This window comes from Cellulomonas terrae (genome assembly GCF_007990265.1).
Lineage (GTDB): Bacteria > Actinomycetota > Actinomycetes > Actinomycetales > Cellulomonadaceae > Cellulomonas > Cellulomonas terrae.
In genome coordinates this window covers 1-55,658 of sequence record NZ_BJWH01000003.1, presented here as the reverse complement: position 1 = coordinate 55,658, position 55,658 = coordinate 1, and the positions used below count along the sequence as shown (strand labels likewise).

The 55,658-nt window shown below is 72.7% G+C and carries 58 protein-coding genes (1 of these 58 running past the window's edge); 25 read left to right on the top strand and 33 right to left on the bottom strand.

Annotation, left to right across the window (positions count from 1 at the left end):
- Positions 1–100 carry the start of a dsRBD fold-containing protein gene (locus CTE05_RS04185; RefSeq protein ID WP_146844865.1) on the bottom strand. Its footprint begins 182 nt before the window's first position, so the window shows 100 of its 282 coding nt (coding positions 1–100); its start codon is at positions 98–100; the stop codon falls past the left edge of the window.
- A 227-nt stretch (positions 101–327) separates the two neighbouring features.
- On the opposite strand from CTE05_RS04185, the gene CTE05_RS04180 reads away from it, so the two are divergent.
- Together CTE05_RS04180 and CTE05_RS04175 are read left to right on the top strand one after the other, a co-directional pair.
- A complete protein-coding gene (locus CTE05_RS04180) occupies positions 328–1,749 on the top strand; it encodes an MBL fold metallo-hydrolase (protein WP_146844864.1) in 1,422 nt (473 codons plus the stop codon).
- On the top strand, positions 1,746–1,976 hold the full coding sequence (locus tag CTE05_RS04175) for a DUF1918 domain-containing protein (RefSeq protein ID WP_146844863.1): 231 nt from the start codon (positions 1,746–1,748) through the stop codon (positions 1,974–1,976). The genes CTE05_RS04180 and CTE05_RS04175 overlap by 4 nt, the downstream gene beginning before the upstream one ends.
- 23 nt (positions 1,977–1,999) lie before the next feature.
- Here CTE05_RS04175 and CTE05_RS04170 read toward each other — a convergent pair whose 3' ends face one another.
- Together CTE05_RS04170 and CTE05_RS04165 are read right to left on the bottom strand one after the other, a co-directional pair.
- Positions 2,000–2,281, bottom strand: coding sequence for a hypothetical protein (locus tag CTE05_RS04170; RefSeq protein WP_146844862.1), 282 nt, complete (start codon positions 2,279–2,281; stop codon positions 2,000–2,002).
- Between the two features lie 140 nt (positions 2,282–2,421).
- Positions 2,422–3,282, bottom strand: coding sequence for a universal stress protein (locus CTE05_RS04165; protein ID WP_146844861.1), 861 nt, complete (start codon positions 3,280–3,282; stop codon positions 2,422–2,424).
- A 202-nt stretch (positions 3,283–3,484) separates the two neighbouring features.
- On the opposite strand from CTE05_RS04165, the gene CTE05_RS04160 reads away from it, so the two are divergent.
- Positions 3,485–4,414 (top strand): universal stress protein, encoded by a 930-nt coding sequence (locus CTE05_RS04160; RefSeq protein ID WP_146844860.1) that lies wholly within the window; start codon positions 3,485–3,487, stop codon positions 4,412–4,414.
- Here CTE05_RS04160 and CTE05_RS04155 read toward each other — a convergent pair.
- The 3 genes from CTE05_RS04155 to CTE05_RS04145 all read right to left on the bottom strand — a co-directional run bounded on the left by CTE05_RS04155 (position 4,411) and on the right by CTE05_RS04145 (position 6,724).
- Entirely contained in the window at positions 4,411–5,241 is an 831-nt protein-coding gene (locus CTE05_RS04155) for a universal stress protein (protein ID WP_146844859.1), read from the bottom strand. The genes CTE05_RS04160 and CTE05_RS04155 overlap by 4 nt on opposite strands.
- A gap of 43 nt (positions 5,242–5,284) precedes the next feature.
- Positions 5,285–5,725 carry a hypothetical protein gene (locus tag CTE05_RS04150; protein ID WP_146844858.1) on the bottom strand — a complete coding sequence of 147 codons (441 nt, stop codon included), beginning with the start codon at positions 5,723–5,725 and terminating at the stop codon, positions 5,285–5,287.
- A gap of 99 nt (positions 5,726–5,824) precedes the next feature.
- Complete coding sequence (locus CTE05_RS04145; RefSeq protein ID WP_146844857.1) at positions 5,825–6,724, bottom strand: AraC family transcriptional regulator; 900 nt, start codon at positions 6,722–6,724, stop codon at positions 5,825–5,827.
- A 57-nt stretch (positions 6,725–6,781) separates the two neighbouring features.
- On the opposite strand from CTE05_RS04145, the gene CTE05_RS04140 reads away from it, so the two are divergent.
- Genes CTE05_RS04140 through CTE05_RS04130 form a run of 3 tightly spaced genes read left to right on the top strand, consistent with a single transcriptional unit; the run spans position 6,782 to position 13,180 of the window.
- A complete protein-coding gene (locus CTE05_RS04140; protein WP_186814728.1) occupies positions 6,782–10,165 on the top strand; it encodes a DUF5107 domain-containing protein in 3,384 nt (1,127 codons plus the stop codon).
- Complete coding sequence (locus CTE05_RS04135; RefSeq protein ID WP_146844855.1) at positions 10,162–12,531, top strand: beta-galactosidase; 2,370 nt, start codon at positions 10,162–10,164, stop codon at positions 12,529–12,531. The genes CTE05_RS04140 and CTE05_RS04135 overlap by 4 nt, the downstream gene beginning before the upstream one ends.
- A gap of 40 nt (positions 12,532–12,571) precedes the next feature.
- Complete coding sequence (locus CTE05_RS04130; protein ID WP_146844854.1) at positions 12,572–13,180, top strand: GNAT family N-acetyltransferase; 609 nt, start codon at positions 12,572–12,574, stop codon at positions 13,178–13,180.
- A 2-nt stretch (positions 13,181–13,182) separates the two neighbouring features.
- Here the strand turns inward: CTE05_RS04130 and CTE05_RS04125 are convergent, their stop codons facing one another.
- The 3 genes from CTE05_RS04125 to CTE05_RS04115 form a co-directional block, all read right to left on the bottom strand.
- Positions 13,183–14,154, bottom strand: a complete 972-nt coding sequence (locus tag CTE05_RS04125) for a diguanylate cyclase domain-containing protein (RefSeq protein ID WP_146844853.1) — start codon at positions 14,152–14,154, stop codon at positions 13,183–13,185.
- A gap of 74 nt (positions 14,155–14,228) precedes the next feature.
- Positions 14,229–15,290, bottom strand: coding sequence for a hypothetical protein (locus tag CTE05_RS04120; RefSeq protein ID WP_146844852.1), 1,062 nt, complete (start codon positions 15,288–15,290; stop codon positions 14,229–14,231).
- A gap of 68 nt (positions 15,291–15,358) precedes the next feature.
- Positions 15,359–16,201 carry an alpha/beta hydrolase gene (locus tag CTE05_RS04115; RefSeq protein ID WP_146844851.1) on the bottom strand — a complete coding sequence of 281 codons (843 nt, stop codon included), beginning with the start codon at positions 16,199–16,201 and terminating at the stop codon, positions 15,359–15,361.
- A gap of 113 nt (positions 16,202–16,314) precedes the next feature.
- On the opposite strand from CTE05_RS04115, the gene CTE05_RS04110 reads away from it, so the two are divergent.
- Positions 16,315–17,112, top strand: a complete 798-nt coding sequence (locus tag CTE05_RS04110) for a class I SAM-dependent methyltransferase (protein WP_222595407.1) — start codon at positions 16,315–16,317, stop codon at positions 17,110–17,112.
- A gap of 8 nt (positions 17,113–17,120) precedes the next feature.
- Here CTE05_RS04110 and CTE05_RS04105 read toward each other — a convergent pair whose 3' ends face one another.
- A complete protein-coding gene (locus CTE05_RS04105; protein WP_246123251.1) occupies positions 17,121–17,804 on the bottom strand; it encodes a DNA alkylation repair protein in 684 nt (227 codons plus the stop codon).
- Between the two features lie 252 nt (positions 17,805–18,056).
- On the opposite strand from CTE05_RS04105, the gene CTE05_RS04100 reads away from it, so the two are divergent.
- The 3 genes from CTE05_RS04100 to CTE05_RS04090 all read left to right on the top strand — a co-directional run bounded on the left by CTE05_RS04100 (position 18,057) and on the right by CTE05_RS04090 (position 20,950).
- Positions 18,057–19,850 (top strand): ribonucleoside triphosphate reductase, encoded by a 1,794-nt coding sequence (locus CTE05_RS04100; RefSeq protein WP_146844849.1) that lies wholly within the window; start codon positions 18,057–18,059, stop codon positions 19,848–19,850.
- Positions 19,847–20,488, top strand: coding sequence for an anaerobic ribonucleoside-triphosphate reductase activating protein (locus CTE05_RS04095; RefSeq protein WP_146844848.1), 642 nt, complete (start codon positions 19,847–19,849; stop codon positions 20,486–20,488). The genes CTE05_RS04100 and CTE05_RS04095 overlap by 4 nt, the downstream gene beginning before the upstream one ends.
- Positions 20,489–20,551: 63 nt before the next feature.
- Positions 20,552–20,950, top strand: coding sequence for a VOC family protein (locus tag CTE05_RS04090; protein ID WP_146844847.1), 399 nt, complete (start codon positions 20,552–20,554; stop codon positions 20,948–20,950).
- Here CTE05_RS04090 and CTE05_RS04085 read toward each other — a convergent pair.
- Positions 20,947–21,900, bottom strand: coding sequence for an EamA family transporter (locus tag CTE05_RS04085; RefSeq protein ID WP_146844846.1), 954 nt, complete (start codon positions 21,898–21,900; stop codon positions 20,947–20,949). The genes CTE05_RS04090 and CTE05_RS04085 overlap by 4 nt on opposite strands.
- An 80-nt stretch (positions 21,901–21,980) precedes the next feature.
- On the opposite strand from CTE05_RS04085, the gene CTE05_RS04080 reads away from it, so the two are divergent.
- The 3 genes from CTE05_RS04080 (at position 21,981) to CTE05_RS04070 (ending at position 23,887) form a co-directional block, all read left to right on the top strand.
- Entirely contained in the window at positions 21,981–22,559 is a 579-nt protein-coding gene (locus tag CTE05_RS04080) for a CGNR zinc finger domain-containing protein (protein ID WP_146844845.1), read from the top strand.
- A 76-nt stretch (positions 22,560–22,635) separates the two neighbouring features.
- Positions 22,636–23,397 (top strand): deoxyribonuclease IV, encoded by a 762-nt coding sequence (locus CTE05_RS04075; protein ID WP_222595415.1) that lies wholly within the window; start codon positions 22,636–22,638, stop codon positions 23,395–23,397.
- Between the two features lie 109 nt (positions 23,398–23,506).
- Positions 23,507–23,887 carry an SHOCT domain-containing protein gene (locus CTE05_RS04070; protein WP_146844844.1) on the top strand — a complete coding sequence of 127 codons (381 nt, stop codon included), beginning with the start codon at positions 23,507–23,509 and terminating at the stop codon, positions 23,885–23,887.
- Positions 23,888–23,959: 72 nt separating this feature from the next.
- Here the strand turns inward: CTE05_RS04070 and CTE05_RS04065 are convergent, their stop codons facing one another.
- The 4 genes from CTE05_RS04065 to CTE05_RS04050 form a co-directional block, all read right to left on the bottom strand.
- The gene (locus CTE05_RS04065) at positions 23,960–24,262 is read right to left on the bottom strand and encodes an SHOCT domain-containing protein (RefSeq protein ID WP_146844843.1); all 303 of its coding nucleotides are present in this window, start codon (positions 24,260–24,262) and stop codon (positions 23,960–23,962) included.
- A 24-nt stretch (positions 24,263–24,286) separates the two neighbouring features.
- Positions 24,287–24,736, bottom strand: coding sequence for a DUF6325 family protein (locus CTE05_RS04060; RefSeq protein WP_146844842.1), 450 nt, complete (start codon positions 24,734–24,736; stop codon positions 24,287–24,289).
- A gap of 253 nt (positions 24,737–24,989) precedes the next feature.
- Positions 24,990–25,439: a Rieske (2Fe-2S) protein gene (locus CTE05_RS04055; RefSeq protein ID WP_146844841.1), complete on the bottom strand. Its 450-nt coding sequence runs from the start codon at positions 25,437–25,439 to the stop codon at positions 24,990–24,992.
- Position 25,440: 1 nt separating this feature from the next.
- Positions 25,441–26,007, bottom strand: coding sequence for a DUF6529 family protein (locus CTE05_RS04050; protein ID WP_146844840.1), 567 nt, complete (start codon positions 26,005–26,007; stop codon positions 25,441–25,443).
- A gap of 150 nt (positions 26,008–26,157) precedes the next feature.
- On the opposite strand from CTE05_RS04050, the gene CTE05_RS04045 reads away from it, so the two are divergent.
- Entirely contained in the window at positions 26,158–26,556 is a 399-nt protein-coding gene (locus tag CTE05_RS04045; protein WP_146844839.1) for a VOC family protein, read from the top strand.
- 56 nt (positions 26,557–26,612) lie between these two features.
- Here the strand turns inward: CTE05_RS04045 and CTE05_RS04040 are convergent, their stop codons facing one another.
- Positions 26,613–27,122 (bottom strand): COG4315 family predicted lipoprotein, encoded by a 510-nt coding sequence (locus tag CTE05_RS04040; RefSeq protein WP_146844838.1) that lies wholly within the window; start codon positions 27,120–27,122, stop codon positions 26,613–26,615.
- Positions 27,123–27,272: 150 nt separating this feature from the next.
- On the opposite strand from CTE05_RS04040, the gene CTE05_RS04035 reads away from it, so the two are divergent.
- Together CTE05_RS04035 and CTE05_RS04030 are read left to right on the top strand one after the other, a co-directional pair.
- Positions 27,273–27,779, top strand: coding sequence for a sigma-70 family RNA polymerase sigma factor (locus tag CTE05_RS04035; protein WP_146844837.1), 507 nt, complete (start codon positions 27,273–27,275; stop codon positions 27,777–27,779).
- Complete coding sequence (locus CTE05_RS04030) at positions 27,776–28,501, top strand: anti-sigma factor family protein (protein ID WP_146844836.1); 726 nt, start codon at positions 27,776–27,778, stop codon at positions 28,499–28,501. The genes CTE05_RS04035 and CTE05_RS04030 overlap by 4 nt, the downstream gene beginning before the upstream one ends.
- 10 nt (positions 28,502–28,511) lie before the next feature.
- On the opposite strand, the gene CTE05_RS04025 is transcribed toward CTE05_RS04030, so the two are convergent.
- The 8 genes from CTE05_RS04025 to CTE05_RS03990 all read right to left on the bottom strand — a co-directional run bounded on the left by CTE05_RS04025 (position 28,512) and on the right by CTE05_RS03990 (position 38,174).
- The gene (locus CTE05_RS04025) at positions 28,512–30,083 is read right to left on the bottom strand and encodes an esterase/lipase family protein (RefSeq protein WP_146844835.1); all 1,572 of its coding nucleotides are present in this window, start codon (positions 30,081–30,083) and stop codon (positions 28,512–28,514) included.
- Positions 30,084–30,168: 85 nt separating this feature from the next.
- Positions 30,169–32,076, bottom strand: coding sequence for a SpoIIE family protein phosphatase (locus CTE05_RS04020; protein ID WP_146844834.1), 1,908 nt, complete (start codon positions 32,074–32,076; stop codon positions 30,169–30,171).
- 13 nt (positions 32,077–32,089) lie between these two features.
- Positions 32,090–33,076, bottom strand: a complete 987-nt coding sequence (locus CTE05_RS04015) for an ANTAR domain-containing protein (protein ID WP_146844833.1) — start codon at positions 33,074–33,076, stop codon at positions 32,090–32,092.
- Positions 33,077–33,219: 143 nt separating this feature from the next.
- Positions 33,220–33,564, bottom strand: a complete 345-nt coding sequence (locus tag CTE05_RS04010) for a UBP-type zinc finger domain-containing protein (RefSeq protein WP_146844832.1) — start codon at positions 33,562–33,564, stop codon at positions 33,220–33,222.
- On the bottom strand, positions 33,561–35,036 hold the full coding sequence (locus tag CTE05_RS04005; RefSeq protein ID WP_146844831.1) for an ATP-binding protein: 1,476 nt from the start codon (positions 35,034–35,036) through the stop codon (positions 33,561–33,563). The genes CTE05_RS04010 and CTE05_RS04005 overlap by 4 nt, the downstream gene beginning before the upstream one ends.
- On the bottom strand, positions 35,033–36,706 hold the full coding sequence (locus CTE05_RS04000; protein ID WP_146844830.1) for an NAD(P)/FAD-dependent oxidoreductase: 1,674 nt from the start codon (positions 36,704–36,706) through the stop codon (positions 35,033–35,035). The genes CTE05_RS04005 and CTE05_RS04000 overlap by 4 nt, the downstream gene beginning before the upstream one ends.
- 14 nt (positions 36,707–36,720) lie before the next feature.
- Complete coding sequence (locus CTE05_RS03995) at positions 36,721–37,206, bottom strand: YbaK/EbsC family protein (RefSeq protein WP_146844829.1); 486 nt, start codon at positions 37,204–37,206, stop codon at positions 36,721–36,723.
- On the bottom strand, positions 37,203–38,174 hold the full coding sequence (locus CTE05_RS03990) for a pirin family protein (RefSeq protein ID WP_146844828.1): 972 nt from the start codon (positions 38,172–38,174) through the stop codon (positions 37,203–37,205). Before CTE05_RS03990 ends, CTE05_RS03995 begins: the two co-directional genes overlap by 4 nt.
- Before the next feature lie 62 nt (positions 38,175–38,236).
- On the opposite strand from CTE05_RS03990, the gene CTE05_RS03985 reads away from it, so the two are divergent.
- The 3 genes from CTE05_RS03985 to CTE05_RS03975 are packed head-to-tail and all read left to right on the top strand — an operon-like array spanning position 38,237 to position 39,664.
- The gene (locus tag CTE05_RS03985) at positions 38,237–38,713 is read left to right on the top strand and encodes an RNA polymerase sigma factor (RefSeq protein WP_222595406.1); all 477 of its coding nucleotides are present in this window, start codon (positions 38,237–38,239) and stop codon (positions 38,711–38,713) included.
- Positions 38,710–39,303, top strand: coding sequence for a methylated-DNA--[protein]-cysteine S-methyltransferase (locus tag CTE05_RS03980; RefSeq protein WP_146844826.1), 594 nt, complete (start codon positions 38,710–38,712; stop codon positions 39,301–39,303). The genes CTE05_RS03985 and CTE05_RS03980 overlap by 4 nt, the downstream gene beginning before the upstream one ends.
- Positions 39,304–39,313: 10 nt before the next feature.
- Positions 39,314–39,664, top strand: a complete 351-nt coding sequence (locus tag CTE05_RS03975; RefSeq protein WP_146844825.1) for a DUF2277 domain-containing protein — start codon at positions 39,314–39,316, stop codon at positions 39,662–39,664.
- On the opposite strand, the gene CTE05_RS03970 is transcribed toward CTE05_RS03975, so the two are convergent.
- The 3 genes from CTE05_RS03970 to CTE05_RS03960 form a co-directional block, all read right to left on the bottom strand.
- Positions 39,661–39,924: a hypothetical protein gene (locus CTE05_RS03970; RefSeq protein ID WP_146844824.1), complete on the bottom strand. Its 264-nt coding sequence runs from the start codon at positions 39,922–39,924 to the stop codon at positions 39,661–39,663. The genes CTE05_RS03975 and CTE05_RS03970 overlap by 4 nt on opposite strands.
- A 23-nt stretch (positions 39,925–39,947) precedes the next feature.
- On the bottom strand, positions 39,948–41,432 hold the full coding sequence (mqo, locus tag CTE05_RS03965) for a malate dehydrogenase (quinone) (RefSeq protein ID WP_281286149.1): 1,485 nt from the start codon (positions 41,430–41,432) through the stop codon (positions 39,948–39,950).
- Positions 41,433–41,595: 163 nt separating this feature from the next.
- A complete protein-coding gene (locus CTE05_RS03960; RefSeq protein WP_146844823.1) occupies positions 41,596–44,340 on the bottom strand; it encodes a cellulose binding domain-containing protein in 2,745 nt (914 codons plus the stop codon).
- Between the two features lie 222 nt (positions 44,341–44,562).
- On the opposite strand from CTE05_RS03960, the gene CTE05_RS03955 reads away from it, so the two are divergent.
- Entirely contained in the window at positions 44,563–44,769 is a 207-nt protein-coding gene (locus tag CTE05_RS03955) for a hypothetical protein (RefSeq protein ID WP_146844822.1), read from the top strand.
- Here the strand turns inward: CTE05_RS03955 and CTE05_RS03950 are convergent.
- The 4 genes from CTE05_RS03950 to CTE05_RS03935 form a co-directional block, all read right to left on the bottom strand.
- Positions 44,766–45,977, bottom strand: coding sequence for an App1 family protein phosphatidate phosphatase (locus tag CTE05_RS03950; RefSeq protein WP_246123250.1), 1,212 nt, complete (start codon positions 45,975–45,977; stop codon positions 44,766–44,768). The genes CTE05_RS03955 and CTE05_RS03950 overlap by 4 nt on opposite strands.
- Entirely contained in the window at positions 45,974–46,534 is a 561-nt protein-coding gene (locus CTE05_RS03945; RefSeq protein ID WP_146844821.1) for a Dps family protein, read from the bottom strand. The genes CTE05_RS03950 and CTE05_RS03945 overlap by 4 nt, the downstream gene beginning before the upstream one ends.
- Before the next feature lie 86 nt (positions 46,535–46,620).
- Positions 46,621–47,499 carry a non-homologous end-joining DNA ligase gene (gene ligD, locus CTE05_RS03940; RefSeq protein WP_146844820.1) on the bottom strand — a complete coding sequence of 293 codons (879 nt, stop codon included), beginning with the start codon at positions 47,497–47,499 and terminating at the stop codon, positions 46,621–46,623.
- Positions 47,496–48,416, bottom strand: a complete 921-nt coding sequence (locus tag CTE05_RS03935) for an ATP-dependent DNA ligase (protein WP_307724278.1) — start codon at positions 48,414–48,416, stop codon at positions 47,496–47,498. The genes ligD and CTE05_RS03935 overlap by 4 nt, the downstream gene beginning before the upstream one ends.
- 91 nt (positions 48,417–48,507) lie before the next feature.
- Here CTE05_RS03935 and ku point away from each other — a divergent pair, with 91 nt between their 5' ends.
- The 4 genes from ku to CTE05_RS03915 all read left to right on the top strand — a co-directional run bounded on the left by ku (position 48,508) and on the right by CTE05_RS03915 (position 51,365).
- Complete coding sequence (gene ku, locus CTE05_RS03930) at positions 48,508–49,416, top strand: non-homologous end joining protein Ku (protein ID WP_146844818.1); 909 nt, start codon at positions 48,508–48,510, stop codon at positions 49,414–49,416.
- Entirely contained in the window at positions 49,413–50,444 is a 1,032-nt protein-coding gene (locus CTE05_RS03925; protein ID WP_146844817.1) for a PHP domain-containing protein, read from the top strand. Before ku ends, CTE05_RS03925 begins: the two co-directional genes overlap by 4 nt.
- A gap of 145 nt (positions 50,445–50,589) precedes the next feature.
- Complete coding sequence (locus CTE05_RS03920) at positions 50,590–50,871, top strand: HU family DNA-binding protein (RefSeq protein ID WP_055914607.1); 282 nt, start codon at positions 50,590–50,592, stop codon at positions 50,869–50,871.
- 89 nt (positions 50,872–50,960) lie between these two features.
- Positions 50,961–51,365, top strand: coding sequence for a Fur family transcriptional regulator (locus CTE05_RS03915; protein ID WP_146844816.1), 405 nt, complete (start codon positions 50,961–50,963; stop codon positions 51,363–51,365).
- Positions 51,366–51,693: 328 nt separating this feature from the next.
- Here CTE05_RS03915 and CTE05_RS03910 read toward each other — a convergent pair whose 3' ends face one another.
- Positions 51,694–52,182, bottom strand: a complete 489-nt coding sequence (locus tag CTE05_RS03910; RefSeq protein WP_146844815.1) for a DUF6328 family protein — start codon at positions 52,180–52,182, stop codon at positions 51,694–51,696.
- A gap of 87 nt (positions 52,183–52,269) precedes the next feature.
- Here CTE05_RS03910 and CTE05_RS03905 point away from each other — a divergent pair, with 87 nt between their 5' ends.
- Entirely contained in the window at positions 52,270–53,316 is a 1,047-nt protein-coding gene (locus CTE05_RS03905; protein ID WP_146844814.1) for a threonine aldolase family protein, read from the top strand.
- A 39-nt stretch (positions 53,317–53,355) separates the two neighbouring features.
- On the opposite strand, the gene CTE05_RS03900 is transcribed toward CTE05_RS03905, so the two are convergent.
- A complete protein-coding gene (locus tag CTE05_RS03900) occupies positions 53,356–55,584 on the bottom strand; it encodes a cellulase family glycosylhydrolase (protein WP_146844813.1) in 2,229 nt (742 codons plus the stop codon).
- Positions 55,585–55,658 lie beyond the last annotated feature (74 nt).

The following is a 55,658-nucleotide window of genomic DNA, read 5'->3' as shown; positions in this document are numbered from 1 at the left end:
CCGACGTGGTGAGCACGGCGTGCGCCTTCGTCACGTCGCCGTCGTCCCGGACGTCGTCCGCATCGAAGAGGTGGATCACGACTTTCCAGGTGTGCGTCATCGCACTGCTCCCTTCCGCCTACCCGGGCCGCCCCGCCACCGGGGCGACTCGTCCTCACCACCAGCCTTCGTCGGGTGCCGTGCGCGAGATAGGGCAGAAGGTCCCGATGCCGACCGGACCCGGCGCACGCAGGCTTCGGGACCTCCGACCCTGGTCCGTGCGGGGCGGCGGCCGAAGGCTGGCGGGAGAAGGACGACGCGTGAGCTCTCGCTGGTGGGAGGTCGGAGATGGACGTCGGACGGACGGCCCTGACGTTCCTCGGCGGCGCCGGGACGGTGACCGGCAGCGCGTTCCTGGTCGAGCACGACGGTCGTCGACTCCTCGTCGACTGCGGGCTCTACCAGGGCGAACGGCAGTGGCGCCGGCTGAACTGGGAGCCGTTCGCCGTCCCGCCCGCAAGCATCGACGCGGTGGTGGTCACGCACGCCCACCTGGACCACTGCGGCTACCTGCCCGTCCTGGTCCGCGACGGGTTCGCCGGCCCGATCTGGGGCACGCGATGGTCGAACGAGCTCGCGGCGATCGTCCTGCGGGACAGCGGGCACCTCAACGAGCGCGACGCGCAGTACGCCCGTGCGAGCGGGTACTCGCGGCACGACCCCCCGCTGCCGCTCTACACCGTGGAGCAGGCCGACGAGGCCGTCTCCCACTTCCGGGCCGTCTCGTACGAGGACGAAATCACGGTCGCCGACGAGCTCGGCTTCACCCTGTGGCCGGCCGGTCACGTGCTCGGCTCGGCCAGCGTCCTCGTCCGGGCCGGAGGTGCCCGGGTGCTGTTCTCGGGCGACCTCGGGCGCCCCTCCCATCCGGTCCTGCCGCCCCGGGCGAGTCCCCCCGACGCGGAGACCGTCGTGGTCGAGTCCACCTACGGAGATCGCCGCCACGACGTCGGCACGCCGGCGCACTACCGCATGGCTGCGGCCATCCGCCGGACGGTGGGGCGCGGAGGCTCGGTCCTCGTCGCGGCGTTCGCCATCGACCGGACCGTCCTGGTGCTCGAGGCGCTCTCTGCCCTCATGAGAGGCGGCGACATCCCCGAGGTGCCGGTGATCGTCGACAGCCCGATGGCGCTCGCCGCGCTGGAGGTGTACCGCGACGCCGCCACGCAGGGGCAGCTCCGGCCCGGGATCGGCCCCGAGCTCGTCGACCTGCCCACCCTCCGTCTCGCACCGATGCCGGCCGAGTCGATGGCGCTCAACCGGCCCGACTCGCCGTGCATCGTCCTGTCCGCCTCCGGGATGGCATCCGGCGGGCGCATCGTCCATCACCTGCGCTCGTGGCTGCCCGATCGCGACAACTGCATCGTCCTCACCGGCTTCCAGGCGCCGGGGACGCGGGGTCGTGACCTCGTCGACGGGGCGCGGGAGGTCAAGCTGCTGGGGCGGTACGTGCCCGTGCGCGCGGAGATCGTCCACGACGAGGAGTTCTCCGTGCACGCCGATGCGGGCGAGCTCGTCGAGTGGCTCGGTCAGCTGCAGCGGCCGCCGGCGGCCGTGTACGTGGTGCACGGCGAGCCGCGTGCGGCACTGGCGCTGGCGGACCGTGTCCGCGCGTCCGTGGGGTGTGCGGTCAGCGTCCCGGAACGCGGCGAGAGGGTGCTCGTGGACGACGCTCAAGCGCTGCACCCGAGGTCGGGAAGCGCACCGTGAAGGCCGCGGCAGGCGACCGGCTCGTCGTCGCGGGGGCGCACCTCGGCGACGCTAGCCGCGACGCGGAGGTCCTGGAGGTCCGCGGGGCAGACGGCGGACCGCCGTTCCTCGTGCGCTGGTCGGACTCCGGTCACCTCGGTCTCGTCTTCCCGGGACCCGACGCCGTGATCGCAGATCCTCAGGCGAAGGGCGTGCTCCGCACGACGAGAGGCGCCGGGGGCACCTGAGACCCGCCGCAGCCCGACGTCCTTCAGGACTCGGCAGGCTGGGCGGTCAGCCGACCGGTCGTGCACACGTCGACCGGCACACCGTCCACCTCCGCGGGGACGTCGACACAGGCGTCGACGACGTTGACCCGCAGCACGTAGCCGTCGCCCGTCCGGGCGAGCCCGACGCCGCAGACGCCGGACCGTCCCGCGAGTTGCGCACGGAGCCGTCGCTGGGCTCCGCGTGCGGCGCTGAGGGTGGGACCTGGACGACGGCGCGGCGTGCGGGACGTCGGCTCGGTCGCGCTCCGTGGTGCGTTCGTCATCGCCGTACCTCCCTGAGTCCCAGGCACCCGGTCCGTCGCGTGGTGATGTGCTCGGTCAGGGCCCGCGGGTCCCTGACCTGCGTGGGCCCGCAGGTCCTTGTCGGGCTCGGGTCCAGGGGCCCTCGGAGCCGACCGCACGGTCAGCGGACCACGACCACGGGGCTCGTGGCATGGTGCAGGACCGCCTGGCTCACCGACCCGAGCAGGAGGCCGCGGAAGCCCCCCAGCCCGCGCGAGCCCACCACGACCATCTCGGCGTCCTCCGCGGCGGCGAGGAGGACCTGCGCCGGCCCGCCGCGGCGGACCACGGGCGTCACGTCGACGTCGGGGTAGCGCTCCGCGTGGCCCGCGAGGCTCTCGGACAGCACCGCCTTCTCCGCCACCCGGATCTCCTCCACCTCCTCGGGCATCCACGGCGGCACCGGGCCGAACAGCGACGGAAGCTCCCAGCCGTGCACGGCGACGAGCGGGAGACCCAGCCGGGACGCCTGGTCGAACGCGAAGTCGACGGCGCTCATGCTCGTCGCAGAGCCGTCCACCCCCACCACGACCGGTCGCACGGACTGCTCCGCCGAGGCGGGCTGCGTCCGGACCACGACGACCGGGCAGTGAGCGTGGGACGCGACGGTCACGCCGACCGAGCCGAGGAGCAGTCCCGCGAAGCCTCCGCGGCCCCGGGACCCCACGACGAGCAGCCGGGCGTGCTTCGACGCCTCCGTGAGGACGGCGGCCACGCTGTCCTCCGGTTCGAGCTGCGTCGTGACCACGAGGTCCGGGTCTGTCACCCGCAGCCGCTCGACGCCGTTCGCGAGGACCTGCGTGCCGATCTTGACGGTCAGGTCCAACGGTCGGTCGGCGACGACGTAGCCGTCGAGGAACGTCCGTGCGACGTGCACGATCCGTAGCGACGTGTGCTCGCGCCGAGCCGCCTTCGCAGCCCAGGCCAGTGCCTCGTCCGCGTGGTTCGAGCCGTCGTACCCCACCACGATCTCTCGGTTCATCTCACACCTCCGAAGACTTCCTCGTCCCGTCGTCCGGTTCGGACACCTCGATCGTGCGCACGCGCCGCGCAGGGTTCGTAGAGTCGGAGGTCCTGCGCTGCGGCGGGGCGGTTCGCAGGGGGACAGGACCTTGGGCCGTTCCGCTGGTCGCCCGCGCACGGTTCGCTGGAGACGATCACGGTGGATCACGGGAGGGATGGCCATGAGCTCGACCGCCGCCGTCGGACCCGGCCTGATCGTCGTCGGCGTCGACGGCTCCGAGCCGGCGCTCCGGGCGGTCGGCACGGCTGCCGTGCAGGCACGCCTGCTCGGGTGCCGGCTCGAGGTGGTGCACGCGTTCATCTGGCCCGAGCTCCGAGGTCCCGCGGTCCCGACCCCCGCGTGGCTGCCTGGTGCGGGCCTGCAGGCATCGGCTGAGCGCACCGTGGACGAGGCGGTCCGGCGGGCCCAGGAGACGGCGCCGGGGGTCGCCGTGAGTGGAGCGGTGGTGCCCGGCGCGCCCGAGCCGGTCCTCCTGCGCGCGAGCGTGGGTGCTGCTCTCGTCGTGGTGGGCGACCGCGGTCTGGGTGGGTTCACCGGGCTCCTTCTCGGCTCGGTCGCCGTCGAGCTGGCGTCCCGCGCCCGGTGCCCCGTCGTCGTCGTCCGTGGTCGGTCCGAACCCACCGGTCCGGTCGTGCTGGGGGTGGACGGCGGCGCGCTCAGGGCGACGGTCGCCGACCTGGCACTCTCGTGGGCCGCGGCCAACGGGCTGACGCTCCGTGCGGTCCACGCTGTGCCTGACGGACGCCCGCGGGACCTGGGTGCGACCGGTGAGCAGGACCGGCGGTGGTCGTCCGATCCCGCCACCGTCCCCGAGGAGTTCTCGGCGGTCGAGGTGCGTCGGCGCACCCGTCCGGCGGTCGAGGTGGAGCGTGCGGTGCGGAGCGGGGACGCACGGCGCGTGCTCGTCCGCGAGAGCGAGGACGCGAGCCTCGTGGTCGTGGGGTCCCGGGGCCGCGGGGGGTTCGACGGGCTCCTGCTCGGGTCGGTGAGCCACGCGGCGCTGCACCACGCAGCCTGCCCGGTCGCCGTGGTCCCGCACCTGTCAGGTGGGCTTCGACCACCGCTACGACCACCCGACCTCGGGGCCTAGCGGGCGTGGTGCGGGTGCACGATCGCGACCGGGCAGGTGGCGTGGTGCACCACGGCATGACTGACCGACCCGAGCAGGAGACCCGTGAACCCGCCGCGTCCCCGGGAGCCGAGGACCACCAGCTGGGCATCACCCGAGGCAGCGAGCACGATCTCGGCGGCGCCACCCAGCCGGACCGTGGACCGCACCTCGACGTCCGGGTACCTGTCGGCGTGCCCGGCCAGGCTCTCGGCGAGGAGGGCCTTCTCGGCGACGAGCCGATCCGCGATCTCGTCCGGTGTCCATGCCGGGGTCGGTCCCAGCAACGCAGGCATCTCCCAGGCGTGGACGGCCAGCAACGGAGCCTCGCGGCGGGACGCCAGGTCGAACGCGAGGTCGACCGCACTGGTGCTCGTGCGCGAGCCGTCCACCCCGACGACGACGGGCCGTGCCAGCGGGACGGACGAGCTGCCCGGGCGGTGCCGGACGACGACCACCGGGCACCGGGCGTGCGCTGCGACCGCCGTGCTCACCGAGCCGAGCAGCAGGCCTGCGAACCCGCCCAGGCCGCGCCCTCCGACCACCAGCATGCGTGCATCGGTGCTCATGTCGACGAGGGTGCCCGGGACGCTGTCGCGCAGCTCCAGCGACGACGTGATCTCGACGTCGGGGGCCGCAGACCGTACGCGTTCCACGCCCTCGGTCAGTGACCGGCCGCCGCCCTGCCCGAGCCCGACATGGACGATGCGCAGCGGACGACGCTCCCGTCTCGCCTCGTCGGCAGCCCACTCCAGCGCCTCCTGCGCCTCCGGAGAGCCGTCGTACCCGATCACGATGTGCCCGCTCATGCTGCACCTCCGGCGCCGTGTCCTGGGCACTGCTCTGCTCGTCTCAGGCTCGTCCAGGCGCCGCCGCGTCCCCAGGGCCGTTGGTCCCGAAGCCCCTCCAGCGAGCGGCCGCCGCGGTCTCCGCCAGCCCCACCGCGAAGAACGTCCACTGCACGGGCGACTCCCAGCCGATCAGTGGCAGCTGGGCAACCACCCAGCCGGTCAGGACGACGCCGGCGCCCAGTGCGGCCTGAGGTGCCCGGGCGTGCCGGCGCAGGCCGAGCACCAGCGCGGCGCCCTGCGGCACGCCGACGCACATCGCGAGAGCGACAGCGGGGACGAGCGGGCCGTTCACGAACGTCAGTCGGTCGACCAGCGGGTCGAACTCGCCGGACAGGAAGCCCTGCACGCCCGCGAGGGCGCCCACGGTGGTCAGCCCCGCGAGTGCGATGGCGCACCGCCGGGCCACCGGCCTCGGCGACGGGAGCGACGTCCGCTCGGTCATGGCACGAGCGTGGCCCGGGACGCGAGCGCCGACCAGGGCAGAAGGTCCCCGGCAGCGGAGACACGGATGCCGGCGGGGCGACGTCGGTGCCCGCGATCGTCACGCCCCCGTCGGGCGGTCGCGGTAGGCCCTCGGCGACATCCCGTGGACCCCCGTGAAGTGGCGTGAGAAGTACAGCGGATCGTCGTACCCCGCCGCCCGTGCCACCGATGCGATCGACGACGTCGTGCTGTCCAGCAGCTCCCGGGCCCGCGCCATGCGCAGCTGGGTCTGGTACTGCAGGGGAGAGGCGCCGAGGTGCCGGCGGAAGAGGGCGTTCAGCTGGGACGGGCTCAGCCCCACCATCGCGGCGAGCTCCTGGGTGGAGGTCCGGCGGGGCGCCGTCGCGCGGAGGTGCTCCGCGGCCTGCTCGACGGGGCTGAGCCCGGGTCCCGGGGTGCGTCGGCCCGTGGCCGTGATGTGGGCGAGCGCGTGCCACGCGGCGCCGGAGGACCGCACGAAGGCCGTGGTCGTCATCCCGTCGTCGAGCGCGTCGACGACCTGCGCGACGAGGCTCGCGACGGGTGCGGCGTCGCGCAGGTGGGTGACCGGGCCGCCGGCGGCGTCGCGCGCCGCGTCGACGAGGTCGCCGGAGTCGGACCCGACGACGTGGAGCCACCACAGCGTCCACGGGTCGGTGTCGCCGGCCCCGTACGCGTGGGGCTCTCGCGCGCGCAGCAGCACGGCGTCGCCGCGCCCGACGGGGACGGTGGTCCCGCCCGTCCGGCACCAGCCCGAACCGTCGGTGCAGACCAGGAGGACGTGCTCGGCGGCGCCGACGGCCCGCTCCCGACCGTGCCGCGACGCGTGGGGGAAGAAGCCGGCGTCGGTCACGACGAGCTTGCCCGTCACCGGGTGGCCGAGCGCGCGCTCGACCGCGGGCCGGGGGACGACCAGCATCCGCTGGCCGGCGAAGCCCTCGCGGAGGAACTCTCGCGTCCGGATCGGCGGTTCGTCCATGTGCGTCAGTGGAACGTGCATCGGCGAACGATGTCAACCGCCGATATGTTCATCACCATGCTCAGCGACGAGTCCACGATCGTCCTGCCGGAGGCCCCGGACGACATCGCCGGACGATCCGTGCGCGCCTGGCCGCACGCGGTCTCGATCGACACCTACGAGGTCGGGGCCCCGGACCGGTACCCGGCGTACCTCGACCAGCGCGTCTACCAGGGCTCCTCGGGAGCGGTGTACCCGTTGCCGTTCATCGAGAGCGTCGCGCAGGTCAAGACGCCACGGCTGTGGGACGCGGTGCACCTCGAGAACGAGTACGTCCGACTGATGATCCTGCCCGAGCTCGGCGGACGGATCCACGTGGGCCTCGACAAGACCAGGGACTACGACTTCTTCTACCGCAACGACGTCATCAAGCCCGCACTCGTCGGCCTCGCCGGGCCGTGGGTCTCCGGCGGGGTGGAGTTCAACTGGCCGCAGCACCACCGGCCCGCCACGCACCTGCCGTGCGAGGTGACGATCGAGGAGGAGCCCGACGGCTCGGTCACGGTGTGGTGCTCCGACCACGACCCGTTCGCCCGCATGCAGGGGATGCACGGCCTGCGGCTGCGGCCCGGCAGTGCCCTGATCGAGGTGCGGGGGCACGTCGTCAACCGGACCGACGACGTCCAGACGTTCCTGTGGTGGGCGAACGTCGCCGTCGCGGTCGACGACGGCTACCAGTCCTTCTTCCCGACGGACGTGCACGTCGTCGCCGACCACGCGAAGCGCGCCGTCACGACGTTCCCGCAGGCGTCGGGCCGCTACTACGGCGTCGACTACGCCGCGCAGCGCACGCCGGAGCGCCCCGACGGCGACCGGCTCGACTGGTACCGGAACATCCCGGTGCCGACGTCGTACATGTGCCTGGGCACGCAGGACGACTTCTTCGGCGGGTACGACCACGGTGCCCGCGCGGGCTTCGTGCACTGGGCCGACCACCGCGTGGCGCCCGGCAAGAAGCAGTGGACCTGGGGCAACGCGCCGTTCGGGCAGGCCTGGGACGCGCAGCTGACGGACACCAACGGCCCCTACATCGAGCTCATGGCCGGGGTCTTCACGGACAACCAGCCGGACTTCGCCTTCCTCAGGCCGGGGGAGACCAAGACGTTCTCCCAGTACTGGTACCCGATCCAGGACATCGGACCGGCGCACCAGGCGACGCGCGACGCGGCGGTGAGGCTCGACGTCGTCGACCAGGGGTCGACGACGCTGGTCCGCGCGGGTGTCGCGACGACGTCCGCCCGGCCCGGCAGCCGGGTGCTCGTGCGGTCCGGGGACCTCGTCCTCCTCGACGAGCGGGTCGACCTGGCACCCGGCGCGCCGTTCGTCCAGGAGGCGACCGTCGGCGGGTCCCTGCTCCCCGAGTCCTGCGAGCTGGTGGTGGAGCACGACGGGGGAGTGCTCCTGACGTGGAGCCCGCGGCCGCAGGCGGGCGAGCAGGGGGCGCCGACCGGCGCCGCCACCGAGCCCCCGGAGCCGTCACAGATCGACTCCGTCGACGAGCTGTACGTCACGGGCGTGCACCTGGCCCAGTACCGCCACGCCACCCGGTCACCCGAGCCGTACTGGGCCGAGGCCCTGCGTCGCGACCCGGGCGACTCCCGGTCCCACGTCGCCCTCGGTTCCCGGCGCCAGCACGACGGCCGGCTGGAGGACGCGGAGCAGCACCTGCGCGCCGCAGCGACCCGGTTGACCCGGCGCAACCCCAACCCACGCGACGGAGAGGCGCACTACCGGCTCGGTGTCGTCCTCGGCCGCCTGGGTCGCTCCGACGACGCGAGGTCGGCACTGGCGACGGCCATGTGGGACGGCGCGTGGGTCGACGCGGCGACGGTGGCGTCGGCGCGCCTCGACCTGGCCGACGGACGGACCGAGCGGGCCGCCGACGACCTGGCCGCGTTGCTGGTCCGCACCCCCGGGCACCACCAGGCACGCAACCTGGCGGCGGTCGCGGCCCGGCGTCGGGGCGACCTGACCGCCGCCCGGGCGCACGTCGAGCTCGTCCTGACGACGAACCGGCTCGACGCCTGGGCGCGTGACCTCGGGCACCGCCTCGGACTCGACGTCACGACCACCAGCGATCCCACCGTCGCCCTCGACGTGGCCAAGGAGTACCTCAGCGTCGGGGAGGACGATGCGGCCGCCGACCTGCTCGAGCGGACCAGCACCGTCCCGTCGATCCCCGGTCGGACGAACGTCGGGCCGCTCGCGCTCGTGCACCTGGCCGACCTCGAGCTGCGTCGAGGTCGCCCGTCCGGGGCCGAGACGACCCTGGCGGGGGCGCGATCCCTGGACCGCACCTGGTGCTTCCCGTCAGCGGGCGACCATGACGCTCTGCAGCGCCTGCGCCGATGGCTGCCGGGCGACGCGCTGCTCGCGGAGCTGCACGGCCACTGGCTCTACGCCGCCGGCCGGCGCCTCGAGGCGATCGAGGCGTGGGAGGTGGCCGCGACCAGCGGGGACGCCGGACCGGTGGTCCTGCGCAACCTCGGCGTCGCCGCGCACAACGTCCAGGGCCGGCCAGACCTCGCCGCCGCGTACTACGCCCGAGCGCGAGCGCTCGCCCCCGGCGACGCGCGGCTGCTCTTCGAGTCCGACCAGCTCGCCGGCCGGCGGGGCGTCGACCCCGCCGAGCGCATCGAGGTCCTGCTGGAGCGCCCGGACCTGGTCGGCTCGCGCGACGACCTCTCGGTCCAGCTCGCGGAGCTCCTCACCGCCGACGGCCGCGCCCCGGAGGCCCTGGACGTGCTCACCGGCCGGACCTTCCAACCCTGGGAGGGCGGGGAGGGCCGGGTGCTCGCCGCGTGGGAGGACGCGCACCTGAGCCTCGCGCGCCGCTCACTGGCCGCAGGCGAGCCGGACGCCGCCGTCCAGCACGCGCACGCGGCCCTCGATCCGGTCCCCACCCTCGGAGAGGCTCGGCACCCGCTCGCCAACACGGCCGACCTGCACCTCGTGCTCGGCGACGCGCTCGCGGCGGCGGGTGACCCGGGCGCGGCCAGGTCGCACTGGGAGAGGGCCGCCGCGCAGCACGCCGACTTCCAGGGGATGCAGGTCCACCCGTACTCCGAGCGGACCGCGGCGGCCGTCGCCGCGCTGCGCCGGCTCGGGCGGCGGCACGAGGCCCAGGAGCTGCGGGACGGCCTTGCGTCGTACCTGGCCGAGCAGAGGGCCGTCACGGCACGGATCGACTACTTCGCGACCTCGCTGCCCACGATGCTGCTGTTCACCGAGGACCTCCAGGCCACCCACGACGCCCGGGTCCGCGTCCTGGAGGCACAGCTCGCGCTGCTGGACGGCCACGAGGACGGGGCGGTGTCCATCGCCGCGGACGTCCTCGAGCGTCATCCGCTCGACCCCGACGCCCGCGCCGTCGCGTCGCGTGCCGGCCGAGGAGCACCATGAACGGCGACGCCCGCCGCATCACCGTCACGGCACCCGGGTTCCCCCGACGCGGCCACCTCCCCGTCGGCGACGCACCGGCCGGGCCGGACGCGATCGAGGTGACCAGCCGGTACGTGGAGCGCGCCGGTCGTCCGTGGTTCCCGATCACCGGGGAGATCCACTACTCCCGCCTCCCACGCGAGCGGTGGAGCGAGGTCCTCGGGCACGCCAGCGCCGGGGGCCTGACGTCCGTCGCGACCTACGTGCTGTGGCAGGCGCACGAGCCCGAGCCCGGGCGTTTCCGGTGGGACGGGAACCTCGACCTGCGCGCGTTCATCGGGCTGGCGGCGCAGCACGGGCTCGACGTCGTCGTCCGCATGGGTCCGTGGGCGCACGGCGAGGCGCGGTACGGCGGGTTCCCCGACTGGCTCGTCGAGCGGGACCTGCCCACGCGGACGAACGACCCCGAGTACCTCGCGCTCGTGCGGACGTTCTACGCGCAGACCGTCGCGCAGCTCGTCGGTCTCACGCACGCCGAGGGCGGCCCGATCGTCGCCGCCCAGATGGACAACGAGCTGTACGACCAGCCGGAGCACCTGGCGCGGCTGCGACAGATCGCCGAGGAGCTCGGGCTGCGCGTCCCGATCTGGACCGCGACGGGCTGGGGCGGCGCCCAGGTCCCCGAGACGTTGCTGCCCGTGTACAGCGCCTACGCCGACGGGTTCTGGGACGACGAGCAGACGCCGTGGCCGGCGTTCGCGTCGTCCCACTTCCGGTACAGCCCGGTCCGGGACGACCTGACCGTCGGGGCCGACCTGCGCGAGGCGCTCGACGGGATCGGTGTCGATACCGGTGCCGTGCCGCTCACGGACGACGACGCGGTGCCCTTCGTGACGTGCGAGCTCGGCGGGGGCATGCACGTCGCCTACCACCGTCGACCTCTGGTGACCCCGCGGGACGTCGAGGCGCTCGCGCTGGCGAAGGTGGGCAGCGGCTCGATCTGGCAGGGGTACTACATGTACGCCGGCGGCACCCAGCGGACCGGTCCGCATGGCCCCGAGCAGGAGTCGCACGCGACGGGCTACCCGAACGACGTGCCCCGGACGACCTACGACTTCGCGGCGCCGATCGGCGAGCACGCCCAGATCCGCCCGCACCACCACCTGCTGCGGCGCCAGCACCTGTGGCTCCAGGAGGACGGGCACCGGATCGCGTCGATGACCTCGACCGTCGGCGGAGGGAGCGCGGACCCGGACGAGCTGCGCTGGGCGGTCCGGTCGGACGGTCGCAGCGGCTACCTGTTCGCCTCGACGTACCAGCCGGCCGCGCAGCCGCTGCCCGGGCAGCCCGACGTCCAGGTCACCGTCGACTTCGACGACGACTCCGTGACCGTCCCGACGGTGCCGGTCGACCTTCCCGCGGGCGCCTCGGTGGTGTGGCCGCTGCGGTATCCCGTGTCGTCGTCCGTCGTCCTGCGCAGCGCGACCGCCCAGGTGCTCACCCGTGGCTGGGACGACGAGGGGGAGCTCCTCGTCCTGGCCGCCTCCGAGGGCGTCCCCGTCGAGCTGGTGCTGGACGGTGCGCTCGAGGTGGGCGGCGCCGGGACGGGCGTCGTCCGCGACGAGACCACCGTGGTCTCGCTCGTCGAGCCGACGGGACCGCGCTGCGTCGTCGGGCTGCCGGGCGTGCGGATCCTCGTCCTGGACCCCGCGAGCGCCGACCGGCTCTACGTCCTCGACCTGGCCGGTCGGGACCACCTGGTGCTGTCCGACGCGCCGGTCTACTCGCTCGACGGTGCGCTCGTCGTGCACCCGGACGAGGCGCGGCACACGCTCTCCCTCCTGCCCGGCGTTCCCGAGCTGGTGGCCGACGGGGCGCGCCTCAGTGACTCGCGCGCCGACGGTCCCTGGCACACCTGGACCGTCGACGCGCCGCACGCCGGGCGCACCACGCTGCTATCCGGCGTCGAGCCGCAGGCGACGGCTGCCCCCGACCCGGTCCGCGGCGGCCCGATGAACCGCCTGAGCGCACCGACCGACTTCACGGGTGCGGCCGTCGTGCACGTCGACGTCCCGGCCGAGCTGCTCGACGGTGCCCACCGGGCGCTCCTTCGGGTGACCTGGACGGGCGACGTCGGCAGGGCCTTCGTGGGCGACCGGCTGGTCAGCGACCACTTCTGGCACGGACGCACCTGGGACGTCGACCTGACGCCGTGGGCCGCCGAGGTCGCGGAGCAGGGGGTGCGGTTCGAGCTCCTGCCGTGGCGGCGCGCCACCGGTGTGTGGGTGCACCCGAGCGTCCGTGATGTGCCCGACGGCGTCCACGTGACGTCGATCGACCTGGTCCGGGTCGGCCGCGCACGGCTCACCGCCGCGGGGACCGAGTGAGGGCTGCCTCCGGGGCCGCTGCGCCGCTACTGTCGCGAGCATGGGCGATGCGGGCCGCACGATCGACGGGTACCGGATCGAACCGCTCGGTCCGCAGACCTGGGACCAGTTCGCGGACCTGGCCGAGCGGCACAACGGTGTCTGGGGCGGGTGCTGGTGCACCTACTTCCACTGCTACCCCGACCCGATCGAGGAGCGCCGAGCGCTCGGCAACCGCGAGTTCAAGCGTCAGCGCGTCCTGGCCGGCCGCGCGCACGCGGCGCTCGTGCTCGACGGCGACGTCGCGGTCGCCTGGGCGGAGTTCGGCCCCGTCGACGAGCTGCCGAACATCCACCACCGCAAGGAGTGGGAGAAGGGGGTCGTGCGCGTCCCTGACTTCCGGATCACCTGCCTGTTCGTCGACCGTGACCACCGTCGCCAGGGGGTGGCGTCGGTCGCCGTGCGCGGCGCGCTCGCGCTGATCGCCGACGCGGGAGGCGGGCTGGTCGAGTCGTACCCGCACGACCTCCCGCCGGGCAAGAAGACCTCGGCGTCCTTCCTCTACAACGCGACGCGGACGATGTACGAGCAGCTCGGGTTCGAGTACCAGCGGCCCAAGGGCCAGGGCAACTGCGTGATGACCACCGAGGTGCTCGCGAGCCACCCCTAGCGTCAGACGCGCCGCGGCGACACGACCGCCGCCGCCTCGGCCTTCTCCCTGCGCATGCTCCGGTGCAGCTCCTGGAGCAGCAGCGGGACGTCGGCCCACGCCTGCAGGCTCACGGTGGCCACCGCCCGGACCTGCGGCCACTCGCCGTCGCCGAACCCGTGGGGGACCGGGTCGAGTGCGCGGAGCGCGATCTGACGGAGCTCCTCGGCGATGTCACGGGCGCGTTCGTCGGGCACGGCGGGCAGCACCGCGGCGACCAGGAGCTCGTCGTCCCCGAGGCGTCCGATCACACAGCCCGACGGGTAGGCGCCCGCGAGCGCCTCGGCCATGGTGGTCAGGACGCGGTCGCCGTGGCGCAGGCCGTGGACCGCGTTGAGGAGCCCGAAGGCTCGGACGTCGACCAGCGTGGCGGCCAGTCGCCGGCGGGACCCGCGGATCTCCTGCGCCCACGAGTCGAGGGTGTGCTCCAGCGTGTGCCGGTTGACGAGGCCGGTGGTGCGGTCGCGCATGCCCTGCTCGGCCAGCGCGGCGGCGAGGGCGTGCACGAGCTCGGCCGTGCCCGTGGCGGACCAGAGGTCCGCACGGACCACCACGTCCTCGAACCGGGACTCCGCCGGGCGGGCCATCGCGAGCAGTGCCGCCTCGACGACGGACGACGTCGGGTCGACCACCAGCGGCTCCCAGTCCGCGACGGCCCGCGCCGGTCGGCGGGTGAGCACCGCGCGGCCGTAGCCGAGCCGGCCCGCCATGCCGGCGGTGAACCGCGACCGCGTGATCAGTCCGATCCGGTGGGGCTCGGCCCGGTCGACGACACCGATCCGTACGAGCGCCGGGTCGAGGAAGAGCGGCTCGACGTCGTGGACGGGCAGCTCGGCGTCGATCACACGCAGGGGGACGGCGACGGTTGCGACCGGAGCGGTGGACGGGACGGCGCCGGAGCGGAGGTCACGCAGGAGGGTCTGAACGTTCGCCACAGCGCATGGTTGGTCACCGGAACCGCAGGTGGGAAGCGTGTTCGTCGAGTGGCCGGGCAACGTTCACCTGCGCGTCAGTCGGCGCTGCCGAGGTCCGGTCGGTGGACGGCGATCCAGCCCGTGCTCAGCACGCCGAGGGTGAGGGCGCCGAGAGCGACCTGCCAGGGTTCGAGCAGCAGCGGGTCGGCCGACGAGGGCTCCGCAGCCCCGATCCCGAGCAGCACCACCCCGACGCCGACGAGCACCGTCGCGGGGGTGAACACCCAGACCCACACCTGCACCATGGCGGCGTGCAGCACCCGCGCCGCGGCGCTGGGCGGCCTGGTGACGAGCCGCTTGCCGTGCCGCAGTCGCCGTGCCCACGTGGTCGGCTCCGCCCCCGAGAGGCGGCTCGCCCAGAACCGCGGTGGCATCTGGAGCGTGTCGTACAGGAACAGCGTGGCGAAGTAGAGCACCGACGCGAGCGCGAGCGCCGCGGCAGCGCCCCACCTCCACGCGTTCGCGCCCGGGAGGACGTCTTTGATGACGAACGTCAGGAGGCTCACGATCACGGCGCCCAGCGCGGCCGCCACGGTCATCTTCGACCTGATCTTGTCCCGGATCGCGCTCGCCTCGTCCGGCCCGTCCGCCGAGATCGTCCAGCACACCTCCCAGCGGTCACCCTTCAGGCGGCGGAGGCACGCGAGCTCTCCGTGCGCGATCGGGAACGGGCTGCCGAGGAGGAGCGCGGCGAGCCACTCGACGAGCGGCGCGTTGGTGACGAGCAGCGGTGAGCGCGTCGGCGTCGCCAGCGTCCGCAGGTCCGCCAGGTGCGTACGGACGGCGTCCTCGGCCGGTTCGTAGGCGCCGACCGTGAGGTCGACGCCCCAGTCCTCGGTCGTCTGCTCGAGGTGTCGTGTCTCCACCAGACTCTCGGCGAGCCGCTCGGCGGTCGCAGCGACCTCGTCCGTCGCGCTCGTCGTCAGTGTCACGAGCTGCACGCGACGGTCGGGCGCATCACGCCACTCGGAGGCCATCCACTCCTCGAGGCGACCTGCGAGCGAGCCGAGGTGCTTCGTGGCGGCGACGGTGAGACGACCGTCGCGGAACTCGCCGTGCCGCATCAGGAAGAGGAACTGCACCGGATCGGACGACATCGTCCCTCCCTGCCCTCGCACTCCAGCCCGAGTCGATGGTGTCACAGCGGACGGACGGTGCACCGTCGTCAGCACGGCGCCGCGCCCCCGGCACGCGCGACGTCACGGACCGCCTCCACCAGGGCGGGTCCCGACGCGAGCGCGGGGTCGTTGTGGTCCGCTCGCGGCACCACGACCTCGACGACGTCCCGGTCCGCTTCGCGGGCGGCGTCCGCCACAGCCCTGCTCTGACGGGGCGGCACGGTCGCATCCACGTCGCCGAGGACGACGGCGACCGGCACGCTCGTCTGTCGCACGGCGGCGACGACGTCGAACCGGTCGTGGAGCAGGGGCGCGACGGGCAGGTGGGTGGCTGCCTGCGCGGCGTCGGCGAGAGTGGTGAACGGCGACCGCAGGACGAGCGCGGCCGGCGGGTGCTCGGCGGCCAGCGCGGCCGCGACGGCCGCCCCGAGACTCTCCCCGAGATAGACGAGCGTCGTCGCCGGCACACCGGCGTCGACGAGGTACGCCCGAGCAGCCCGGGCGTCGCGCACGAGGCCCACCTCCGAGGGCGACCCGGGATTGCCGCCGTAGCCCCGGTACTCCAGGAGAAGCACGCCGAAGCCGGCCTCGCCCAGCGCAGCGGCGAGCGGGACCCGGGCGGCGCGGTTCCCGCCGTTGCCCGGCGTGACCAGGACGGTCGTGGTGCAGGCCGCGGGCGCGGGCAGCCACCACGCGGCGAGCGTCAGGCCGTCCGCCGTCGACAGCCGGACCTCCCGCGCGCCCGGCAGCACGTCCGAGACCGGCGGTGGAGCGCTGCGGTCGGGGACGAAGACCAGCGATCGCTGGAACGCGAGGACCACACCGACGACGAGGACGAGGACGACCGCGACCGCTGCCACCACCCGACGACCGCGCACCTGCCCAGCCATCGTCCGATCGTCGCACGGGGCGCGGAGCGCGGCTCCGTCCGGGGGACACCGGTCGTGCCCGGGTGCCGAAGGGTCCCGTTGCGTACCGGGGGAACGACGGGTCAACTGGGGACGTGAGCCGGACGGACAGGGTGGAGCACGCAGCGGGCTACGACGCCGAGCTGCAACGGCTGGACGTCCCGTTCCGGCGGGCCTGTGCGGTCCAGGCGCGAGACAGCGTCCTCGACGTGGGCTGCGGCACCGGTCAGACGACGCGGGCCGCGGCGGTGGCCGCCCGGGAGGGTCACGTGCTGGGCGTGGACACCTCGGCCCCGGCCGTCGAGCGCGCGCGAGCGCTGGCCGAGAACGAGCAGCTCGGCAACGTCGTGTTCGAGCGCGGTGACGCGCAGGTCCACCCGTTCCGGACGGAGAGCGTCGACCTCGTCATCAGCCGGTTCGGGACGATGTTCTTCCACGACGCCGGGGCGGCCTTCAGCAACCTCGCCCGCGCCCTGCGCCCGGACGGGCGGCTCGTGATGATGGTCTGGCAGGCCGGGGACCGCAACGAGTGGAGCGTCGCCATCCACCGCGCCCTGGGTGGGGCGGAGCGGCAGGTCGGCGACTCGCCGGCGTTCTCGCTCGCGGACCCGGCACGGACGACGGCGGTCCTCGAGGGCGCGGGGTTCGTCGACGTCGGCTTTGACGACGTCGACGAGCCGGTCTGGTACGGACCCGACGTGGCGTCGGCCGAGGCGTGGATCAGCAGCTTCACCTCCACCGACGACCTGGTGGCGCGCCTCGGTCCCGAGGGTGCTCAGCACGGCCTGGACCTGCTGCGGGAGGCGCTCTCGGAGCATCTGGGCGACGACGGTGTCTGGCTCGGCTCGCGCGCCTGGATCGTCACCGCGCGCCGAGGACGACCCGAGCGCTGAGGCGTCGCCTAGCCGTGCTGCCGGCGGACCATCTCGGTGATCCAGACCGGGGCGAACGGGGACGTGCACCCCGGTGAGGTCGGGTAGTCCTTGAGCACCTCGAGCCGTTCGCCGATCTCCAACGCGCGCGCTCGGAGCTCGGGGTGGTGGATGCCGATGGTGGCGAGACACTCGTTCATGGCCCACTGGAGGCGGTCCGGCGCGTCCTTCATCTGCGCCTCGACGAGGTCGAGGAGCCCGGCCAGGTCCAGCCCGTCGGGGCTGTTCGCGACGCGGTCGCTCGTCAGCGCCCACCCGGCGCCGGCGACCACGGGGTCGCGGTCGGCGAACCAGGTGACGCGCAGCTCCTCGACGTGAGAGCTCTTCTTCACGACGTAGCTGACGAGCCAGTCGTGCACCTTCGGGACGCGGGCGGCGCGCAGCATCGTGTCCAGCTCGGTGGCGGAGTACGCCTTCGGGCGGCTGATCAGGATCGCGACGAGCCGAGCCGCCGTGTCCCCGGTCTCCCACAGCCGCCCGGCGAGCTCGTGGTCCGTCCTGAGGCTCTTGGCCACCGCGCGCAGCTGGGTGAGGTTCACGCCGTGGTCGTCGCCGTGGCGTTCGTTCACCGCCCGGATCCTCGGGTCCTCGAGCAGCGCGAGCTCGGCCAGCACGCCGTCGACCGTGCGCTGGGGGAGTACACCGGTCGTCACTCGATCTCCTCGCGTGGGCATCGTCCAGGACGAAGCCTACGTCCGCAGGCTAGGGCGCACGCCTAGCGCTCGGCGCGACGACGCCGATGGACGGGACCGTCGCCGCCCGTGGGACCCACTAGGGACCTTCGACCCGTCCGACGCGCCGCCGCCCGCCCCTAACCTCTACATCTAGTCCCCCAAGGATCGATCGACCACAGCATGTTGTGGTCGACGCCGGGAGGGCCTCGGAGCAGAGGAGCCGTAGCGGACATGTCGGACAGGGTTGTCGTGGATGTCGGGTCGTCGATCGACGAGTACCTGGAGCGCACGGACTGGCGGGTGAACGCCAACGCGAACCAGGGGTACTCCCTGGGCGGGCTGATCCTGCAGACGGCGGGCAAGGTGGTGGCGAACTACTGGCTGAGCCACGTCTACCCGTCGGACGTGGGCGCCGCGCACCGGGAGGGAGACCTTCACATCCACGACCTCGACATGCTCTCCGGCTACTGCGCGGGCTGGTCGTTGCGGTCGTTCCTGTCCGAGGGTCTCAACGGGGTGCCGGGCAAGGTGGACGCTCGCCCGCCGCGGCACTTCGGGTCGGCCGTCGGGCAGATCGTGAACTTCCTCGGCACGATGCAGAACGAGTGGGCCGGCGCGCAGGCGTTCAGCTCGTTCGACACCTACATGGCCCCGTTCGTGCGGCGCGACGGCCTGTCATACGAAGAGGTCCGGCAGGGGATCCAGGAGCTGGTCTACAACCTCAACGTGCCCTCCCGGTGGGGGACGCAGACGCCGTTCACCAACCTCACGTTCGACTGGACGTGCCCCGACGACCTGCGCGAGGAGGTCCCGTTCGTCGCGGGGGAGCCGTGCGACTTCACCTACGGCGACCTGCAGGCCGAGATGGACCTGATCAACCGCGCGTACATCGAGGTCATGACCGACGGGGACGCGTCGGGCCGCGTGTTCACGTTCCCCATCCCGACGTACAACATCACGCACGACTTCGACTGGCACAGCGCGAACGCCGACCGGCTGTTCGCGATGACCGCCCGGTACGGGCTGCCGTACTTCCAGAACTTCCTCAACTCCGAGATGAGCCCGGGCGACGTCCGCTCGATGTGCTGTCGCCTGCAGCTGGACCTGCGGGAGCTGCTCAAGCGGGGCAACGGGCTGTTCGGGTCGGCCGAGCAGACCGGGTCGCTCGGTGTGGTCACGGTCAACTGCGGCCGGCTCGGCTTCCTGCACGCGGGCGACGAGGCCGGGCTGCTCGCGGCGCTCGACCACCTGCTGGAGCTGGCCCGGACGTCGCTCGAGCTCAAGCGGACCGTCATCCAGCGGTACCTCGACGAAGGGCTGTTCCCCTACACCCGGCGCTACCTGGCCACGCTCGACAACCACTTCTCGACGATCGGCGTGAACGGTCTGAACGAGCTGGTGCGCAACTTCACGGGGGACCGCGCGGACCTGACCGACCCCGAGGGGCACGCGCTGGTCGTCCGGCTGCTCGACCACGTGCGCGCGCGGATGGTGGAGTTCCAGGAGTCGACCGGCCACCTGTACAACCTGGAGGCCACGCCGGCGGAGGGGACGACGTACCGGTTCGCGAAGGAGGACCGTCGCCGGTTCCCGGGGATCCTGCAGGCCGGGACCGACGCGAACCCGTACTACACCAACTCGTCGCAGCTGCCGGTGGGCTTCACCGACGACCCGTTCGAGGCGCTCGAGCGGCAGGACGAGCTGCAGACCAAGTACACGGGCGGCACGGTCCTGCACCTGTACATGGCGGAGCGGCTCTCGACGCCCGACGCCGCCCGCGAGCTGGTCCGGCGCGCGCTGTCGACGTTCCGACTGCCCTACCTGACCGTCACGCCCACGTTCTCCATCTGCCCGCAGCACGGCTACCTGGCGGGAGAGCACCCGACCTGCCCGCGGTGCCACGACGAGTGCGAGGTGTGGACCCGGGTGATGGGGTACCACCGCCCCGTCAGCTCGTTCAACATCGGCAAGAAGGGCGAGCACCAGGAGCGCACGCCGTTCCGTGAGGCGGCGGCCCTCGCATGACCCAGGAGGTCGTCGTTGCGGGCCTGACGCCGCTGTCGTCGTGCGACTGGCCCGGCAGGCTCGTCGCGACGGCCTTCCTGCAGGGCTGTCCGTGGCGGTGCACCTACTGCCACAACGCCGCGATCCTGGACCCGCGCGCACCGGGCCAGGTCCCGTGGCAGGACGTGCTCGACCTGCTCGCGCGCCGGCGCGGGCTGCTGGACGGGCTCGTGTTCTCCGGCGGCGAGCCGACCCGGCAGGCAGCGCTCGTCACCGCGGCCGCGCAGGTGCGCGCGGCCGGCTTCGGGGTCGGTCTGCACACGTCGGGCGCGTACCCGAGCCGCCTTCCGGCGCTGCTCCCGCTGGTCGACTGGGTCGGGTTCGACGTCAAGGCGCCGGTGCGCCTCTACCGGGCGGTCACGCGCGTGGGCGGCCCGACGACGAGCGCCGACGCGACGTTCGCCTCGCTGCGGCTCGTGCTCGACTCGGGCGTGGACGTCGAGGTCCGGACCACGGTCGACCCGACCGTCATGGGTCCCGACGACGTGGCCGAGCTGACCGACGTCCTGGCCGGGCTCGGCGTGCGCCGGCACGTGCTGCAGCAGGTCCGGCAGGACGGGACCACGGACGAGTACCGCGCGGCCCTCGCGGCCTGCTGATGCGGTGCGTCGCGCGCGGCGGGATCATGGCCGGCGACGACGACCGACACGAGGTGATGACGCATGACGACGTACCCCACGATCGTCCAGGTCGTGCTCGACGCGACCGACATCCGGACGCTGGCCGAGTTCTACCGCGAGCTGTTCGGCCTGGAGTACCGCCCCGGTGACGAGCCGCAGAACGGGGAGAAGGACTGGCTGGTGCTGCGGTCGGGCTCGGGTGTCCCGCTCGCGTTCCAGCAGGTCGACGCGCTGCCCGCGGCGACGTGGCCGGAGGGGCCGATCCCGCAGCAGCTGCACCTCGACACGACCGTGCCGGACGTGACGGAGCTGGACGTCCAGCACGAGCGGGCGCTCGCCCTGGGGGCTCGGCTGCTCCACGACCGGTCCGACGACCTCGAGGAGCCGCTGCGCGTCTACGCCGACCCGGCGGGGCACCCGTTCTGCATCTTCGTCGGCTAGATGCGGGAGTCGGCCATGGCCCGGGGCTGATCGACGACCTCCGGGAGCGGCTGCGCCGTGCCGCGGCGGACCAGGGCGATCCCGGCGACGACGAGCACCATCCCGACGGCCTGCACGGGCAGCGGCGCCTCGCCGACGAGCGCCCACGCGAGCAGGACCGCGACGAGCACCTCGGACAGGGCGAGGAACGACGCGAGCCGTTCGCCGAGCAGCCGTACGGACAGAGCGCTGACGCCGTACGCGAAGGCGGTGGGCACGGTGGCCACCACGAGCAGCGGCACGACCCAGTGCACCTGCGACCCGAGGAGGTCCACGCGGACGTCGGGTGCGGCGAGCGGGAGGATGCCCACGGCGGCAACGACGGCGACGGTCAGCGCCCCGACGGCCATCCCGGCCCCGGCCAGGCTGATCGGCGGGAGCGCCGACGGGCGGCCGGTGAACGCGAAGTACCCGGCGTTGCCGATCGCGGAGACGAGCGCGAAGACGAGGCCGACGGGGTCCAGCTCCAGCGACCCGGTGAGGTCGAGGACGAAGACCAGCCCGCCGGTCGCGAGCGCTGCGCCGACGAGCGTGGCGCGGGTCGGTGCCTGCCGGTCGCGGGCCCAGCGCCACGCGACCAGCAGGAGCGGCCCCGTGTACTCGATGAGCAGGGCGACGGCCACAGGGAGCCGGTCGACCGCGAGGTAGTACATGGTCGAGGCGGTGGCGACGCCGAGCACTCCGAAGCCGAGGATGCTGCGCCACTCGTCGCGCACCACGTGCCAGCGTCCGCGGACGGCCCAGGCGGCCGGTCCGGCCAGCAGGAGCGCGGCGACGGAGAGGCGGACGAGGATCGCCGAACCGGGGGACCAGCCGGCGACGAGGAGCGGCTTGACGACCGGTCCGCTGGTGGCGAAGGCGACGGCGGCGACGAGACCTGCGACGATGCCGACCGAGCGGTTCTGAGGCATGGGCGGATCCCGTCACGAGATGTCATGAGTGAAATGCGATTACACTCGTGACACTACGGAGAAAGGCGACAGGAGTCAAAGTGGTCTTCGCACCTGACACGGAGATGAGCATCGCCGCGGCCGTCGAGATGGTGAACACCGCCCGTCGCCGGGACGGCCACGACGCCATGGCGACCACCGACGACGTCGCCGAGTTCTACACGCGATGGGGCTACACGGCACGGCACGACGGTGACGACGCCGAGCTGGCTGCGATCCGTGACGCGCGTGACCAGATCGCCGCGCTCTGGGACGTCGACCGCGACACCGCCGCCGGGCTCCTCAACGACATGCTCGCGCGCGGGGGAGCGGTGCCGTACCTGACCCGGCACGACGACCTGGACTGGCACCTGCACGGCACCGCCCCGGACGCCCCGCTGGCGACCGTCCTGCTCGTCGAGACGGCGATGGCCATGTCCGACGTCGTGCGCAGCGCCGAGTACGACCGGCTCCAGCGGTGCGAGGCCGACGACTGCGACGCCGTCCTGGTCGACCTGTCCCGGAACCGGTCGCGCCGGTTCTGCGACGTCAACGGCTGCGCCAACCGCGCGCACGTCGCCGCCTACCGCGCTCGCCGCGCCCGCGGACCCGCCCTGCGGCACGGAGACGTCGCCCGGTGACGGGGACCGGGCACAGCCGTGCACCTGTCGGCGGTCCGGTCTAGCCTGACGCGTGCCCGACCGGAGGGAGACCGACGTGGTGCTCATCGGCGCCCATGTGCGTGGTGACGACCCGGTGGCGACCGCCGCCGAGCTCGACGCAGAGTGTGTCCAGCTGTTCCTGGCCGACCCGCAGGGCTGGAAGAAGCCCGTGCCGCGCGACGACGGGGACGCCCTCGTGGCCTCGGGTCTCGGCATCTACGCGCACGCGCCCTACCTGGTCAACGTCGCGTCGACCAACAACCGCATCCGGATCCCGAGCCGGAACATGATCGCGCAGCATGCGGCTGCGGCAGCGGCACTGGGTGCGCGGGCGCTCATCGTGCACGGCGGCCACGTCGGCGACGGGGACGACCTGGCCGTCGGCATCGAGAACTGGCGCAAGACGTTCGAGCGCGCGACGTTCCCGGTGAAGATCCTCGTCGAGAACACGGCGGGCGGTGAGAACGCGTGCGCGCGGACCCTCGACGGCCTCGCGATGCTGTGGGACGCGATCGGCGGGTACGACGTCGGCCTGTGCCTGGACACGTGCCACGCGTGGGCGGCCGGGGAGGACCTGGAGACGGTCGTGGAGCGCGTGCGGGCCATCACGGGGCAGGTGGACCTGGTGCACGCCAACAGCTCACGGGACGCGCAGGGCTCCGCGCGCGACCGGCACGCGGGCTTCGCGTCAGGAACCATCCCGCCCGAGCTGATCGCGCACGTGGTCCGGGAGGCCGGCTGCGACGCGCTCGTCGAGACACCGGCCGAGAGCCAGGCGCAGGACGTCGCGTTCCTGCGTGCCGCGCTGGCGGGCTGAGCGCCCCGGTCGTGTCGTGACCGATTCCGGACGATTCGCGTGCCTCGGTGGCTAGCCTCGGATGCACGAACCCCCCAGCAGAGGCGGGGTCAGCACCAAGGACGGTTCCATGAACACGCTCGGGCAGTGGATCTGGATGTTGGTCTGGTTCTTCCTGTTCTTCGTCTACCTCGTCATCCTGTTCCAGATCGTGGCTGACCTGATCCGCGACCACGCCCTCAGCGGCTGGTGGAAGGCCGTCTGGATCATCGGCCTCGTCGTCATGCCCTACCTCGTGGCGCTGATCTACCTGATCGCGCGGGGCAGGACCATGGCCGAGCGGCAGCGCGGCGCATTCGTCGAGGCCAAGTCGGCCCAGGACTCGTACATCCGCTCGGTCGCGTCCGGGAAGTCGCCGGCGGACCAGATCGCCGACGCGAAGGCCCTCCTCGACTCCGGGGCCATCGACGCGGGCGAGTTCGCGACCCTCAAGGCGAAGGCCCTCGCCTGACGCACGGACGACCCCGGTCCCGGCACGGGACTCGTGCCGGGACCGGGGTCGCGTGCGTGCGCTCGTCCCGTGTCAGCTCGTCAGGATGCGGTTCTTCTGCACCTCGAACTCGGTGTCGCTGAGCACCCCGGCGTCACGGAGCTGGCCCAGCTGGGCGAGCTGGGCGAGCTTCGCGTCCATGTCCGGCGCGGGCGGCGGCGGGGCGTAGGCGGGTGCCGGCGCCGCGTACTGCGGGGGCGGGGGTGCGGCGGCGGCCTGCTGCTGGTCCTGTGCGGCCCAGCGTCCGGCCTGCCGCCGGGACACCCGGTTCGAGACGCTCGTGGCGGTCCCGGCGATGACGGCGGTCCTGGCGACCCCGCGGATCAGTCCTGGCATCGGTAGCTCCTCCTCTGGCGGGTTTCAGGCGACGGGTTCGATGGCGTCCAGGGCAGCGATGACCGCCTGCACCGGGATGCGTCCGCTGGCGACGAGCTGACCACCGGCACGCCGCAGCGCGACGGCGAACGGGGCAGCCCACACGTTCTCGTACACGAACACCCCGGCCGCGTCCCCCGGAGCCAGCGCGTTCGCCGCCTCCGAGATGTCGTCGTCGCCCAGCAGGCCGGACGAGGCGCCCTCGAAGATCGTGAGGTCGACACCCCCGTCCGCCAGCTCGCTCAGCTCGAGTCCGGAGACGGAACCGTCCTGCGCCTTCTGGATGAAGGTCAGGTCGAGGATGCGGATGATGCCGCGCTCCACGAGGTCGACCAGGAGAGGGAAGGCCTCTCCGGTGAAGTGCGCGTTCGGGAAAGCGACTACGAGGTAGTCGATGGGACCCGTCTCCTCGAGCCCCGCCAGATCCTGCGTCATTCGGGCCGTCCTCTCGCTGCTGCCGGTCGACATCCACCTGGCGAGGAAGTCCGAGCTGCGACCCCCATCGCCCCGGCGCCGGCCCCGTCGCCGTCGCCTTCGTACCCTTCGTCTGGAACGTACCACCCAGGTCAGGCGTGTCCAGGGGTGCCGAGGACGACGTGTCAGCCGCGCAGGGCGGCGAGCATCGCGCCGATCGTCGCGGCCGCTCCGGCGACCCAGAGGAGGGTGGGCAGGCGTTCTCGGAACGGCTTCATGCGCGCAGCACCTCGCCCTCGTCGGTGATCTCGATCTCCTCCGGTTCCAGGGGTTCCGTCGCCGGGCCGCGCACCACGGCGCCGGTCGCCGCGTCGAAGGCGCTGCCGTGGCAGGGGCACCGGATCTGGCCGTCCTGGACCCCGGCGACGAGGCACCCCTGGTGGGTGCAGACCGCCGTGAAGCACCGGACCGTGTCGCCGTCGCGGGTGAGCACGAGCTTGTCGTCGCTCAGCACGACGCCGCCGCCGTCGGGGATGTCGTCGACGGCGGCGAGGAAGTGCGAGTCCTGGCCCCCGTCGCCGTCGGGTCCCTCGCCGGAGGTGTCGTCGTCCTGCTCCGGTGCCGGCCCGAGCGCCAGGAAGCCCACGAAGCCGGCGGTCCCGGCGGCGAGCGCGACCCCAGCACCCTCGAGCAGCGAGCGCCGGCTGACCTGCGGATCGGCCATGTCAGTAGCCCACCTCCCCGGACTGGCTGAAGAACCACAGCGCGGAGCTGAACCACAGGATCACGACGACTGCAGCGAGGAGCCCGCCGAGGAGGGGCACGGTGAACGAGGGCAGCCCGCGCAGCCGCAGGGCCAGCATCTTCGCGGCGAAGACGCCGTAGAGCACGCACCCGGCGACGGAGTGCACCAGGACGCGGGTGGACTCGTCCTCGAAGCCGAGCGACCAGACGCAGTGGAACGCGACCGGCAGTGTCAGGAGGAAGGCGACGGTCCCCGACCAGCGGTGCAGGCTCGACACCCAGGGGGGCGCGTCCGTCACGCCGGGCAGCCGACCCCACATCGCCAGCGCCGAGAGCACCTGGACGACGACGAGGGCTGCGGCTGCCGTGGTCAGCCACGCCTTCATGTCGAGCATGCTGGCGAAACCGAGGGTGGTGAGGGCGGCCCCGTCCCCGGGGTGGATCTCGGCGTAGGCCGCGAGCGCGGCCGCGACAGCGAGGCCGACCGCACCGAGCACGGCCAGCCCCCACTGGGACGGCCGCCCGGCCGTCTGCGTGTCGGTGCTCACAGGTCGATGGTGGCGTGCCACGGGCTGTCGCGACAGTGGGCGGGTGAGGTGCTGCACACATGTGCAGGAGCCCTGGACGGTTGTCCTGCGACGGTTCTAGCGTCGAGGGGCCGGCCTGCCGACGGACGGTTGGCCCGCACGGGAGGCACTATGCTCGCCGACCACGCCGCCATCCCCGTCCTCGCCGTCACCGACCTGGACCGGGCGCGGGAGTTCTACGAGGGGACCCTCGGGTTCACGAGCGGGCCGGACGTGCCCGACGGCGTCATCTACACCACGTCCAACGGCGGCTTCCTGGTGTACCCGTCCGCCTACGCCGGCACGAACAAGGCGACCGGGATCTCCTTCCAGGTGTCCGGCGACGCCTTCGACAGCGAGGTCGCGGCGCTGCGGTCCGCCGGGATCGAGTTCCAGACGTTCGACCTGCCGGGCGACGCCACGTGGACCGACGGGGTCCTGTCCGACGGCACCATGAAGGCGGCCTGGTTCACCGACCCCGACGGGAACGTCCTCAACGTGGAGACCGACCCGCGCAACGGGATGGGCTGACCGGTCCGACCGGTCCCGGACGGTGGCCGGAGCGACCACCGCCCGGGCCTGCACCGTCAGTCGGTGATCTCCGCGCCGTCCGGTGCGATGACCCACCAGACGTCGTTGACGCCCTGCCCGTTCACGTCGCCCGGGGCCGTGTCCTGCGCGAACGTGTAGATGGGCCGGCCGTCGATGGTGATCTGCGTCGATCCGTCGGTCCCCGTGATCGTGCCGATTTCACCGGTGACGCCCTCGACCGTCGGGGTCTCGGACTCCGTGGTGATCGGTGGCCACGCCGTCAGGCAGTCGCCCGAGCAGGCGCTGGTGCCGGAGTCCTTGACGTCGTTGGAGAAGTAGTACGCGGTCATGCCGTCGCCGTCGACGACGACGGTGCCCAGCGAGGTCTCGGCGGTCGAGAGGTCCGCCGACATCTCCTCCGCCGGGGACTCCTCCGCCGGGGACTCCTCGGCGCTGGTCGTCTCGCCGGTGGACTCCGGCGTCTCGTCGTCGGAACCTCCTCCACAGGCGGTCAGGGTGGCCGCAGCCACGAGCGCGGTGATCGAGTACAGGATGGTCCGTCGCACGATGTCCTCCTCTGCCGGGTGCAGGTCCCGCCCCCGGGACCTGCTACGTGGACTACGAGGCCGCGGACCGTCCGGTTCACCTGCGGTTGAACCTGCCGCTGTGCTGCATCGTTGGGGGAGTAGGACCGCTGGGCGACGAGAGGAGACGGCGTGGCCGAGGAACCCGACGCGCTCCTGCGGGCGCTCCACCAGGCCTACGCGCGTCCGCTGCAGAGCTACGTCGTGCGCCTCACCGGTGACCGGGCCTTCGCCGAGGACGTCGTGCAGGAGGCGATGGTGCGGGCGTGGCGGCACCCGGAGGTCCTCGCGCGCGAGGAGGGTGCGACGCGGGCGTGGCTCTACACGGTGGTCCGCAACCTGGTGATCGACGACCGTCGCAGCGCACGGCACGCGCGGGAGCGCACGACGGACGCGGCGCCGGACACGCCGCAGCCCGACGCGACCCAGGCGGTCCTGGACAGCTGGTTGGTGGCGGACGCGCTGGAGCAGCTCACGCCGGAGCACCGGGCCGTCGTGGTCGGCGCGTACTACGGCGGCAGGTCCGTCGCGGAGCTGGCCCGGGACCATGACATCCCGGAGGGGACCGTGAAGTCCCGGATGCACTACGCCCTGCGCGCGCTGCGGCTCGCGCTCCAGGAGAGAGGAGTCTCGGCATGACAGGCCGCGACACGGACGAGCAGCGGAGCACGGGCGAGGACCCGTTCCGTGAGTGGGACGCGGCCTACGTCCTCGGGTCGCTCGACGCCGCCGACCGTCGTGCGTTCGAGGACCACCTGCGGTCGTGCGACTCGTGCCGCGCCGCGGTCGCCGAGCTCGCGGGGATGCCGGGGCTGCTGCGGATGGTGCCGCCCGACGAGGCTGCTGCGCTCGGCGGGGGACCGGCGGTCGAGGTCGTCGAGCTGGCCTCGGTCGCTCGTGCCGTGCGCCGGGACCGGCGGCGTCGGACCGCCTTCCTGGCGAGCGCTGCCGCGGCCCTGCTCGTGCTCGCCGGGGTCGCAGGGGTCCTCCTCGGCCGGCCGGCCGGGTCGCCGCAGGCCACGGCACCGTCGTCGTCCGGGCAGGTCACCGCGCTGCAGCTGGAGCCCGTCGGGGCCGCGGCGGTCAGCGCGGACCTGACCCTGCAGGAGAAGCGCTGGGGCACGCGGATCGACTGGGAGTGCCGCTACCCCTCCGACGAGGGCCCGTACGCGACGGCGCCGACCTACGAGCTCGTGCTCGTCGACGACGACGGGACCAGCACGGTCGTCGCGACCTGGACGGGGGGCAGCACCGGTGCTCGCGGGCTGGGTGCGTCGTCGAGCATCGTCACCGACACGATCCGGCGCGTGGAGATCCGGGTGCAGGGCTCCGACGCGGCCCTGGCCGCCGCGCAGACCTGACCGAACCCGCTCAGGCGGGCGTCCGACCCGACACCGCGACCGTGATCGCCGCGTCCCGGCCCAGCAGCTCGCGCGCGGCCACGGGCAGCCGGATCCGCGCGAGCCAGCTCCCGGTGGCCGTGTCGACGTCCTCGAGCTGCTCGTCGGTCGCCGCGTCCGGTACCCAGTCCCGGATCGCCGTCCCCAACGCCGAGCTCCACACCGCCCAGGACCTCGGCGGGGTGCCGTCCTGCGGGAACTCGATGTCGACCACCAGCACGTCGGACCAGTCTGCGGTCTGCTCGAGGTGGTCCAGGAACGACAGCAGACCGCCCTGCTTGCGCAGCGACAGCAGCCGCAGCCGCAGGACGTGCCGCATGGTCGTGACCTCCCGCTCGCCGCCCTGCACGGTGGGACGGGTCGCCCGGGTCGACAGGAACGTGCGCACCAGCGGGACCGGCGTGGCCGCTGCGTCGGCCGTCCGGGGCCGCTCGATCTGGATGGGGCACAGGTGCGCGGTGCTCTGCTCGTGGAGCACCACGGGCAGTCCCCGGATCGACAGCGCGGCCTCGAGCTGCCAGACGGTGTCGTCCTGCTCGGTGCCGGGCAGGTGGACGTCGGTCAGCTGCGCGCGGACCTCGACGTCGCCGAAGAGGAACCGCTGCAGGTTCTGGTACCCCTCCTCGGAGTTGACGATGCCGAACCGGCCCGAGTGGGAGCGGTGCACCAGCGCACGCGGAGCGTCCTGCACGTACGCGTTCTCGAGCTGCACGAGACCGTCGCTCCGCGCGCCCACCGCGCGGCTGGACAGCCCCAGCGCGACGGAGTAGTCGCTGGAGTTCGTGCCGACCAGGCAGAAGATGCGGTCCGGCGGGAAGCCGTCGTCCGGCATCCTCGTCGCGTCCCAGTCCGCCGGGACCTCGGCCTGCATCGACGCCTCGGGCGTGAGGTACCGGTACATGCGTTCCGGGCCGAACATGTCCGCCCCGGCGACCCCGGTCAGGTCGCGCAGCTTCTCGATCGCGCCGAAGCCCATCGAGAACTCGATCCCGCCGTGCGGGGTGGCGTAGGTGAACACCCGGTCGACGAAGTCCGTGGCGGCGGCCGGGCCGGCGCCCGTCGCGTCCGGGATGGTCTTCTGGATCATGGCGCGCACCACGAGCCCACCCATCGAGTGGGCGACCAGGAAGACGCGTGGCGCGCCGGTCTTGCGGCACACGAGCCTGACCAGGTCGAACAGGCTCTGGGCGGCGCGCTCGATGCTGAACGGGTTCGGGTCCTTGGTGAGGGTGGGCGCGAACTCGTCGTAGAAGCGGTGCACCCAGATCGTCGCCGGGTCGATCGTGCCGTCGTCCCGCTGGTCGAGGTACCCGCGCTGGTTGCCCTGCACCAGCAGCTGGTACCCGTGGTCGATCATGAGGCGCAGCAACGGGCTCTCGAACTGGTGGAACGTGGGGCGGTCGGTGTCGTCCACCCGCACCTGGACCGACCCCTCGTTGAAGCCGTAGAACGGGTCGTCCACCGCGCTGCTGATCCCCGAGGGCCCGCCGGCGAACCCGCGCACGTAGATCACCGGCAGCCTGCCGTCGGCCGCGTCACCCATGAGAGCTCCTTCGTCGGTGCGAGGGTCTCGACCTCGCGACGTGGGGAAGGAGTCCACCGGCGGGTCGGCGATACGTCACACCAGGTCACGCCTCCGAGGAGACGAACGGCGTCCCTGCGACCTCCAGGGTCTGTGCGGCGGGTGTCCCCGCCGGCGCGATCACCTGGAGACGGTCGATCGTCTGCAGGAGGGACTCCAGGACCCGGACCCCGGCGCTGCCGAGGTGGACGACGTCGCGCAGGTCGATCGTGACCGGGACGAGCCCGTTCCGGGACAGCCGGAGGATCTCGGCCTGCACCTGCGCGGCCGCCGCGCGGTGGTCGACCGCCCCGCCGACGCGGACGACGCGGGCCCCCGTCGGGTCCGTGGAGACGGCGAGCGGCGCCTTCTCGCGAGCGCCCACGCCGACGACGGCGTCCGACTGGTCGACGGGCGCCGGTCGGCGTGCGGGGCACTCGAGCGTCACGGTGGTGCCGTCCGCCGTCGTCTCGACGCCGACCTGCAGCCCTGCCGACGCCATCATGCTGAACCCCCTGCCGCGGTCGCCCGGGTCCACGTCGGGCTCGCGCCAGCGTCCGTGGTCGCGGACGACGACCTCCACGATGGCGTCGTCGCGGATGGTCGCCCCGACCTCGACCGTCCCGGCATCGCCGTCGCGGTACGCGTGCTCGACGGCGTTGGCCATGACCTCGCTGACCCCGAGGACGAGCGCCGCGCGGTCCCGCGTGCCCAGACCGACACCACGCCCCCAGGCGTCGATCTCGCCGCGCACCTCGGCGAGGCGTCCCGGTTCCGCGGGCACCGACAGGTGCAGCGATGCGGGTGGTGTTCGCCGGTGCGCTGCGAGGACGGTGACGTCGTCGGTGAAGCCGCCGTCGGTGAGCACCGCGGGGAGGTGCTGGCAGATCCGGCTGGCGATCGAGGGGTTGGCGCGGAACTCGGCGGACGACCCCTGGTAGGCGTCGACCGCCGTCCTCTCGAGCACCGCCACACCGTCGCGCAGCGGACGGCGCAGGTTCTCCACCAGGCCGTCCGTGAACAGCACGATCGCGTCGCCGTCCCGTAGCCGGGAGGTCGAGACGCGGCCCTCGGTCCGGGAGCCGAGCGGTCCGTCGCCCGTGGTCGGCAGGATCCGTGCACCGTCCGGACCGACGACGAGAGGCGCGGGGTGCCCGCGCGTGGCGTACTCCAGGTCACCGGTGTGCGGGTCGAGCAGCGCGACGCAGACGGTGGCCGCGAACGCGCCGGAGACCCGCCCGGCGAAGGCCTCCACGGCGTCGAGCGCGTCGAGGATCCCGGCCCCTTCGAGCAGCCGCGCCGCCAGCACCGCGCGCAGCTGGCTCATGATCGCGGACGCCTCCACGCCGTGGCCGACCACGTCACCCACCGTCAGGGACACGCGCCCGTCCGGCAGGGTCGCCGAGTCGAACCAGTCGCCGCCGGCCGCCTGCTCGAGCCCGGCGACGAGGTAGGACGCCGCGACGTCGACACGGGGGAGCAGCGGCACCGTCGAGGGGAGCAGGGCGCCCTGCAGGCGCAGGACGACCTCGCGGGCCCGCGCGAGGCGCTCGTCGGCGGTCGCCGCACCCGCCCTCTCGAGGTTTGCGGCTCGCACCCGTGGGGTGACGTCGATGCCGGCGGCGATCGCACCCGCCAGCGCACCGGACTCGTCGCGCCACGGTGTGACCTCCAGGTCGAGCCACACGCCGGACGACGGGTCCGACCACTCGGGCACCACCGGGACGGTGTCCTCATGGAAGCGCACACCGGTCCGGATCACCTCGGACAGGGCGGTCACGATGGTCTGGATCCCGGGATCGCGCAGGTCCTGCAGCCGGACGTCCACGAGACGCTCCCGCTGGAGGAGGTCGCGCGCCCCACGGTTGGCGGCGACGATGCGCATCTCCGGGGCGCGCACGACGATCTGGACCCCGGGTGAGCCGTCGAACGCCTGCAGGACGGCGGACTGGTCGACGATCCCGTCGCTCGCCATCCCGGGCGCCTCCTCAGCTGGTGGGGAAAGCCTGGTCCAGCGGCACGCTGACCACGTCCAGGCCGTGGGCTCCCGCCAGGCCGAGGCTGGCTCCGGGGGAGAGCACGATACGCATCTTCACACCTGCGGCCGCACTTCGCCGGTGGGCGGCGCTCAGGGCCGAGACGCCGACCGAGCCGAGGTGCGTCACCTGGCGCAGGTCGACGACCATCGCCCCCACCTCGCGGGCCTTGATCATCAGCTGGGTGACGGCTGCGGTGAGCTCGTGCGCGGTCGCGAGGTCGACCGGGCCCTCGACGCGGACCACCGGCACGTCGCCCGTCGTGTCGAACGTCGTCTCGAGCCCGGGCGTCGTGCGCGCGACGGGCGGCTCCGGCACATCGTCGGTGAGGCTCGCGAAGTAGAAGTCGTCGAGCCGCTGGCGCGTGTCCGAGCCGAGCCCGCCGCCCGACTCGACGGCGGCGACGAGCCGCTCCGCGAGCGTCAGGAGGCGGACGTTGCGCTGCTGGGAGCCCCACCGCAACAGCTCGAACGCGGCGTCGCCGTCGATCCCGTAGCCGAGCATGAACGCGCCCTTGGCCTGGTCGATGACCGCGTGCGACCGCAGCGCCTGCGTCAGCTCCTCGTTGACCTGGTGCGCGACGGCGTCCCGCTGCGCCGCGGTCGTGTCGACGAGGAACCCGGACACGGTCCTGAGCGTGTCGCCGTCCGCGGAACCGGACCCCGTCAGGGTCACGAACCGTTCCGCCCCGGTGAGGTCGAGCAGCCTGTACTGGCAGCCGAACGGCTCGCCGTCGGCGCCGCACTGGCCGAGCGTGTCCAGCACCCGTCCGCGGTCCTCGGGGTGGATGTGCCGCGACATGATCGCCAGGGTCGGCACCACGTCCCCCGGGGACATGCCGTGGATCTCGAACATGCCGTCCGACCACCACCAGCGCCCGGTGGACGCCGTGTACTGGAAGCGACCGACCTGGGCCGGTCGGGGATGGGGGGTGGGCACGACATCCTCCGCGATGCCCCGCAGGTGAGGGCTCGAGCTCTCCGTGGGCTCATGGCTGAACCCGGTGTGGACGGGCCGGCAGGACCCGTGCGATGCGACCTCGCAGCGTACGTCAGGATGCCGCGGCCGTCGCGTCGACGGCGTCAGTGCAGGCGACGGCGCCAGTCGTCGGGGACGCGTCCGGCGGGGCCCGGCACCGTCTGCTCGAGCGGCCGGTGCTCGGGTGCCGCGAGTGCGGGACCCTGCGCGTAGTCGTCGGTGGTGTAGTCCCAGAACCAGTCCTCGCCGGGTTCGAAGGTCCGCATGACGGGGTGGCCGGTCTGACGGAAGTGCGCGGTCGCGTGCTGCGACGGCGAGGTGTCGCAGCAGCCCACGTGCCCGCAGGTGGCGCAGCGGCGCAGGTGGAACCACCAGCCGTCGGTGGCGTCGCACTCGAGGCAGCCGGTCCCGCTCGGGGGCACGTTCGGGTCGATGGCGGTCGAGGTCACGGGGTGGGTCCTTCCGTCGGGGAGTAGGGCAGCCGGACGAGGAAGCGCGTGTCGCCGGGGGACGAGGTGACGGTCAGGTCGCCGTGGTGCTTGCCGACGACGATCCGCCACGAGATGTCGAGCCCGAGCCCGGTCCCGGAGCCGACCGGCTTGGTGGTGAAGAACGGCTCGAAGATCCGGTCGACGACACCGTCCGGGATGCCGGGGCCGGTGTCGGCGACCTCCACCTCGAGCCAGTCGTCCACGCGGCGGGTGGTCAGGGTCAGGGTGCCGTGGCCCTCCATCGCCTGCGCCGCGTTGTCGATGAGGTTCGTCCACACCTGGTTGAGCTCCGCGCCGTACACGTGGATGGGCGGCAGCGTGCGGTCGTAGTCCTTGACCACGGTGATGCCGTCGCCCAGCTGTCGTTCGAGCATCGTGACCGTGCTGTCCAGGAGCTCGTGGATGTCGACGGTCTGGTCGGGCGCGCGGCCGATCTGCGAGTACTGCTTGGCGGCACCCACCAGCGCGGAGATCCGCCCCGTCGCGTCCTCGACCTCGTTCATGAGCGACTCGGTCTCCAGGGTGTACGCGAGCCAGCGGACGGCGCCCTCCAGCACCTCCGGGCCGACGCACGACGCGACCATGTCGAGCCACCGGGTGTCGAGCCCGGCAGCGACGAAGCTGGGGGCGAGCTCCCAGCCGCCCGCGATGTCGTGGTCGTCCATCCACTCGCCGAGGGCGTCCTCCAGGTCGGAGACCTCCAGCGCCGTCGGGACGGTGTCGGAGGCGCGGGTGCGAGCCAGGGCGGCGACGGCCTTCTCCTGCAGGTGGATGATCTGCGCGAGCTGCTCGCGGTCGTACGGCCCGGAGGCGATGATCGCGAGCTTGTGCCGCATGCCCGCGACGCGTTCGCGCAGGGTCGCGGTCGCCCGGGTCGCGGCCGCCGCGGGGTTGTTGAGCTCGTGCGTCAGGCCCGCCGACAGCGAGCCCAGCGCCAGCAGCCGCTCGCGCTGGCCGGTCGCCGCCTGCGAGCTCCGCTGGCCGAAGAACAGCCCTTCGAGCAGGTGGACCGCCATCGGGAACCAGTCGCTCACGAAGGACGCGAAGTCGGCGGCGGCGAGGACGTAGTACCGGGACGGTTCCAGGACGCGCAGCGTCTGCGTGTACGTCTGCGGCACCCGGTCGCCCAGGTAGGCGGCCCACGCTCCGGCGTACACACCGACCTGGCCCGTGCGGGCGATCTCGACGTCGTCGGCGCCCACCCGTCGGTACATCGCGAGAGAGCCCGACAGCATCACGTAGAAGTCCGTCGCCGGGTCGCCCTCGCGGTAGAGCACCCCCGGGTCGACGTGCTCGACGTGACCCCGGCTGCACAGCCAGAGGAGCTGCTCGTCGCTCAGGTGCTCGAACAGGAACAGCGTCCGCAGCTCGTCGATGTCGCACGCGAGGTGGGTCCGTGTGGTCGTCGCGATCGGTTCGGTGGTGGTCACAGCTGCTCCAGGTAACGGTGGACGAGCATCACGGCCATGGCGCCCTCGCCCACGGCGGACGCCACACGCTTGGCGGACTCGGCGCGTACGTCGCCGGCCGCGAACACCCCGGGGACGCTCGTCTCCAGGTGGTACGGAGGTCGGTCGAGCGGCCACGAGTCGGGCACCTTGCCCTCGACCAGCAGGTCGTGGCCGGCGCACACGAACCCGTGGTCGTCGCGGGTCACGGTGCCGTCCAGCCACGTGGTCAGGGGTGCGGCCCCGATGAACACGAACAACCAGCCGGTGTCCACCGATTCCTGCTCGCCCGTGACCGTGTCCCGCAGCACGATCCGTTCGAGGTGGTCGTCCCCGACGGCCTCGACGACCTCGCTGTGGGTGCGGACGCGGATCCGGTCGTTCTGCTCGACCTGCGCGATGAGGTAGCGCGACATCGACTGGTCCAGCGACCCGGCGCGCACCACCAGCGTCACGGTCTTCGCGTGCCGCGACAGGTACATCGCGGCCTGCCCGGCGGAGTTGGCACCGCCGACGACGTAGATGTCCTGGTCCTCGCACGCCGTCGCCTCCGTGAGCGCCGAGCCGTAGTAGACGCCGCGCCCGGTCAGCGTGGCGATCCCGGGTCCGGACAGCTCGCGGTAGGCGACCCCGCTGGCGACGATCACCGTGTGGGCGTCGACGGTGCTGCCGTCGTCGAACCGCACCGACCGCGCGGCGCCCCGCACCTCCAGCGCGACGGCGTCGCGGGTCATCACGATCTCCGCGCCGAACTTCAGGGCCTGCCGCCGTGCCCGCTCCGTGAGCTGCGCGCCGGAGACCCCGTCGGGGAAGCCGAGGTAGTTCTCGATGCGCGAGCTCTGCCCGGCCTGCCCGCCCGTGGCGGTCCGCTCGACGAGCGCCGTCCGCAGACCCTCCGACGCGCCGTACAGCGCGGCACTGAGCCCGGCCGGCCCGCCACCGATGACGACGAGGTCGTAGAAGCGTTCCGACGGGCTCACCGACAGGCCGACCTGCTCCGCGAGCTCGCCGTCACTGGGCGCGACGAGCACGTCGCCCTGCGTGGTGACCACGACGGGCAGGGTCGCGTCGTCGGCGCCGGCGACGTCGAGCAGGACCCGGCCCTCCGGGCTGTCGCTGGCGTACCAGCGGTACGGGACCTGGTTGCGGGCGAGGAACTCCCGCACCTCCGACGACCGCGCCGACCACCGGTGGCCGACCACCTTCGTCTCGTGCACAGCCTTCGGCGGGTGCGCCGTCCACGCCTCCAGCTGTGCGTCGAGCACCGGGTAGAACTTCTCCTCGGGCGGGTCCCACGGCTTGAGCAGGTAGTGGTCGAGGTCGACGACGTTGACCGCGTCGATCGCGACGTCCGTGTCGGCGTACGCCGTGAGCAGGACGCGACGCGCCTGCGGGTAGATGTCCATCGCCTGCTCGAGGAACTCGATGCCCGTCATCCCGGGCATCCGGTGGTCGGCCAGCAGCACGGCCACCTGGTCGCCGCGCAGCCGGAGCTCGCGCAGGGCGTCGAGGGCGAGCGGACCCGAGTCGGCACGGACCACGCGGTACGCGTCGCCGTAGCGTCGGCGCAGGTCGCGGGCCACCGAGCGGGACACCGCGGGGTCGTCGTCGACCGTCAGGAGGACCGGCTTGCGGGTGGAGGCGTCGTCCAACGTCGTCCCCTCTCTCAGTCGCCGACGACGAGCGCGGCCCCGCCGGTGATCCGCACGAGCTCGTCGAAGGTCGTCGGGAAGACCGTGTGCGGCGTGCCGCCGGCCGCCCAGACCTGCGGGTAGTCGGCGAGGGCGACGTCAACGACGGTCTCGACCCGCTCCGGGTGCCCCAGCGGTGCGACGCCCCCGATCGCCTGCCCCGTGGCGGTGCGGACCTGCTCGGGCGTCGCGCGCCCGACGTGCGACCGGCCCAGCCGGCGCGCGAGCGCTGCGGTGTCCACGCGGTGCCGCCCGCTGGTCAGGACGAGCAGCGGCCGGTCGTCGGCCCAGAAGACGAGGCTGTTCGCGATCGCGCCGACCTCCGTCCCGAGCGCTGCCGCGGCCTCCGCCGCCGTCCGGGCCGAGTCCGGCAGCTCGACGACCTCGCCGAGCACCCCGGCGTCGGTGAGGGCGGCGGCGACGAGCCGGGAGCGGGTCGGCAGGTGGGAGAGGTCGGTCACGTGGGCTCCTTCGGGGTGCGGCGGCGGGGCTGGAGACGGATGTTCGGCAGGTCCGGGGCGGGGATGCGGGCGCCGTCGTGGCCGGCGACCACGCCGAACCGGTCCGCGCGGGCGTCGGACTCCCAGGCGGCCCGCGCCTGGGCGATGTCGGTGTGCGTGCGGCCGACGAAGTTCCACCACATCACCAGGTCGTGCGCGAACGGCGCCCCACCGAGCAGCAGGAGGCGCGCACCGTCGAGCGACCGGACCCGCACGTGGTCGCGTCCGTCGCCGAGGTAGAGCAGCCCGCTGGTGGTGTGCGGCGTCCCGGCGACCTCGGCGGTCCCGCCGAGGAGCAGCACGGCGTGCTCGAAGCCGCGCACCAGCGGGATCTCGATGTCCGCGTGCGCGTCCAGGACCACCTCGGCACCGAGCAGCGGCGTGTGCACGTGCGCCCGCGACCAGGTGCCGTCGAGGTCGCCGACGAACACCGTCGCCCGTGCGCGCGGCGCCTCCCAGACCGGCAGGTCGCTGACCTGCTCGAAGCCGGCCGAGCCCTCGGCCACCCCGTCGGGCAGCGCCACCCAGAGCTGGACCGCGTGCAGCAGCGGCTGCGTCCCCAGGGAGAACTCCGAGTGGGAGACCCCGTGCCCGGCGGTCATGAGGTTGAGCTGCCCGGGCCGGACGACCGCCTCGGATCCGACGCTGTCCCGGTGCAGGATCTCGCCGGCGACCGGCCAGGTCACCGTCTGCAGGCCGGTGTGAGGGTGGGGGAGGACCCGCATGTCCACGTGCTGCGGTCCGAACTCGTCGAGGAAGCACCAGGCACCGACCATCGGCAGGGCGCGCTGGGGGAGCGTCCTGCGCACCCGCATCGCCCGCACACCGCCGAGGGGGACGTCGCGGGCCTCGTGCAGCTCGACGACCGGCCCGAGGGACGGGACGAGGTCGCACTGTTCCGGCACCGGCCGCACCTCGAGGTTCGTCATCGGGCCACTGTAAGAGCCCGACCTCACACCTGGGAGGGCTGACGCGTCTGCACACTGTGATGGTGAAGGAACCCTTCGAGCGCGTGGTCGTCCAGCACGGCGCGACCGTCCTGCGCGTGTGCCGCGCGGTGGTCGGTCCGGTCGACGCCGACGACGCCTGGTCCGAGACGTTCCTCGCGGCTCTGCGCGCCTACCCGGACCTGCCGTCGGACGCGAACGTCGAGGCGTGGCTGGTGACCATCGCGCACCGCAAGGCGATCGACGTCGTGCGTCGTGCCGCCCGGCAGGCCGTACCGCTCGCGGACGTCCCGGACCGGGTGCTCCCGGCGCAGGGCCGTGACCTGGACCTGTGGGCGGCGCTCGCCGCTCTGCCGACCAAGCAGCGCCAGGTGGTCGCGTACCACCACCTCGGCGGGCTGCCCTACGACGACGTCGCCGCGCTCGTCGGCGGCACCGCGGCGGCCGCCCGCCGCGCGGCCTCGGACGGTGTCGCCACCCTGCGACGGACCTACCCCGCGATCGACCAGGAGGAGTCATGACGTACGTCCCGGACGTGTCGGACGATCTCGATCGTCTGCGCCGGCACCTCGCCGTGCGCGCCGCCGCCGAGGAGCTCCTCGACGTCGCCTACCGCACGGTGGACAGCCCGGTCGGCCCGCTGCTGCTGGCGCGCACCCCCGCCGGCCTCGTCCGTGTGGCATTCGAGGTCCAGGACCACGACGCGGTCCTGACCGCTCTCGCCCAGCAGGTGAGCCCGCGCGTGCTCGAGGCGCCCGGGCAGCTCGACGACGTCGCCCGCGAGCTCGACGAGTACTTCGCGGGCCGACGGACCGCCTTCGACCTGCCGCTGGACCTGCTGCTCCTGCGGGGCTTCCGCCGCGACGTCGTCCTGCACCTGCCCGACATCGCGTACGGGCACACCGCCAGCTACGCGCAGATGGCGGAGCTCGCGGGCAGCCCGCGCGCGGTCCGGGCGGTCGGCACCGCGTGCGCGCTCAACCCCTTGCCGGTCGTCCTCCCGTGCCACCGGGTGGTGCGCTCGGACGGCACCCCGGGGCAGTACGCGGGCGGGTCGGCGGCCAAGCTGACCCTCCTGGACCTGGAGACGCAGGTGGGAGTCGCGGCGTAGCGTCGGGAGCATGTGCCGGAACATCACCACGCTCCGCGGGCTCGAGCCGCCCGCCACCTCCGAGGAGATCGAGGCCGCCGCGCGGCAGTACGTGCGCAAGGTGACCGGGGTCCAGTCGCTGAGCGACGCGACGCGCGAGCCCTTCGAGGACGCCGTGCGCCAGATCGCGGAGATCACCGCGCGCCTGCTCGACGACCTCCCCGCCCGTCGGCAGCCGCCCACGACGGTGCCCCCGCTGCGGCGGGCCGACGTGCAGGCGCGGATCGCGGCGCGTGAGGCGCACGAGCGGGCGCACGAGCTCGGGCTGCCCCACGAGCACGACGACGAGGACGACCACGTGCACGAGCCCGCCCGGGTCTAGAGGGGCCAGGCCACCAGCCGGGGGATGCCCTCGGGGGCGACGGCCGCGAGCGCGAGGAACCGGGCCTCGGCGCGGTGCAGCCGGATGTGCTCGTCGAGGGACCACGTCGGTCCGTTGGTCAGGTCCATGCCGCACGCGCACGCGATGCTGACGCGACCGTCGTCGGTCGTCGTGACCTGACCGACCGTCGTGTGCTCGGTGGCCGCGCGGACCTTCGCATGGCGCATCTCCGCGCTGACGGCTTCGACGGGCTGGTTCATGCCCTCATGATCGCGCAGGACGGTCAGCGCTCGGACCCGACCTGCTCGTCGTCCACGAGCTGCTCGAGCTCGAACGACTCGTCCCACTCGGCTCCGCCCAGGCTGGGCATCATCGTCCGCAGCTGCGGCTGCCAGCCGTCGATGCGGTCGGGGAAGCAGCGCTCCAGCAGGTCGAGCATCGTGGCGACGGCGGTCGACGCCCCGGGCGAGGCGCCCAGCAGGCCGGCGATGGTGCCGTCCGCGGCGGTGACCAGCTCCGTGCCGAACTCCAGCACGCCGCCCTGCGCCCTGTCCTTCTTGATGACCTGAACGCGCTGACCTGCGGTGACGAGCTCCCAGTCCCGCGGGTGCGCCGTCGGCATGAACGCGCGCAGCGTGCGCAGCCGGTCGGTGTCCGTGGCGGTGACCTCGCCGACCAGGTACTTCACCAGGTCGAGGTTCCGCACGCCGACCGCGAGCATCGGGATCAGGTTGCCGGGCCGGATGGACCGGATCAGGTCGGTCCACGAGCCGTGCTTGAGGAACTTCATGCTCCACCCCGCGTAGGGGCCGAACAGCAGCGCGGTGCCACCGTCGACGACGCGGGTGTCGAGGTGCGGTACGGACATCGGAGGAGCGCCGATGTCGGCCTTCCCGTACACCTTCGCCTGGTGCTGCGCGACGATCTGCGGATTCGTGGTCTTGAGGAACTGGCCGCTGATCGGGAACCCGCCGAAGCCCTTGGCCTCGGGGATGCCCGAGCTCTGCAGCAGCGGGAGGGCGCCACCGCCGGCGCCGACGAACACGAACTTCGCCCGGACCTTCCGGCTGCGCAGGTGCCCGTTCCAGCGGCGGTCGGCCACCCGCAGGGTCCACGTGCCGTCCTTCTTCTGGCGGAGCCTCGTGATCTCGCTCTCGAGGTGCAGGCGTGCCCCGCGGTCGACGGCGTCGCCGATCATCGCGCGCGTCAGGCGGCCGAAGTCGACGTCGGTGCCGGCGGCGGCGCGCGTCGCGGCGACGACCTCGTCGGGGTCGCGGTCGTCCACGAGCAGGGGCGCCCACTGCGCGATCCGTGCCGGGTCGGTGCTGAACTCCAGGTCGGAGAACAGGGGGTGCTTGCGCAGCGTCTCGTAGCGGCGGCGCAGGTAGTCGGCGTTGTCCGCGCCCCGCACGAAGGTCATGTGCGGGGTGGTGGACAGGAAGCCGTCGCCCCCCGGGAGGCGGTCGTGCGTGGCCAGGTGGTGCCAGAGCTCGCGCGACAGCTCGAACTGCTCGTTGATCGTCACGGCCTTGGCGATGTCGATCGAGCCGTCGGCCCGCTCGGGCGTGTAGTTGAGCTCGCAGAGGGCCGCGTGACCGGTGCCCGCGTTGTTCCAGGCGTTCGAGCTCTCCTGCGCCAGCTCGGCGCGGCGCTCGTGGATCTCGACGCTCCACGTGGGCTCGAGGGTGGTGATCAGCGCGGCGAGGGTCGCGCTCATGATCCCGCCCCCGACGAGGACGACGTCGACGGTCTCTTCGCGTTCTGGCACGAGATCGATCGTATGTTGACGTCGAGATACCTCCAGTCCTGGGATGTGTGATGTTGCGCACGCTGGGTACGGGAAGGCCCGACCTGCCGCGGGGTCGGTGCGGCAGGTCGGGCCGGTGCGGGGCGGGCGGCGGGTCCGTGTCACACGCCGCTCACCCCGCGGCTCATCCGGTCGTGCAGCTCGTGCCGTTCAGCGTGAAGGCGGTCGGCCTGGGGTTGGTGCCCGTGTGGGAACCGTTGAAGCCCAGCTCCACCGTGCCGCCGGGTGCGATCGTTCCGTTCCACGCGGCGTTCGTGACCTTCACGGTCGCGCCCGACTGGGTGAAGGCGCCCGACCAGAAGTTGGTCACGGTCTGGCCCGCGGGGAACGTGAAGCCCAGCGCCCAGCCGGTGATCGCCGAGGTGCTCCCGTTGGTGATCTTCACCGCGGCGGTGAAGCCCGTGTTCCAGTCGGACGTCGTGTACGTCACCGCGCACACCCCCGGCTGCACCGTCGGCGTGACGGTCGGCGTCGGCGTCACCGTCGGGGTGGGGGTGACGGTCGGCGTTGCCGTGGGCGTCGGTGTCGGTGTCGGCGACGTGGTCGGGTCCGTGCCCGTGAGGTTGCCGACGATCACGCCGCGCCCGTTGGTGCCGACGTAGACCCGCCCGTACACGTCCGGGTCGCCGATGACGACGGACCCGGTCCAGCCCCACTGGTGCGTGTCGTCGTTCAGGCGGACCCAGCTGGCGCCCGCGTCGATCGACCGGAAGATCCCCCGGACCCCGTTGATCCTCGACGACGTGTAGATCGCCGGGTAGGAGGCACCCGGTGCCGCCTTGCCGAAGCCGATCGCGTCACCCTCGTCCACGGCGGCGATCTTGGTGAAGGTGGCGCCCGAGTCGGTCGAGCGCCACATGCCGTACGTCGCGTTCGTGGTCCCGCCGGTGAGCCAGATGTCGCCCTCGCGGCCGGGCACCGCGGCGAACCGCACGTTCCCGGTCGCGGGCAGTCCCGTCGCCGCCGACGCCGTGAACGTGGCTCCACCGTCGGTCGAGGTCGAGAACGTGCCGCCCGAGAACGCGTAGAACTTCAGCGGGTTGACCCGGTCGGCCTCGACGCGCGCGCCGGTGGCCGCTCCGGTCGACCTCGTCCAGCTCGACCCGAGCGTCGACGACGTGTGCACGCCGGCGCCGTCCGCGCTCCAGACGATCCGGCTGCCGTCGGCGCTCATCGCGACGGTCCCGCCGCCGGTGACGCCGGACGGTTCCTGGCCGGCCCACCAGGAGCTGCCGCTCGAGGTGGAGACGCTGATGTGCGAGGTGCCGGCGTCGCCGGACCCCACGCGGACCATCGTGGCGGGGGTCTTCTCCGCGAAGTCCGTGCCGTTGACCGAGCCCATGAACGGGGCGGTGGCCGAGTACGCCGACGGTGCCTTGGTGAGGTCCGTGTGCACGAAGCCGCCGATGTCCCCGAGGCTGGAGACGAGCTGGACCGATCCCGGGGGAGCGGCCAGGTCGAGCACCGCGGTCTCCTCGAGCCCTTGCGCCTTCACGCTGATGTCGACCTTGCCGCCGGTGTCCCAGTCGGTGAGGTTGGAGCCGCCGTAGATCGTGGCGCCGGTGCCGTAGAGGAACGAGCCCGAGTCGAACGGGTCGATCTCGAAGGACTCCGTCATCCAGCCGAGCTTCGGGCTGGCTTCCGGCGGCGCCGGCTGCTTGCCGAACGTGAGCCACCCGGCACCGGAGATGTCGAGCGAGTACCGCAGCGAGCGGTTGGGGTAGCCGTCGAAGTCCCAGATCCGCGACCACGTGGCACCGCGGTCGGTGGACCGGAAGACCTGGATGTCCGGCCACCAGGAGATCTGGGTGACCGCCATGATGGTGTCGGGGTCCTGGCGGTCGATCGTCAGGCCGCTGTATCCGAAGTAGTTGTCGGTGCTGGACGACGGGACGGGGCTGACCTGGGTCCAGGTGCCCGTCGCGGCGTCGAGCCGCCAGAGGTCACCGTGCCCGCCGTCGTACGGGCCGCCCGTGTCGCTCGTGGCGATGTAGAGCTGCTTGCCGACGGAGTCGAACACACCCTTGTGGGCGATGAACCCGGTGGGCTGGCCGGCGATCCGCGACCAGGTGGCACCCGCGTCGGTCGACCGGTAGACGGTGTTCTCCTTGTCCGCCACGCCGACGTAGATCGTCTTCGTGGGCGAGCCCTTGGTGCCGCTGGTCGGGTCGAACGTCACCCAGACGACGCCCTGGTTGGTGGTGAGGTACCCGTTCGGGTCGCTCGGGTCCTGCGCGTAGCTCCCCACGTTGGTGAAGCTGGACACCTTGCCCCACGTGACCCCGGAGTCGGTGCTCCGCCACAGGCCGTTGCCGCCCTCGGTGCCGAAGTAGAGGACCCGGTTGTCGTTGGGGTCGATCTGGAGACGCTCGCCCATGCCACGGCCGGGCATGTTGCCGCCGACCTTGAACGGGAGGGTCGTCTTGGACCAGGTGGCGCCGCGGTCCGACGACCGCAGGATCGCGCCGTTGTTCGGGTCCCAGCTGTTCGTGTACATGCCGACGGCGGCGTAGACCTTGTCCGGGTCCACGGGGTCGGTGGCCAACGACAGCACCCCGTTGTGGCCCCAGTCGTCCCACCCGACGTGGTCGAGCAAGGGGATCCAGCGCTCGGTCGTCGTGTCGAGCCGGTACGCACCGCCGATGTCGGTGCGGGCGTAGACGAGGCCCTTCTCGGTCTGGTTGTAGATGATCCCGGGCACGAACCCACCGCCGACGATCTCGACGTTGCTCCACGAGTAGGGGGAGTCGGCGGCATGGGCGGGCTCCTGGCCGGCGACGGCGACGAGAGCGCCGGCGACCAGGGCGCCGGCGGCGGCGAAGGCCGCGATCCGTGCGGGTGCGCGGGGTGTGAGCGAGGGGGCGGGCATCCGCGGCACTCCTTCGTGAAGGCGGGTGCGGGGGCCTCGGCGACGGTGTCGAGGACCTCCGGAGCCGCCGCTGGGCGACGACCGCCGCGACCGTATCGAAGCGCTTCGAGAGTGCAGGAGTGCACTAATCGTTTCGGCCGTCGCAGCGCACAGGTCGGGACATCGCCGACCAGGGGATGGTCCTCGCGTGCACCACGACCCGCCGGACGGTAGAACCGGACCATGAGCCGCGACCGCGACCTGACGTCCGACCCGTCCGCCGAGCACCTCGCCGACCCCGCTCCGGTGCAGGCCGAGCTCGACGCCGCCGACGCGCGGTCCGGAGGCAACCCGGACCACGCGCCGCGGTCCCTGCACGCCGTCGAGCTCGAGCCCGACGACGAGGCCATCGCCAGCAGCGACGACTGGGACGACCCCGAGCGCCTCTAGGAGAGGGTGATCCCCTCCGCGCGGACGTCACGCAGCAGCTCCTGCCCGTCGGCGCCCTGCAGCACCGGGATCCCGTCGGGGCGTCGTGCCGCCTGCTCCTCCGCACGCACCGAGTCGGTCGTCGGCACGGGCACGCCGTGCGCGAGGACGTGCTCCCCGAAGGTCAGCTGCCGGATGAGGATCGCCCGGACGTGGTCGCCGAAGTGCTGCGCCGCCCCGGCGTAGATCTGCGGGTCGCGCTGGCCGTCGTCGCCGACCAGCACCCACTGGACGTCGGGCAGCTCCGTGAAGAGCCGGCGCAGCTGGGCCACCTTGTGAGCCGGCCCGCTGCGGAACCAGCCGCTGTTCGTCGGTCCCCAGTCCGTGAGCAGGAGCGGTCCCGCCGGGTACCGGTGACGGCGCAGGAACCGGGCGATCGTCGGGGCGGCGTTCCATGCACCGGTCGACAGGTAGACGACGGGCACGTCCTGGCCGCCCGCGCGCAGCTCGGCGTACAGCCGCGCCATCCCGGGGACGGCCTCACGCGCGTTCTCGTGCCGCATGAACACGTTCCAGGCGGCGACGAACGGTCGGGGCAGGCGCGTGACCATGACGGTGTCGTCGATGTCGCTGACGATCCCGTACCGCACCTCCGGACCGATGACGTGCACCGGGGCCGTCGCGGTCGAGCCGTCGCTCGTCGTGAGACGCACCTCGTGCCACCCCGGTGCCAGGTCCGACTCGAGGATCGTGTCGACGTACCCGCCGCGGTCGGTGACGACGGTGTGCGTCCGGTCGCCGACCTGGACCTCGAGCTCCGCGCCGGAGACCTGGGCGGTCGCGAAGCTGCGCCAGCCGCGCAGCGCCGTGGCCGACCGGGCGCCGGCCTGCGCGCTGCCGCCCGCGCCGGGCAGCTCGTCGTCCCGGACCTGGGGCGCGGCCAGCAGCGTCCGGGCGAGCACCCGGACCCAGCCCGTCGCGCCGTACCCGGCGTACGGCTCGATCCGCACGGTCCACCCGCGGCGTCGGAGCTGGTGCGCCACGGCACGGTCGAACCCGTCCTCGAGGCGTGCGGCGACGTGCGTGCGGGGCACGGACGACGCGGGGTTGGCCGACGCGACCGCCGGGCCGCCCGGCCGCGCCGTACGGAGCACCGACCCGCCGCCGGACGAGCCGACGACGGGCCGGGCGCTGGGGGCGCCGCGCCTGGTGCTGGGGGGCACGGTCACGCGTTGTCCTTCGCGGACGCCTTCCGCGCGGCGGTCTTCTCGCTCTGCGCGTTGCCGGTCGTGAGCACCCCGCCGGCCGACTCGAGGTGCGCACGGACGAACCAGTGGAAGAGCTCGAGCTCGTGCAGGTGGCCGACCAGCAGGTCGTTGGTGACGTCGTCGATCTCCTCGACGTCCTTCGCGGCCTTGCGGTGGTCCTCGATCACGCCGATGTAGACCACGTCGAGCGCGCCGAGGTGGGCGATCGCGCTGTCCCGCCCGATGGAGTAGTCCTCCCACGTGCGGTTCTTCACGAGCTCGCCCGGCGTGCCGACCGGAGCGACGCCGAGCGTGGCGATGCGCTCCGCGATCGCGTCGACCATCAGCCGCACGGCGTCGACCTGCGGGTCGAGCATCTCGTGGACGGCGATGAAGTGCGGTCCGACCACGTTCCAGTGGATGTGCTTGAGCGTCAGCGCCAGGTCGTTCAGAGCGTCCAGCCGCGTCTGGAGCACGGCGGCGACGTCGGCACCCTCCTGGAGGGTGAGGGACGGGACGGTGTACTTCGGCAGCGCCATCGAAGGCTCCTTCGTGTGTGGGTGCGGGTCGATCCCGGCTGACACCCACGCTGCCCCACCTGCGGCGGCGCCGCCATCGGAACGCCTCAGGCGAACGGGTCTCCCCGGTCCGCGAGCCGCGCCGCCACCTCGTCCGGCGTCAGCTGCTGCAGCCCTGGCCCGACCTCGTCCCACCACCGCGGCGCGGCGACGTGCGGGACGTCGCGACCGCGCAGCGAGTACGGCGTGATGGTGGTCTTGGCCGGGTGGTTCTGCGACCAGTCGATGAGCACCTTCCCGCCCCGCAGGTCCTTCTTCATGATCGCGACCACCTGGCCGGGGTGCGCCGCCGCGATCTCGTAGGCGACGTCGCGTGCGTACTGCCGGATCTCCATGACCGTCTGGTTGCCCGGCAGCGGCGCGTACAGCTGCATGCCCTTGCTGCCGGACGTGACGGGCACGGTCGTGTCGAGCCCGTCCTCGCGCAGCCGGTCCGCGACGAGGTGCGCCACCGCCGCGCACTCCTTCAGCCCAGCGGGAGCACCCGGGTCGAGGTCGACCACCAGACGGTCGGGCTTGTGGATCTTGCCGCGCGGTCCGACCCGCCACTGCGGGGTGTGCAGCTCGAGCGCCCCCTGGTTCGCCGCCCAGACCAACCCGGCGAGGTCGTCGAGGAACGGCAGCTCCAGCTCGGCACCCTCGTCCTCGGCGCCCGGGGCAGCCCGCAGCGTCTGGCGCCGGACCCACTCCGGGGCGCCGCGCGGCGTGTTCTTCTCGAAGAACTTCTCGCTCCCCACCCCGTCTGGCCACCGGATCCGGGTCACCGGACGGTCGCGCAGCTGGGGGAGCAGCGCGGGGGCCACCTGGACGAGGTAGTTCATGACCTCGGCCTTGGTCATCCCCGTCGACGGGTACATGACCTTCTCGAGGTGGCTGACCCTGACCTGGCGACCCTCGACGTCGACCATCTGGCGTTCTGGCGTCACGGCTGCTCCCACGGGTCGGCGTCGGTGTCGGTGCGGACGGCCCGCACGACCGGCTGGCGCAGCCGACCGGTCGGGTTGCGGGCGAGGTACAGCGTGTCGACGACGACGGTCGGCTCGCACCAGCGGGTGCCGCGTGCGTCGACGGCCGGCACCTCGTCGTCGAACGGGGAGTCGCTGCGCGGCACCAGCAGCTTGAGCAGGTCCGTCGCGCGCCGGCCCGTCAGCCCGCTGCCGGCCCGGCCGAGGTAGCGCAGGGCACCGTCGGCGTCGCGTGCCCCGAACAGGACCGCACCCATCCGGCCCGAGCCGTTCGTCTCCTCGCGCCATCCGCCCACCAGCGCCGCGCGCGTGCGGCGGTGCGGGGCCTTGACCCAGTCGGGTGAACGTCGGCCCGGCACGTACGGGGACGACCGGCGCTTGGCGACGACGCCCTCGAGCCCGAGCTGCTTGGTGACCTCCCAGAGCTCCTGCCCGTCCGGGTAGACGGGGGAGAGCTCGACGCGGTCGGGCAGGTCGAGCCGGGACAGCGTGTCGCGGCGCTCGTCGTACGTGCTGCGGGTGACGTCGACGCCGTACAGCCGGAGCACGTCGAACACGAGGAACGTCACCGGCCGCTTCGCAGCGAGCACCTCCGCACGCCGAGGATCACGCACGTGCATGCGCTCCGCGAGGGCCGTGAACGAGGGGATCCCGTCCGCCATGAGCACGATCTCCCCGTCCAGCACGGCGCCCTGGACCGCCTCCAGCCCGCGCAGCTCCGGGTACGCCGCGGTGATCTCGCGCTCGTTGCGGCTCCACAGCCGCAGCCGGCCCGAGGTGGTGTCCGCGAGCGCACGCACCCCGTCCCACTTCACCTCGTAGGCCCACTCCGGCCCGCGCGGGAGCTCCGCCGGACTGGACGCAGGGGTGGCGAGCATGGGCTCCACGGGTCCATCCTGCCCATAGGAGGCCGCGCCGGTCGCGGCTTGGTACCGACACGCCCAGCAGCCATCACTGGAGGACACGGCCATGCGAGCGATCTGGAAGGGCGCGGTCGCCTTCGGGCTGGTCAACGTCCCGGTGCGGCTCTACTCGGCGACGGGGGAGCACGAGGTCACGCTGCACCAGGTGCACAAGGAGGACGGCGGACGCATCCGGTACCGCAAGTTCTGCAGCATCGACGGCGAGCCCGTCGAGATGTCGGACATCGCGAAGGGCTACGAGACGGACGACGGCGAGCTCGTGGTGCTCACCGACGAGGACTTCAAGTCGCTGCCGTTGTCGACCGAGCGCGAGATCGAGGTGCTCGAGTTCGTGCCGGTGGACCAGGTCGACCCGATCCTGCTGCAGAAGACGTACTACCTGGAGCCGGAGAAGACCGCCGCCAAGCCGTACGCGCTGCTGCGCGGTGCGCTCGAGCAGGCGGACCGGGTGGCCGTGGTGAAGGTGGCGCTGCGTCAGCGCGAGTCGATGGCGATCCTGCGCGTCCGGGACAACGTCATCGTCATGCAGACGCTGCTGTGGCCCGACGAGGTGCGCGCGGCCGACTTCCCGGTGCTCGACGAGGACGTCTCGGTGCGCCCTCAGGAGCTCGCGATGGCGGCGTCGTTGGTCGACTCGCTGGCGGCGGACTTCGACCCGTCGCAGTACGAGGACCGCTATGCGGGCGCGCTGGAGCAGCTCATCGAGGCCAAGGTCTCGTCCGGGAGCACCCGTGCGGTCCCGGTGCCGGTCGGCGAGGAGGGTGCAGGCGAGGGCGGCGGCGACGTCGTCGACCTGCTGGCGGCTCTGCAGCGCAGCGTCGAGAAGGCACGCGGCGCTCGTGGTGAGGAGCCCGAGCCGGAGGCCGAGCCGAAGCCGAAGCCGAAGACCAAGGCGAAGAAGAAGGCCGACGAGGACGAGCCGACCCCGCGCAAGACGCGCCGCAAGGCGTCGTGACCTCGTCCGCCGACCGGCAGGCCGACGCGGTCGCGGCGTTGCGTCGTATCGCCTTCCTGCTGGAGCGCGCCCAGGCGAGCCCCTACCGCAGCGAGGCGTTCCGCGGTGCTGCGCGCAGCATCGAGCGGCAGGCGCCCGACCGCCTGGTCGCGCTGGCCGCCTCGGGGTCGCTGACCGACCTGCCCGCGGTGGGGGCGCGCACGGCCGACGTGGTCGCCCACGTGCTGCGGGGCAAGCCCGTCGAGTACCTGGACGAGCTCGAGCGTGAGCATGCGACCTCGCTCGAGCCGGGCGCCGCCGCACTGCGGGAACGCCTGCGCGGTGATCTCCACTCGCACACCGAGGCGTCCGACGGGAAGACGCCGATCCAGGAGATGGTCCTCGCGGCGATGGAGCTGGGGCACGAGTACCTCGCGATCACGGACCACTCGCCCCGCTTGACCGTGGCCAACGGGCTGTCGGCGTCGCGGCTGCGCGCGCAGCTGGAGCAGGTCAGGGCGCTGAACGGCGCCGTGGGACCGTTCCGGGTGCTCACCGGCATCGAGGTCGACATCCTCGACGACGGCGGCCTCGACCAGGACCCCTCCCTGCTCGACGAGCTCGACGTCGTGGTGGCGTCCGTGCACTCGAAGCTCCGGATGGAGTCGGGGCCGATGACCCGCCGGATGATCGCCGCGGTGCGCAACCCCCGGACCGACGTCCTCGGGCACTGCACGGGGCGGCAGATCAAGGGCAAGAGCCGGCCGCAGAGCGAGTTCGACGCGCGCGCCGTGTTCGACGCCTGCGCCGAGCACGGCGTCGCCGTCGAGATCAACTGCCGCCCCGACCGCCTCGACCCCCCGCACGAGCTGCTCGCGATCGCGATCGAGGCCGGGTGCGACTTCTCCATCGACACGGACGCCCACGCACCGGGTCAGCTGGACTGGCTCGGGGCCGGCTGCGCCCGAGCAGCGCAGCACGACCTCGACCCCGCCCGCGTGATCACGACGTGGCCGGTGGAGGACCTCCTGGCGCGAACCCACAGGTGACGCGACACGCCCGATGCACGGATTCCCGCGGAAGTCGGGTTAGTGTCAGCCGATCGTCCCCGGAACTCGCGGTACTGCCGCGCGCCCCGGGGAACGGCCCGGAAGTGGGCCCGCATGTCCGAGTGAACACAGAGGAGCACATCCAGTGAGCGTGAACCGCACCGAGCTCGTCCAGGCCGTCGCGGCCAAGACCGGCCTGACCAACACCGACGCGGACAAGGCCCTCAAGGCCTTCCAGGAGGTTCTCGTCGAGAACCTCGCCGCCGGCGAGGCCGTCACGATCCCCGGTTTCCTGGCCGTGGCCCGCGCCGAGCGTGGTGCTCGCACCGGCATCAACCCCCAGACGGGCGAGAAGCTGGAGATCCCCGCGGGCTACCGCGTGAAGCTCACCGCCGGCAGCGCCCTCAAGCGCGCCGTCCAGGGCTGACCTCAGCACCTCGACCGGGCCCTCGATCCTCCGGGATCGGGGGCTCGGTCGCGTTATAGTGGGAACCAGTCTCAGGAAGGAGGTCGATGATGGTCGTCGTCCCACGTCAGACGCGACAGCGCGCCGAGATCCTCGACCTCCTCGAGGACATCGACGAGTTCCGCAGCGCCCAGCAGCTCCACGAGATGCTCCGCGCCCGCGGGTCCAGCGTCGGGCTCGCCACCGTGTACCGGGCGGTGCAGAGCCTCTCGGAGCACGGGGACGTCGACGTCCTGCGCACCGAGGACGGCGAGTCGGTCTACCGCCGGTGCGAGCAGCGCAGCCACCACCACCACCTGGTGTGCCGCAGCTGCGGTCGCACGGTCGAGATCGAGGCCGGTCAGGCGGAGGCATGGGCGGCCCAGGTCGGCGCGGCGCACGGGTTCGACGACGTCGACCACACCATCGAGCTCGTCGGCACCTGCGCCACCTGCCGCGCAGCCTCGGCGTCCTGACGAGGCTCACGCCTCCGTGAGGCTCGTGCGGACGTAGCCTCGAGGTAGGTCAGGTGCTCCTCGTCGTTCGCCAGAGCGGGTGACCGCCGCAGCACTCGGTACGCAGCCAGAGCGGTACGCCGAACACGGGCTCCACGCCCTGCTGGACGCTGAGGTCGCGCACGTACCGACCGGTGCTGGGGCCGTACCAGGCACCATGAAGCCATCGCAGGACGGCTGGGCGACCGTCGACCAGGACGTGCAGCGTGCTGCCGCCGTCGACGGCCAGTGGGCAGCAGGTGGGTGACCGTATCGCTCGCCCAGGTCGTGGTCAGGTCTTCTGCGCGACTCAGTCCCGCGCGCGCCGGGCGATCAGCCGGGGGACCACCCACCACGACGCGAAGAGCAGCACCAGCGACGCGATCCCGACGGTGAGCCCCGCGTCGCGGGAGAGGACCACGTCGAAGATCAGCATCGCGCTGCCGGCCATGACGAGGGCGAGCACGACGAGACCCGCGCGGGCGAACCGGCCGCCGGCCGTCACCAGCTCGGGCTTGAGGCGCCGGCCGAAGAGGATGCGGTGCAGGCTGACGGGCGCGACGAACAGCGCGGTCGCCAGCACGGCGAGGACCACGAGCACGAGGTAGAGGTCCTTCTGGTACGCGTCGAGGTCCCCGAACCGCTGCTGGAACGGGATCGTCAGCAGGAAGCCGGTGAGGATCTGCGTGCCGGTCTGCGTGACGCGCAGCTCCTGCAGGAGCTCGTTCCAGTTGCGGTCCGCGCGCTCGTTGTGGGTCTCGTCCCGGCCGTCGTCCGGGTTTGCATCGTGCTCGTGCACGGTCGTCCTCCTCGTGGTCTGCACGGATCATGCCGCACCCGCCCGTCGTGCGCAGGTGGACGGCGGTCGTCGGGGAGACTGGTCCCCGTGACCCGACTGCACGATGCCGACCGCCGCGACTTCGCCTCCGACAACTACGCGGGGGTGCACCCCGAGGTGCTCGCCGCGATCGCCGACGCCAACGGCGGCCACCAGACCGCGTACGGCGAGGACGTGTACACGTCCCGGCTCCACGAGGTGGTCGTCCAGCACTTCGGCGAGCGGGCCACGGTGTTCCCGGTGTTCAACGGCACCGGCGCCAACGTGCTGTCGCTGCAGTCGGTCCTGCCGCGCTGGGGTGCGGTCGTCTGCGCGGAGACCGCGCACATCCACACGGACGAGAACGGCGCCCCCGAACGCATGGGCGGCATCAAGCTGCTCACCGTCCCCACGCCCGACGGGAAGCTGACGCCCGAGCTCGTCGCGACGCAGGCCTGGGGGTTCGGCGACGAGCACCGCGCCCAGCCGGGCGTCGTGTCGATCACGCAGTCCACCGAGCTGGGCACGCTCTACACGCCCGACGAGGTCCGCGCCCTGGCCGACCAGGCGCACGAGCACGGGTTGCGCCTGCACCTCGACGGCGCGCGGATCTCGAACGCGGCGGCGAGCCTGGGCGTGCCGCTGCGCGCGTTCACGACGGACGCGGGCGTCGACCTCCTGTCGCTCGGCGGCACCAAGAACGGCCTGCTGTTCGGGGAGGCCGTCGTCGTGCTCGACCCGACCGCGGACGGCGGCCTGACGTACCTGCGCAAGATGGACATGCAGCTCGCCTCGAAGATGCGCTTCGTCTCGGCACAGCTGGTCGCGCTGTACGAGGGTGACCTGTGGCTGCGGTCTGCGCAGCACGCGAACGCGATGGCCGCGCGGCTGCGGGCCGGCATCGAGCACCTGCCGGGCGTCCAGGTGACGCGCCCGACGCAGGCCAACGGCATCTTCGTCATCTTCCCGCCCGGTGTCGCGGACGTCCTGCGCCGGCGGTGGCGCTTCTACGACTGGATCGTCGAGACCGGTGAGGTGCGGCTGATGTGCTCGTTCGACACCACGGACGCGGACATCGACGAGCTCGTCGCCGCGGTCACCGACGCCGTGAGCTGACGCGCGGGGGTCCGGTCACGGACCCCCGCGCGTCTCGCGTCACCTCACCGTGCAGGACGCGCCGTTCACCGTGAACGCGGTCGGTGCGGTGTTCGTCCCGGTGTGCGTGCCGTTGAACCCGATCTCGGTGCTCGCGCCGGGTGCGAGCGTCGAGTTCCACGCCACGCCCGTCGCGGTGACGGTCGAGCCCGTCTGCGACCAGGTGGCGCTCCAGCCCTGCGTCACTTTCTGGCCGTTCGCGTAGGTGAACGCCAACGACCAGCCGGCCAGCGGGCTGGTGCCCGTGTTGGTGATCTTCACCGAGCCGGTGAACCCGGTGCTCCAGCTGTTCGCCGTGTACGTGACCGCGCACGAGCCCGTGGACACGTCCGGGGCGGTGTACGCCGTCAGTGCCGACGACGCGGCCGACCGGTTGCCGGCGACGTCCTTGGCGACGACCGTGAACACGTACGACGTCCCCGCGGTCAGGCCGGTGGCCGTGAAGCTGGGCGTCGTGGTGCTCCCGACCAGCGTGCCGGCGCGGTAGACGTCGTAGCCGGCCACGCCCGAGCCGCCGGAGCTGTCGGTCGACGCGTTCCACCGCAGCGGGATGGACGTCGTCGTCCCGGTCCCGGCCTCGAGCCCGGTCGGGACGCTCGGTGCGACCGTGTCCGTGCCGGTGCCGACGGCCGTCCGTGCGGTGACGGCCGTCGAGGCCGCCGACACGTTGCCGGCGACGTCCTTGGCGCGCACCGAGAACTGGTAGGCCGTGTCCGCCACCAGCCCGGTCACGGTGAGGCTCGTCGAGGTCGTGCTCCCGACGAGGGTGGTGCCCAGGTACACCTGGTAGCCCGCGACACCCGACCCACCGGAGTTGTCGGTGGACGCGGACCAGCTCAGCGGGATGCTCGTGGTCGTCGCGGTCCCGGCGGCCAGGTTCGTCGGCGTGGACGGCGCGATGGTGTCACCGGTCTGCCCGCCGACGTCCGACACCGACTTGCCCGTGGTGCTGCCGACCCCGCCCAGCGGGACGGCGTGGTCGAGCCCGACGAACTTCCCGCCGTCCTGCCACAACGACGGCTTGAGCAGCGCGTACTTCGCCTCGTCCCAGGTGGTCCAGTCGTAGTTGAGCAGGCCGCCGGTGTCCCCGGAGTTCGGGTTGAGCACCCAGAACGTGTGGCTCAGGCGGCGGTCGACGATGAGGTCGCGGATCGCGACCATCCACTTCTCGTTGCGGCCGCCGTCCATGAAGCCGCCCCACTCGCCGATCAGCAGCGGTGCGGTGTTCTCCTTGTGCAGGTACAGCCAGTTCGGGTCCCACACGTCGCGCTCGAGCGTCGACCGGTCCCACTCGCCCTGGAACCACTTCTGCTCGAAGACGAGCGGCCCGTAGTCGTGCGGGGAGTAGACGAGCTGGTCCTGGTTCGCACCCAGGTCGATGGGGAAGTCGCGGACCCCGCGCAGGTTCCCGCCCCACCACGTGCCGTAGTAGTCCGTCAGGCCGGTCGACGTCCACGGGACGCCGGGCTTCGGGTACACCTCGATGCCCTCGACGAAGATCAGCCAGTTCGGGTTGATCGCCAGGATCTTGCGGCCTGCGGTCTCGGCGAAGTGCTTGAAGTTGTCCTTGTCGGTCGACCCGTCCCACTTCGCCCGCTCGGCAGAGCCCTGGGTCCCGTGCGGCTCGTTCTTCAGGTCCGCACCGATGAGGGTGTCGTTGTTCTTGTATCGCTCGGCGACCCACTCCCAGCCGGCGTAGACGTCCTCGGTGGTGATGGATCCCTTCCACCAGACCGGGTAGACGTGCCCCGCGTTGTCCGCCTCCGCGCTGTGCACGTCGAGGAAGACCTTGATGCCGTACTTCTCGCACAGGGTCAGCCAGTAGTCGAAGATCTGCAGGCTGTTCTTGCCCTCGAGCTCCGGGTTCGCGTACGTGTTGACGTTCGGCTTGAGGAACGTCCCCGCCTTCCACTCGAGCAGCAGCTGGGTGGAGATCGGCACGCGCACGGTGTTGATGCCGCGGTCGGCCATGCTCTTGGTCAGCGTCGTGATGTTGGCGGACCACAGGCCGTGGAAGACCCGCTCGCTGGCGTTGAACCCGAACCAGTTGGTGCCCGTGAGCAGCACCTCCTTGCCGGACTGGTCGACGATCTTGTTGCCCGAGACGTGCAGCCAGTCGTCACCGGCGGCGGCGTGGGCGGGGACGGCCCCGATCACGAGGGGCGCGGCCAGGGCGGCTGTCGCGGCGACGCTCGTCGCCAGGATGCGTAGGCGGTGGGTGGGGGACACGGTTCTCCTCGGTGCTGAAGGGTTTCGGGACGACCCGGCATGCAGAGCGGGGGCCCTCCGCTGGAGGACCCCCG

Bases quoted from the DNA above. Each gene is read 5' to 3' on its own strand.
- CTE05_RS03970 (WP_146844824.1), bottom strand. From the start codon at position 39,924: ATGAACCAGCCCGTCGAAGCCGTCAGCGCGGAGATGCGCCATGCGAAG.
- CTE05_RS04140 (WP_186814728.1), top strand. From the start codon at position 6,782: ATGCTCAGCGACGAGTCCACGATCGTCCTGCCGGAGGCCCCGGACGAC.
- CTE05_RS04045 (WP_146844839.1), top strand. From the start codon at position 26,158: ATGCTCGCCGACCACGCCGCCATCCCCGTCCTCGCCGTCACCGACCTG.
- CTE05_RS04070 (WP_146844844.1), top strand. From the start codon at position 23,507: ATGAACACGCTCGGGCAGTGGATCTGGATGTTGGTCTGGTTCTTCCTG.
- CTE05_RS04180 (WP_146844864.1), top strand. From the start codon at position 328: ATGGACGTCGGACGGACGGCCCTGACGTTCCTCGGCGGCGCCGGGACG.
- CTE05_RS04100 (WP_146844849.1), top strand. From the start codon at position 18,057: ATGTCGGACAGGGTTGTCGTGGATGTCGGGTCGTCGATCGACGAGTAC.
- CTE05_RS03935 (WP_307724278.1), bottom strand. From the start codon at position 48,416: ATGCTCGCCACCCCTGCGTCCAGTCCGGCGGAGCTCCCGCGCGGGCCG.
- CTE05_RS04095 (WP_146844848.1), top strand. From the start codon at position 19,847: ATGACCCAGGAGGTCGTCGTTGCGGGCCTGACGCCGCTGTCGTCGTGC.
- CTE05_RS03945 (WP_146844821.1), bottom strand. From the start codon at position 46,534: ATGGCGCTGCCGAAGTACACCGTCCCGTCCCTCACCCTCCAGGAGGGT.
- CTE05_RS04020 (WP_146844834.1), bottom strand. From the start codon at position 32,076: ATGGCGAGCGACGGGATCGTCGACCAGTCCGCCGTCCTGCAGGCGTTC.
- CTE05_RS03990 (WP_146844828.1), bottom strand. From the start codon at position 38,174: ATGACGAACCTCGAGGTGCGGCCGGTGCCGGAACAGTGCGACCTCGTC.
- CTE05_RS04120 (WP_146844852.1), bottom strand. From the start codon at position 15,290: ATGTCGTCCGATCCGGTGCAGTTCCTCTTCCTGATGCGGCACGGCGAG.
- CTE05_RS03980 (WP_146844826.1), top strand. From the start codon at position 38,710: ATGACGTACGTCCCGGACGTGTCGGACGATCTCGATCGTCTGCGCCGG.
- CTE05_RS04060 (WP_146844842.1), bottom strand. From the start codon at position 24,736: ATGACGCAGGATCTGGCGGGGCTCGAGGAGACGGGTCCCATCGACTAC.
- CTE05_RS04115 (WP_146844851.1), bottom strand. From the start codon at position 16,201: ATGGCTGGGCAGGTGCGCGGTCGTCGGGTGGTGGCAGCGGTCGCGGTC.
- CTE05_RS04130 (WP_146844854.1), top strand. From the start codon at position 12,572: ATGGGCGATGCGGGCCGCACGATCGACGGGTACCGGATCGAACCGCTC.
- CTE05_RS03975 (WP_146844825.1), top strand. From the start codon at position 39,314: ATGTGCCGGAACATCACCACGCTCCGCGGGCTCGAGCCGCCCGCCACC.
- CTE05_RS04155 (WP_146844859.1), bottom strand. From the start codon at position 5,241: ATGAGCGGGCACATCGTGATCGGGTACGACGGCTCTCCGGAGGCGCAG.
- CTE05_RS03915 (WP_146844816.1), top strand. From the start codon at position 50,961: ATGGTCGTCGTCCCACGTCAGACGCGACAGCGCGCCGAGATCCTCGAC.
- CTE05_RS04150 (WP_146844858.1), bottom strand. From the start codon at position 5,725: ATGACCGAGCGGACGTCGCTCCCGTCGCCGAGGCCGGTGGCCCGGCGG.
- CTE05_RS04145 (WP_146844857.1), bottom strand. From the start codon at position 6,724: ATGGACGAACCGCCGATCCGGACGCGAGAGTTCCTCCGCGAGGGCTTC.
- CTE05_RS04065 (WP_146844843.1), bottom strand. From the start codon at position 24,262: ATGCCAGGACTGATCCGCGGGGTCGCCAGGACCGCCGTCATCGCCGGG.
- ku (WP_146844818.1), top strand. From the start codon at position 48,508: ATGCGAGCGATCTGGAAGGGCGCGGTCGCCTTCGGGCTGGTCAACGTC.
- CTE05_RS03960 (WP_146844823.1), bottom strand. From the start codon at position 44,340: ATGCCCGCCCCCTCGCTCACACCCCGCGCACCCGCACGGATCGCGGCC.
- CTE05_RS04160 (WP_146844860.1), top strand. From the start codon at position 3,485: ATGAGCTCGACCGCCGCCGTCGGACCCGGCCTGATCGTCGTCGGCGTC.
- CTE05_RS03955 (WP_146844822.1), top strand. From the start codon at position 44,563: ATGAGCCGCGACCGCGACCTGACGTCCGACCCGTCCGCCGAGCACCTC.
- CTE05_RS04165 (WP_146844861.1), bottom strand. From the start codon at position 3,282: ATGAACCGAGAGATCGTGGTGGGGTACGACGGCTCGAACCACGCGGAC.
- CTE05_RS04170 (WP_146844862.1), bottom strand. From the start codon at position 2,281: ATGACGAACGCACCACGGAGCGCGACCGAGCCGACGTCCCGCACGCCG.
- CTE05_RS04135 (WP_146844855.1), top strand. From the start codon at position 10,162: ATGAACGGCGACGCCCGCCGCATCACCGTCACGGCACCCGGGTTCCCC.
- CTE05_RS04030 (WP_146844836.1), top strand. From the start codon at position 27,776: ATGACAGGCCGCGACACGGACGAGCAGCGGAGCACGGGCGAGGACCCG.
- CTE05_RS04085 (WP_146844846.1), bottom strand. From the start codon at position 21,900: ATGCCTCAGAACCGCTCGGTCGGCATCGTCGCAGGTCTCGTCGCCGCC.
- CTE05_RS04090 (WP_146844847.1), top strand. From the start codon at position 20,552: ATGACGACGTACCCCACGATCGTCCAGGTCGTGCTCGACGCGACCGAC.
- CTE05_RS04025 (WP_146844835.1), bottom strand. From the start codon at position 30,083: ATGGGTGACGCGGCCGACGGCAGGCTGCCGGTGATCTACGTGCGCGGG.
- CTE05_RS04055 (WP_146844841.1), bottom strand. From the start codon at position 25,439: ATGGCCGATCCGCAGGTCAGCCGGCGCTCGCTGCTCGAGGGTGCTGGG.